Origin of the sequence: Merdibacter massiliensis (genome assembly GCF_900155395.1) — a bacterium.
Classification (GTDB): domain Bacteria; phylum Bacillota_I; class Bacilli_A; order Erysipelotrichales; family Erysipelotrichaceae; genus Merdibacter; species Merdibacter massiliensis.
Genome location: NZ_LT699728.1, coordinates 57,672 through 115,342, shown reverse-complemented (window position 1 = coordinate 115,342; position 57,671 = coordinate 57,672). Strand labels below are relative to the sequence as shown.

The 57,671-nt window shown below is 41.3% G+C and carries 52 protein-coding genes, 1 other RNA gene and 1 other annotated feature (2 of these 54 cut by a window edge); of the genes, 43 read left to right on the top strand and 10 right to left on the bottom strand.

The features are described 5' to 3' along the window. The 6 genes from ppk1 to mgtA (BQ9859_RS10680) form a co-directional block, all read left to right on the top strand. Positions 1–1,420, top strand: the 3' portion of a protein-coding gene (gene ppk1, locus BQ9859_RS10705; protein WP_075878162.1) for a polyphosphate kinase 1. The gene continues 713 nt to the left of window position 1, outside the view; only the last 1,420 of its 2,133 coding nucleotides appear in the window; the start codon falls outside the window, past its left edge; it ends in the stop codon at positions 1,418–1,420. A gap of 631 nt (positions 1,421–2,051) precedes the next feature. After that, positions 2,052–4,154, top strand: a complete 2,103-nt coding sequence (locus tag BQ9859_RS10700; protein WP_143404424.1) for a hypothetical protein — start codon at positions 2,052–2,054, stop codon at positions 4,152–4,154. 64 nt (positions 4,155–4,218) lie between these two features. Further along, positions 4,219–4,593: a transposase gene (locus BQ9859_RS10695; protein ID WP_075878160.1), complete on the top strand. Its 375-nt coding sequence runs from the start codon at positions 4,219–4,221 to the stop codon at positions 4,591–4,593. Between the two features lie 219 nt (positions 4,594–4,812). Then, positions 4,813–7,464 carry a magnesium-translocating P-type ATPase gene (gene mgtA / locus BQ9859_RS10690; protein ID WP_075878159.1) on the top strand — a complete coding sequence of 884 codons (2,652 nt, stop codon included), beginning with the start codon at positions 4,813–4,815 and terminating at the stop codon, positions 7,462–7,464. Positions 7,465–7,481: 17 nt separating this feature from the next. After that, positions 7,482–7,979 (top strand): winged helix-turn-helix domain-containing protein, encoded by a 498-nt coding sequence (locus BQ9859_RS10685; protein ID WP_075878158.1) that lies wholly within the window; start codon positions 7,482–7,484, stop codon positions 7,977–7,979. Between the two features lie 131 nt (positions 7,980–8,110). Next, on the top strand, positions 8,111–10,873 hold the full coding sequence (gene mgtA / locus BQ9859_RS10680) for a magnesium-translocating P-type ATPase (RefSeq protein ID WP_075878157.1): 2,763 nt from the start codon (positions 8,111–8,113) through the stop codon (positions 10,871–10,873). A 49-nt stretch (positions 10,874–10,922) separates the two neighbouring features. Here the strand turns inward: mgtA (BQ9859_RS10680) and BQ9859_RS10675 are convergent, their stop codons facing one another. Further along, positions 10,923–11,420 (bottom strand): ECF transporter S component, encoded by a 498-nt coding sequence (locus BQ9859_RS10675; RefSeq protein WP_075878156.1) that lies wholly within the window; start codon positions 11,418–11,420, stop codon positions 10,923–10,925. A gap of 108 nt (positions 11,421–11,528) precedes the next feature. On the opposite strand from BQ9859_RS10675, the gene BQ9859_RS10670 reads away from it, so the two are divergent. Together BQ9859_RS10670 and BQ9859_RS10665 are read left to right on the top strand one after the other, a co-directional pair. Then, on the top strand, positions 11,529–12,827 hold the full coding sequence (locus BQ9859_RS10670) for an aminotransferase-like domain-containing protein (protein ID WP_075878155.1): 1,299 nt from the start codon (positions 11,529–11,531) through the stop codon (positions 12,825–12,827). Positions 12,828–12,852: 25 nt separating this feature from the next. Next, a complete protein-coding gene (locus BQ9859_RS10665) occupies positions 12,853–13,314 on the top strand; it encodes a VanZ family protein (protein WP_075878154.1) in 462 nt (153 codons plus the stop codon). Positions 13,315–13,522: 208 nt separating this feature from the next. Here the strand turns inward: BQ9859_RS10665 and BQ9859_RS10660 are convergent, their stop codons facing one another. Further along, positions 13,523–14,821, bottom strand: coding sequence for a hypothetical protein (locus BQ9859_RS10660; protein WP_075878153.1), 1,299 nt, complete (start codon positions 14,819–14,821; stop codon positions 13,523–13,525). 183 nt (positions 14,822–15,004) lie between these two features. Between BQ9859_RS10660 and BQ9859_RS10655 the strand changes: the two genes are divergently transcribed. Both BQ9859_RS10655 and BQ9859_RS10650 read left to right on the top strand, forming a co-directional pair. Then, on the top strand, positions 15,005–16,507 hold the full coding sequence (locus BQ9859_RS10655) for a hypothetical protein (RefSeq protein ID WP_075878152.1): 1,503 nt from the start codon (positions 15,005–15,007) through the stop codon (positions 16,505–16,507). 15 nt (positions 16,508–16,522) lie between these two features. Further along, on the top strand, positions 16,523–17,680 hold the full coding sequence (locus BQ9859_RS10650; protein WP_075878151.1) for a D-alanyl-D-alanine carboxypeptidase family protein: 1,158 nt from the start codon (positions 16,523–16,525) through the stop codon (positions 17,678–17,680). Between the two features lie 5 nt (positions 17,681–17,685). Here the strand turns inward: BQ9859_RS10650 and BQ9859_RS10645 are convergent, their stop codons facing one another. Both BQ9859_RS10645 and BQ9859_RS10640 read right to left on the bottom strand, forming a co-directional pair. Further along, positions 17,686–19,221, bottom strand: coding sequence for an O-antigen ligase family protein (locus tag BQ9859_RS10645; RefSeq protein WP_075878150.1), 1,536 nt, complete (start codon positions 19,219–19,221; stop codon positions 17,686–17,688). A 204-nt stretch (positions 19,222–19,425) separates the two neighbouring features. Continuing rightward, positions 19,426–21,063 carry a Na/Pi cotransporter family protein gene (locus tag BQ9859_RS10640; protein WP_075878149.1) on the bottom strand — a complete coding sequence of 546 codons (1,638 nt, stop codon included), beginning with the start codon at positions 21,061–21,063 and terminating at the stop codon, positions 19,426–19,428. A 289-nt stretch (positions 21,064–21,352) separates the two neighbouring features. Here BQ9859_RS10640 and BQ9859_RS10635 point away from each other — a divergent pair, with 289 nt between their 5' ends. Genes BQ9859_RS10635 through BQ9859_RS10610 form a run of 6 tightly spaced genes read left to right on the top strand, consistent with a single transcriptional unit; the run spans position 21,353 to position 28,929 of the window. Further along, on the top strand, positions 21,353–22,750 hold the full coding sequence (locus tag BQ9859_RS10635; protein WP_075878148.1) for a UDP-N-acetylmuramoyl-tripeptide--D-alanyl-D-alanine ligase: 1,398 nt from the start codon (positions 21,353–21,355) through the stop codon (positions 22,748–22,750). Next, complete coding sequence (locus tag BQ9859_RS10630) at positions 22,743–23,792, top strand: D-alanine--D-alanine ligase family protein (protein WP_075878147.1); 1,050 nt, start codon at positions 22,743–22,745, stop codon at positions 23,790–23,792. The genes BQ9859_RS10635 and BQ9859_RS10630 overlap by 8 nt, the downstream gene beginning before the upstream one ends. A gap of 15 nt (positions 23,793–23,807) precedes the next feature. Further along, positions 23,808–24,959, top strand: a complete 1,152-nt coding sequence (gene vanT, locus BQ9859_RS10625; protein ID WP_075878146.1) for a serine racemase VanT catalytic subunit — start codon at positions 23,808–23,810, stop codon at positions 24,957–24,959. A 9-nt stretch (positions 24,960–24,968) separates the two neighbouring features. Beyond that, a complete protein-coding gene (locus BQ9859_RS10620; RefSeq protein ID WP_075878145.1) occupies positions 24,969–25,997 on the top strand; it encodes an acyltransferase family protein in 1,029 nt (342 codons plus the stop codon). A 10-nt stretch (positions 25,998–26,007) separates the two neighbouring features. After that, a complete protein-coding gene (locus BQ9859_RS10615; RefSeq protein WP_075878144.1) occupies positions 26,008–27,591 on the top strand; it encodes an NAD(P)/FAD-dependent oxidoreductase in 1,584 nt (527 codons plus the stop codon). 45 nt (positions 27,592–27,636) lie between these two features. Further along, positions 27,637–28,929 (top strand): immunoglobulin-like domain-containing protein, encoded by a 1,293-nt coding sequence (locus BQ9859_RS10610; RefSeq protein ID WP_075878143.1) that lies wholly within the window; start codon positions 27,637–27,639, stop codon positions 28,927–28,929. 42 nt (positions 28,930–28,971) lie between these two features. On the opposite strand, the gene BQ9859_RS10605 is transcribed toward BQ9859_RS10610, so the two are convergent. Next, positions 28,972–29,994 carry an NAD-dependent epimerase/dehydratase family protein gene (locus BQ9859_RS10605; protein WP_075878142.1) on the bottom strand — a complete coding sequence of 341 codons (1,023 nt, stop codon included), beginning with the start codon at positions 29,992–29,994 and terminating at the stop codon, positions 28,972–28,974. 145 nt (positions 29,995–30,139) lie between these two features. On the opposite strand from BQ9859_RS10605, the gene BQ9859_RS10600 reads away from it, so the two are divergent. The 11 genes from BQ9859_RS10600 (at position 30,140) to BQ9859_RS10550 (ending at position 37,840) form a co-directional block, all read left to right on the top strand. Further along, on the top strand, positions 30,140–30,670 hold the full coding sequence (locus tag BQ9859_RS10600; protein WP_075878141.1) for a YqeG family HAD IIIA-type phosphatase: 531 nt from the start codon (positions 30,140–30,142) through the stop codon (positions 30,668–30,670). Beyond that, positions 30,654–31,733 (top strand): ribosome biogenesis GTPase YqeH, encoded by a 1,080-nt coding sequence (yqeH, locus tag BQ9859_RS10595; RefSeq protein WP_456237781.1) that lies wholly within the window; start codon positions 30,654–30,656, stop codon positions 31,731–31,733. Before BQ9859_RS10600 ends, yqeH begins: the two co-directional genes overlap by 17 nt. A gap of 1 nt (position 31,734) precedes the next feature. Next, positions 31,735–32,019 (top strand): YhbY family RNA-binding protein, encoded by a 285-nt coding sequence (locus BQ9859_RS10590; protein WP_075878139.1) that lies wholly within the window; start codon positions 31,735–31,737, stop codon positions 32,017–32,019. Further along, entirely contained in the window at positions 32,016–33,041 is a 1,026-nt protein-coding gene (gene nadD / locus BQ9859_RS10585) for a nicotinate (nicotinamide) nucleotide adenylyltransferase (protein ID WP_075878138.1), read from the top strand. The genes BQ9859_RS10590 and nadD overlap by 4 nt, the downstream gene beginning before the upstream one ends. Beyond that, positions 33,042–33,380 carry a ribosome silencing factor gene (gene rsfS, locus BQ9859_RS10580; protein WP_075878137.1) on the top strand — a complete coding sequence of 113 codons (339 nt, stop codon included), beginning with the start codon at positions 33,042–33,044 and terminating at the stop codon, positions 33,378–33,380. Further along, on the top strand, positions 33,370–34,074 hold the full coding sequence (locus BQ9859_RS10575) for a class I SAM-dependent DNA methyltransferase (protein WP_075878136.1): 705 nt from the start codon (positions 33,370–33,372) through the stop codon (positions 34,072–34,074). The genes rsfS and BQ9859_RS10575 overlap by 11 nt, the downstream gene beginning before the upstream one ends. Next, positions 34,071–34,754 (top strand): 5'-methylthioadenosine/adenosylhomocysteine nucleosidase, encoded by a 684-nt coding sequence (locus BQ9859_RS10570; protein ID WP_075878135.1) that lies wholly within the window; start codon positions 34,071–34,073, stop codon positions 34,752–34,754. Before BQ9859_RS10575 ends, BQ9859_RS10570 begins: the two co-directional genes overlap by 4 nt. Positions 34,755–34,836: 82 nt before the next feature. After that, positions 34,837–35,304: a hypothetical protein gene (locus tag BQ9859_RS10565; protein WP_075878134.1), complete on the top strand. Its 468-nt coding sequence runs from the start codon at positions 34,837–34,839 to the stop codon at positions 35,302–35,304. After that, on the top strand, positions 35,294–35,839 hold the full coding sequence (locus tag BQ9859_RS10560) for a DnaD domain-containing protein (RefSeq protein WP_075878133.1): 546 nt from the start codon (positions 35,294–35,296) through the stop codon (positions 35,837–35,839). Before BQ9859_RS10565 ends, BQ9859_RS10560 begins: the two co-directional genes overlap by 11 nt. 2 nt (positions 35,840–35,841) lie before the next feature. Further along, positions 35,842–36,495, top strand: a complete 654-nt coding sequence (gene nth, locus BQ9859_RS10555) for an endonuclease III (protein ID WP_075878417.1) — start codon at positions 35,842–35,844, stop codon at positions 36,493–36,495. A 130-nt stretch (positions 36,496–36,625) separates the two neighbouring features. Beyond that, positions 36,626–37,840: an aspartate kinase gene (locus BQ9859_RS10550; protein ID WP_075878132.1), complete on the top strand. Its 1,215-nt coding sequence runs from the start codon at positions 36,626–36,628 to the stop codon at positions 37,838–37,840. Positions 37,841–37,891: 51 nt separating this feature from the next. Here the strand turns inward: BQ9859_RS10550 and BQ9859_RS10545 are convergent, their stop codons facing one another. Both BQ9859_RS10545 and recU read right to left on the bottom strand, forming a co-directional pair. Then, positions 37,892–40,372, bottom strand: a complete 2,481-nt coding sequence (locus BQ9859_RS10545) for a transglycosylase domain-containing protein (protein WP_075878131.1) — start codon at positions 40,370–40,372, stop codon at positions 37,892–37,894. Beyond that, entirely contained in the window at positions 40,362–40,967 is a 606-nt protein-coding gene (gene recU, locus BQ9859_RS10540) for a Holliday junction resolvase RecU (protein WP_268874602.1), read from the bottom strand. Before recU ends, BQ9859_RS10545 begins: the two co-directional genes overlap by 11 nt. Before the next feature lie 139 nt (positions 40,968–41,106). Here recU and gpsB point away from each other — a divergent pair, with 139 nt between their 5' ends. The 8 genes from gpsB to BQ9859_RS10500 all read left to right on the top strand — a co-directional run bounded on the left by gpsB (position 41,107) and on the right by BQ9859_RS10500 (position 47,206). After that, positions 41,107–41,418 carry a cell division regulator GpsB gene (gene gpsB / locus BQ9859_RS10535; RefSeq protein ID WP_075878129.1) on the top strand — a complete coding sequence of 104 codons (312 nt, stop codon included), beginning with the start codon at positions 41,107–41,109 and terminating at the stop codon, positions 41,416–41,418. Between the two features lie 4 nt (positions 41,419–41,422). Beyond that, positions 41,423–41,760: RNase P RNA component class B (gene rnpB, locus BQ9859_RS10530), an RNA gene on the top strand. 229 nt (positions 41,761–41,989) lie between these two features. Then, a complete protein-coding gene (locus BQ9859_RS10525) occupies positions 41,990–42,913 on the top strand; it encodes a helix-turn-helix domain-containing protein (RefSeq protein ID WP_075878128.1) in 924 nt (307 codons plus the stop codon). A 2-nt stretch (positions 42,914–42,915) separates the two neighbouring features. Continuing rightward, complete coding sequence (pgsA, locus tag BQ9859_RS10520; protein ID WP_075878127.1) at positions 42,916–43,506, top strand: CDP-diacylglycerol--glycerol-3-phosphate 3-phosphatidyltransferase; 591 nt, start codon at positions 42,916–42,918, stop codon at positions 43,504–43,506. Beyond that, entirely contained in the window at positions 43,470–43,988 is a 519-nt protein-coding gene (locus BQ9859_RS10515; RefSeq protein WP_328585273.1) for a CinA family protein, read from the top strand. The genes pgsA and BQ9859_RS10515 overlap by 37 nt, the downstream gene beginning before the upstream one ends. Continuing rightward, a complete protein-coding gene (recA, locus tag BQ9859_RS10510; protein WP_075878125.1) occupies positions 43,981–45,021 on the top strand; it encodes a recombinase RecA in 1,041 nt (346 codons plus the stop codon). The genes BQ9859_RS10515 and recA overlap by 8 nt, the downstream gene beginning before the upstream one ends. 88 nt (positions 45,022–45,109) lie before the next feature. Then, the gene (locus tag BQ9859_RS10505) at positions 45,110–45,730 is read left to right on the top strand and encodes a cysteine hydrolase family protein (protein ID WP_075878124.1); all 621 of its coding nucleotides are present in this window, start codon (positions 45,110–45,112) and stop codon (positions 45,728–45,730) included. A 3-nt stretch (positions 45,731–45,733) separates the two neighbouring features. Next, positions 45,734–47,206 (top strand): nicotinate phosphoribosyltransferase, encoded by a 1,473-nt coding sequence (locus BQ9859_RS10500; RefSeq protein WP_075878123.1) that lies wholly within the window; start codon positions 45,734–45,736, stop codon positions 47,204–47,206. A gap of 110 nt (positions 47,207–47,316) precedes the next feature. On the opposite strand, the gene BQ9859_RS10495 is transcribed toward BQ9859_RS10500, so the two are convergent. Then, positions 47,317–48,597 (bottom strand): ISL3 family transposase, encoded by a 1,281-nt coding sequence (locus BQ9859_RS10495; protein WP_083662858.1) that lies wholly within the window; start codon positions 48,595–48,597, stop codon positions 47,317–47,319. A 147-nt stretch (positions 48,598–48,744) separates the two neighbouring features. Beyond that, complete coding sequence (locus tag BQ9859_RS10490; protein WP_075878121.1) at positions 48,745–49,524, bottom strand: alpha/beta hydrolase; 780 nt, start codon at positions 49,522–49,524, stop codon at positions 48,745–48,747. Between the two features lie 59 nt (positions 49,525–49,583). Between BQ9859_RS10490 and BQ9859_RS10485 the strand changes: the two genes are divergently transcribed. The 8 genes from BQ9859_RS10485 to BQ9859_RS10450 all read left to right on the top strand — a co-directional run bounded on the left by BQ9859_RS10485 (position 49,584) and on the right by BQ9859_RS10450 (position 56,277). Beyond that, a complete protein-coding gene (locus BQ9859_RS10485) occupies positions 49,584–50,378 on the top strand; it encodes an amidohydrolase family protein (RefSeq protein WP_075878120.1) in 795 nt (264 codons plus the stop codon). Positions 50,379–50,466: 88 nt separating this feature from the next. After that, positions 50,467–50,934, top strand: coding sequence for a hypothetical protein (locus BQ9859_RS10480; protein ID WP_075878119.1), 468 nt, complete (start codon positions 50,467–50,469; stop codon positions 50,932–50,934). 95 nt (positions 50,935–51,029) lie between these two features. After that, positions 51,030–51,280, top strand: a binding site (T-box leader). A gap of 36 nt (positions 51,281–51,316) precedes the next feature. Further along, positions 51,317–52,348 carry a methionine ABC transporter ATP-binding protein gene (locus BQ9859_RS10475; protein WP_075878118.1) on the top strand — a complete coding sequence of 344 codons (1,032 nt, stop codon included), beginning with the start codon at positions 51,317–51,319 and terminating at the stop codon, positions 52,346–52,348. Next, a complete protein-coding gene (locus BQ9859_RS10470; RefSeq protein WP_075878117.1) occupies positions 52,345–53,025 on the top strand; it encodes a methionine ABC transporter permease in 681 nt (226 codons plus the stop codon). The genes BQ9859_RS10475 and BQ9859_RS10470 overlap by 4 nt, the downstream gene beginning before the upstream one ends. 56 nt (positions 53,026–53,081) lie before the next feature. Next, on the top strand, positions 53,082–53,906 hold the full coding sequence (locus BQ9859_RS10465; protein WP_075878116.1) for a MetQ/NlpA family ABC transporter substrate-binding protein: 825 nt from the start codon (positions 53,082–53,084) through the stop codon (positions 53,904–53,906). 101 nt (positions 53,907–54,007) lie between these two features. Further along, positions 54,008–54,856, top strand: a complete 849-nt coding sequence (locus BQ9859_RS10460) for a hypothetical protein (RefSeq protein WP_075878115.1) — start codon at positions 54,008–54,010, stop codon at positions 54,854–54,856. After that, positions 54,825–55,556, top strand: a complete 732-nt coding sequence (locus BQ9859_RS10455) for an NAD-dependent protein deacylase (RefSeq protein WP_075878114.1) — start codon at positions 54,825–54,827, stop codon at positions 55,554–55,556. Before BQ9859_RS10460 ends, BQ9859_RS10455 begins: the two co-directional genes overlap by 32 nt. Before the next feature lie 82 nt (positions 55,557–55,638). Then, positions 55,639–56,277: an HAD family hydrolase gene (locus BQ9859_RS10450; RefSeq protein WP_075878113.1), complete on the top strand. Its 639-nt coding sequence runs from the start codon at positions 55,639–55,641 to the stop codon at positions 56,275–56,277. Here BQ9859_RS10450 and BQ9859_RS10445 read toward each other — a convergent pair. After that, positions 56,263–57,671 carry the 3' portion of an ATP-dependent DNA helicase gene (locus BQ9859_RS10445; protein ID WP_075878112.1) on the bottom strand. 925 nt of this gene lie beyond the right edge of the window, so 1,409 of the gene's 2,334 nt are visible here — the last part of the coding sequence; its start codon lies beyond the right edge, outside the window; it ends in the stop codon at positions 56,263–56,265. The genes BQ9859_RS10450 and BQ9859_RS10445 overlap by 15 nt on opposite strands.

Below are 57,671 nucleotides of genomic sequence, written 5' to 3'. Positions count from 1 at the left end.
TGATGAAGATTACCGTGAACAGATGAAAAACATCTTAAAAAAACGCCGCCGTATGGCACCGATCCGTCTGGAATTGTTCCGCCACAGCGATAAATCCTTCATCAGTTATATTTGCAAACAACTGCATTTAAGTGAAGAACAAGTCTTTGTCAGCAAGACACCATTGGATCTGTCCTATGTGTTTGCATTGGCTAAACCGCAGGAACAATCCCTGCAGCCATTTCTCTATCCCGCATTTCGACCGCAGCCAACACCGATGCTGCGCAAAGATAAACCGATCATGGATCAGCTGTTGCAGAAAGATGTCTTGCTGTTTTATCCATACGATTCAATCGATCCATTTTTACACCTGCTGAAAGAAGCATCTAAAGATAAAGATGTTATCTCCATCAAGATCACGGTATATCGTTTAGCAAAAAATTCGAAGATCATCCGTCATCTGATGGCTGCGGCAGAAAATGGAAAAGAAGTAACCGTATTGATGGAACTGCGTGCACGCTTTGATGAGCAGAATAACATCAATTATGCGGAACTGCTTGAAAACAGCGGCTGTACTGTTTTATATGGAATCGAAAACTATAAGGTACATTCGAAATTATGCTTGATCACACGGAAAAAGAAAAATCAGATTCAATATTTTACGCAGATCGGTACAGGCAATTACAATGAAAAAACAAGTGAACAATATACGGATTACAGCTATCTGACGGCACGGCAGGAAATCGGCATCGATGCAGTGAATTTCTTTCAGAACATGGCGATCGGCAATCTACAAGGAGAATATCAAAACTTGTTAGTGGCACCTTCTTCTTTAAAATCTTCGATCTTAGAGATGATCGATGCCGAGATCGAAAAAGCAAACCAGGGCAAACCTGCATATATCATGATGAAGCTGAATTCGATCACCGATCGCAAGATCATCGACAAGCTGCAGGCGGCCAGTGATTCCGGGGTGCGTGTGGAATTGATCGTACGCGGAATCTGCTGCTTATTGCCGAATGTGAGCGGCTATACAGAGAATATCGAAGTACACAGCATCGTGGGACGCTTCTTGGAACATGCCCGTGTCTATTGTTTTGGGGTTGCCCCATATCAAAGAATTTATATTTCCAGCGCTGATATGATGACCCGTAATACCGAAAAACGAGTCGAAGTTGCCTGTCCGATCTATGATGAACAACTGAAAAAACGCATTTTGCATGATCTTTCGATCATGTGGCATGACAATGTCAAAGCCCGTTGTTTACAATGCGACGGCAGCTATCTACCTTTGCCGCAAGTAGGAGAAACCATCAACTCTCAGGAAGTATTGATGCAGGAAGCAAAAGAACGTGCCAGAGAAGCATTGTTGAATCAAGCCGTAACAAAACCCTCATTCAAAGCTCGTGTCCAACACTGGTTACATCATAAGCAAAAATAATTTTTCTATAAGAAAGAGAAACCCTTTTCGTTTGCCGAAAGAGGGTGTCCTCTTTTTTTTAAAATGTTCAATATGCTGATAAATATCGCGTTTTTTTAACAAAATGTGTTCTTTTTGGGAGGGGTGTATTCGTTGACAATATTTTCCAATAGATGTATATAATAACTATACCAATACAATGGATAGCATGCTAAATGATTACTTTAGTTGATGGCTAATCCAAATCAATGAACATTCCTTTGAGAAATGAAAAAATGATCATTCATATTGGATTCTTTTCATAATGGGTAGTTTTTTTTGTCATGCAATTCCAGAGGTTTTTAAGGAGGATTGCTATGAAAAAGCGAATACTGGTATGCAGTGTAGCATTGCTCACACTTTTGAGCATACTGCCAATCTCGTCTATTGAAGCAAACGAAACCGTGGAGTCGAAGAGACAACCTTCGTTGATTACTCAAAACGTCAATCGGACAGCGTAACTTTTAAATCATTTGAAGAAGATGATACAATCATTTTACAGTACACTATTCTTGATGGAGCTGGAGAAGATGTAGTAATTGATTTAGCGCATGGTGTACTAGATACATTAGCTAATGCTACACCAACGTTGCCAGGAATTTCAGCAAAATATGTGATTCGAATAAAGAATGAATCGGGAAATGAATATCGTTACAAAGAAAATAGTTTTGTATTGGCTCCAGAAGATACAAGTCAATTTGGCAGCTTGGAAGAAGGCAGCTTGTTGCCGTTGCTGACTTACGATGGACAATATATGCCGATCATGTTAAGCGGATCCATGATTCCATATTATTTTTATAAAGATGTATTTGGCGTCAGCAGCTGTGGAAACGTTACCTTTGAAATGATGTGCCAGATTTATGATTATTTGGCAGAGAAAGGGTATACAGGAGACACTGCAATTACGGATTATATGCTCAATTACTTTAATAATCTTCATAATGCAAATTATGAATCACTAACTGTTCTTTTTGCAGAACATCCGGATTGGTTAAATGAAAAACATTGGACAGACAATGGCATTTGGACTATGACAGAAGATGATCTTCTCAAATACATTGAAGAATATCCATGGATCAATCAGTATGTTTATGTTACACCAAAAGGCAACAAATTAGATGTGCAGATCAAATGGCCGGAAACAGCATTATCTACAGCAAGTTATAATGGATTTTATTCTGAATTGTTCAGTATTGTTTACGGAAAAGAAAATGTAGATGCATTGGATCCAGTCAAAGGTACTACATTCTCTAGAGCACATGCGGTAGGAGATTATTTGCCTGGTACCGATCTGTATGAAGAGACAGATGCTTATTTTGAAAATCTGACAGAGGATGGCTTCAAAGACGGGGATACGATCGAATTATGGTCTGGTTTTGGTCTTGACGGTCCTGCAACAGGTAATAGTTATCAATACTATTCATTTTCTTTTTATAATACGATTGAACTAGAACAAGTACAGCCGATCAGTGTGGAACCTGCTGATATTACGATTTATACAGGCGGTAATGGATATGATGGAGTCATTTCTGGTGTAGATGGCAGCACAACGGAAAGTGAAGGATTCCCAACACCAGGTTTCCATTTGACATTGCCGGAAGAGTTACAAGAAAAATTAGGATCCATTCAAGATCTGTCCAATCTGGTAACGTTTAAATATGATGATGGCAAAGGAACGACACGTGCATGGAATCTGGAATTGTATGGTGTGCCAGACCACAGCAATGATAAAGTTGGTTATGTTTATAAGCTGGTTCCGGCATTAGAGGGCCAAGATCCGGTTCGTATGCTGCTGGAAGATGAACAAGGAAATGCAATTGTTTCAGATGATTTTAATGCATCTGTAAATGAGCAGTATAAACAATATGAAATGTCGATTTACAGCGGCGCATTGGATGTTGGCTATATTACGGCAGAGATCACGGTCAATGGAAAAACATATACATATCCGGTAGAACAAAGTACAAGTGCAACATTGACCGTACGTGCAAATATTGATGAAGTGCATGCACCAATCGTAAATGATGAAAGCAAAATCGCTTCTGGCGATTTTGCCGGTGTATCTGTTGAAAATCCGACTTACTTCGTGAATGATAACAATGTACAGGTTGCCGATATTTCCGGTGTCAGACTCATGGTAGATGAATTGCTGGATGAGGATGTATTGGTAGACTATTTGATGAATAATGATAAGGTTACATTACCGGAAGGTGACAATCTTACATTTGAACAAAAATATATGGATCTGGTAGATACCAATAATGGTGATGCGTATCTGACAATGGGTGAAGGAGAAACAACGACCGTATACTGGCCAGTACCTGAAGATTACGTTGAAGGAAACGATGTCTATATTTACCATTTCAGCGGTGTAGACAGAGATTATAATACTGGCGATGTTGAGGGAAATATCGATGAACTCATTACGATCATCCCTACATTGGAAACGATCAATGGAAATCAATACTTCGTATTTGAAACTTCTAGTTTCTCACCATTTGTATTGGCTTACGCAAACAATGAAAAACAAGAACCAGCACAACCAAGTGACCCTCAGAAACCGACAGATATACAAAAACCAACCACATCAACGGAAACTACAGATGCAGCTCCAGATACAAGTACATCCGATAATGTAGTATCATGGATGATTCTGTTGGGTGCATCCTCCTTATTGACTGTTGCTTTTCTGCTCAAAAGAAAAATGAGTAATTAATTGTCAATAAAAAAAGAGCAGTCGGATCCATCTGGCTGCCTTTTCGAAAAAGGATCACATATTGATGAGAAAATTAACAAAAGAGCAGAAAATCAATATCTACAAAAAAAGAAAGGCCGGAGCAACGATCAATGCATTGGCAAATGAGTATTCATTGCGCAAAGAAAGTATCAAATATTTATTGCGTTTGATTGATCAGCATGGTTATGATATTTTACATGAAGGCTATTGCCGCCGTTACAGCAAAGAAGAAAAGGAAAAGGCTATTTTAGAAGTATTAGAGCAAAACAAAAGCATTGGAGAAACGGCAATCAAATACGGTTTATCCAGTAAGACAGCATTGACGAATTGGATAAAAAGTTATATACAGAATGATTATCATGTAGTTGAAAAAAAACGTGGTCGTCCGGCACACACTTTTCATAAAGTTTCTAATTAAGATGTTAGCAGATTACATCAGATCTCTTGATTGAAAATGAAAAAGAAGATAAAAACCTCTTTGTTCGTATGCAGGCAAAGAGGTTTTTCTTGTTTTTGATTTCTGTGCGGATAAGAGTTTGCATGCATTGCGATGCAAAATGGGGAAAAACAAGAAAAAAGCAAGGTTTCCATTTGCTTTTGTATGTTATGATGAAATTGGCTTCATGGAGGAAAAATAATGAAAAAACATACACTTGCGCATCGGCGTGTATTGGATTATGCCTATCTGGATATACATGCTTTGTACCGTGATTTTCATCTGTCTTCATCCGGGTATACGGATGAGGAAGTAGAAGAAAGCCGCTTGCATTTTGGAAAGAACAGCGTGACAAATAAGACATCGGATACAGTTCTTTATCGCTTGCGAAGAGCTTTTGTGAATCCATTTACGATCATTTTATTCGTGCTGGCAATCATTGATTTTATGATGAACATCGTATTGGCTTCGCATTATACGCGCAATCCGACCACTTTTCTGATCATCTTATGCATGCTCCTTATCAGCGGCATCATTCGTTTCATACAAGAATTACGGTCCAAACGCATTGCTGATTTTTTGGATCAGATGGTAAGTGCTGCTGTACTTGTACGCAGAAACGGAGAATGGAAACAGGTGGCAGTGCAGGATCTGGTCGTTGGCGACCAGGTGCGTCTGCTTGCCGGGGATCGTGTGCCGGCAGATATTCGTATTATAGCAGCAAATGATCTTTTTCTCTCACAAGCGCTCATAACAGGAGAAAGCATGATCTTGGAAAAAAAGACCGATATCTTGTCAAAGGAGCACTTGCAGGATTTTGCGCAGTATACCAATATCGCTTTTATGGGATGTTCGATCATTGGCGGTAATGGAGAAGGCATTGTTTTGGCCGTTGGTGAAGATACAGTGTATGGCGGACTTGCTGCCAAAGGGACAAATGAAAAAAATGAATTTGATAAAGGGGCAATCTCCATCGCACGCGTTTTGATTCGTTTCATGATGGTCTTGATACCGATCGTTTTTATTGTCTGTGCTTTGAGCAATGGTAACTGGCTGTCTGCTTTCTTATTTGCTTTATCGGTTGCTGTTGGCCTTACACCGGAACTTCTTCCAATGGTCATCAATGCCTGTTTGGCCAAAGGCAGCGTGGCAATGGAGCATAAACAGACGGTCGTGAAGAATATCAATGCAATGCAGGGATTTGGCAGCATGGATGTATTATGCGTAGATAAAACAGGTACTTTGACCGGAGAAGAGATCACTTTGGAATATTATATGGATATCTTTGGCAATGAGTGTCAAAAAGTATTGGATTATGCTTATATCAACAGTTATTATCACACAGGGGTCGTCAATCCGTTAGACAAGGCGATCCTGCGTTATCAGACGATACCAGATCATCGCACACGGTTTCAGCGTCTGTTGCAGATGCATAAAAAAATAGATGAACTGCCTTTTGACTACCAACGTAAATTCGTTGATGTATTGGTGGAGAATGAAGCAGATTCGTTGATGATCATCAAAGGCAACATGGATGCTGTCTGTGCGCGTTGTACGCATGTAGAATACAAAGGAAAACGATACGTGATCGACGATGCTCAAAGAAAAAGCATGCATGCGATCGTGGACGAGATGCTGGAAGATGGCATGAAGGTGCTGGCCATTGCTTACAAGAGCGAAAAAACACAACAGCTGACAGCAGAAACAGAACAGCATTTTACCTTATTAGGCTATTTGGCTTTTTTTGATGCACCGAAACAAAGTGCGGCAAAAGCAATGGAACAATTGCAAAAGCTGCATGTAGGCGTGCGTGTACTCACAGGTGATCAGCAAGCAGTCGCTGTTTCGATCTGCCGCAGATTGGGCGTGGATACGACCAAGACTTTGACAGGCAGTGAATTGGCAGCCATCAGTGAAGAAGAACTTTCTGTCAAAATTGAATATACCAGCATATTCGCGGAATTGTCTCCGAAACAAAAAGCACAGATTGTCCAGATCTTAAAAGAGAATGGTCATACGGTAGGCTTTTTAGGGGATGGATTGAATGATCTGCCAGCCATTGTCACTTCGGATGTCGGCATCTCGATCGATACGGCTGCAGAGGCAGTGAAAGAAGCAGCTGACGTGATTTTGCTGAAAAAAGATCTGAATGTATTAGAAGAAGGTATCAAAGAAGGAAGAAAAGCATTTGCAAATGTAATGAAGTATATCAAGATCACTGCTTCATCCAATTTTGGGAATATCTTTTCTATCGTGATTGCCGGTGCCTGTCTGCCATTTCTTCCAATGACCTCATTACAGATTTTGCTGTTAAACCTTTTGTATGATGTATTGTGTCTTTCTCTGCCATGGGATCATGTCGATGAAGAGATGTGCCTGCAGCCGCTGGAGTGGTCGGGAAAAACATTGAGCCGCTTCATGCGTTTCTTTGCCCCCATCAGTTCTTTTTTTGATATTCTGACTTTTTTGTATTTGTTCTTTATGTTATGTCCCTCTATTTGCGGAGGTCCTTTTGCTTCTCTCTCCGATATCATGCAGGTTCGCTTCATTGCGCTTTTTCAAACCGGATGGTTTCTGGAATCTATGTGGACCCAGGTGTTGATCTTGCATCTTTTACGCAGTGCAAAACTTCCTTTCGTACAAAGCAGACCGTCACATTTCTTGATTCTGGTGACTGTATTCGGTACTTTCATATTCACATTAGTCACATTTACACCGGTTGGCAGCTGTTTAGGACTGACATCGCTTCCACCTGTTTACTTTATCTTTTTGCTGTTTGTCGTGATGGCATATCTATTTTTGGTCTCGCTTGCCAAAATACGCTATAACAAACGCTATCATGAACTTTTATAAGAAAGGGGAATGCAACTATGAAACAACATATCGGATTGGTCTCCCTGGATTCCTCTTTGATTGAATGGCTCTGTGAACAGCTTCGCACACAGGCTCCTTATACGCCATCGGCAAAAGAATTGCTGGAGGCTTTTTATGATCTGGATAATGGACATATTCACTCGCTGATGTTAGAAAGAGAAGACCAGGAAAGAAATCGGGATATACAAGATCGAATCTATTGCGGCTCCCTTGTGATTGACCGGAAGAACCGCAAGGTGATCCGTGATGGAATAGAACTCTCATTGACTCCGAAAGAGTTCGATATTTTGTATTTCTTGGCGTATCACCGCGGAGAGGTATTCACGAAAGAACAGATTTATCAAGCGGTATGGGAAAATGATTATTTATTTGATGACAGCAATATCATGGCATTTATCCGGAAGCTGCGAAAGAAAATAGAACTTGATCCGGATGCACCTAACTATATTTTGACGATTTGGGGCATTGGTTATAAATTTAATGATCAGATTTAAAGAAAATCTGATTTTATCGCAAGAAAATTGCAAGAATTGTTTCATGTGATTGTTCTTGCGATTTTTTTATACTGCAAAAGGAAACCAATACGTTGCCTATGCAAAGTATGTTTTCAAAGGAGGTATGAAAAATGAACAGGAACCATGATCAGATGAAAGATGTTTTAGAAAAAGAAAATATGGTCCATCAAAAACAGAAGGAAGCCATTGCATATGCGGCCATGCACCCTGTCCCATCTGTTTTTAAAAAGTATCATACGACATTTCGCGGATTGAGCAATGAAGAAGTAGTTGCAAACCGGGAGGCATATGGTGCAAATACCGTGACCCGCGAACAGAAAAAATCACTGAGAAAACAAATATGGCAGGCATTTATCAACCCCTTTACTATTATTTTGTATTGTCTGGCCATCGTGTCCATGATGACAGATATGTTGTTTCCGTTCTTTTCGCTTTTTGGAAGCACACCGGATGATTTTGACTGCGTAACGGTGATCATCATTGTTACGATGGTTGCCATTTCCGGTCTGCTTCGTTTTGTCCAGGAATCCCGAAGCGGAAATGCAACAGAAAAATTATTGAAGATGATCACAACTACCTGCAGTGTAACACGCAAGAATAAAGAGAAGATCGAGATCTTGATGGAAGAGCTGGTCGTGGGGGATCTGGTGCATCTTTGTGCCGGCGATATGATTCCGGGCGATGTGCGGATCGTGGAAGCCAAGGACCTGTTTGTCAGTCAATCCAGCTTGACAGGTGAAAGTGAGCCGATCGAAAAAACAGCAATGATCAGTGAGCGAAAGAAAAGCTTGACGGATTATACCAATATTGCTTTCATGGGCAGCAATGTGATCTCAGGCAGTGCCGTTGCTGTTACCATCTGTGTGGGAAATGATACCTTATTTGGATCCATGACAAGTTCCATAGCTCAAGAAACGCCAGAAACGAGTTTTACCAAAGGGGTCAATGCCGTTTCCTGGGTGTTGATCCGTTTTATGCTGGTCATGGTTCCCCTGGTATTTATCGTCAACGGAGTGACAAAGGGAGACTGGCTGAATGCTTTCTTATTCGGTATTTCCATTGCCGTAGGGCTCACACCGGAAATGCTGCCGATGATCGTAACGACTTGTTTAGCAAAAGGTGTTGTATCCATGAGCAAAAAGAAAACCATCGTCAAAAATTTGAATTCCATTCAAAATTTTGGCGCCATGGATATTTTATGCACAGATAAGACCGGTACACTGACACAAGACAAAGTTGTGCTGGAGTATCATTTAAATGTCAACGGCGAAGAAGATCTGCGGGTATTGCGTCATGCGTATCTCAATAGTTATTTTCAAACAGGCTATAAGAATTTGATGGATCTGGCAATCATTCAGAAATGTGACGAGATCGGTGGACAGGTACTTGAATTTATGGAACTGTCAATGAAATATACAAAGATCGATGAGATCCCGTTTGATTTTGACCGACGCCGCTTGAGCGTCGTCGTACAAGATCAGATGGGAAAAAGGCAAATGGTGACCAAAGGTGCTGTCGAAGAAATGCTTTCGATCTGTACCTTTGTGGAATGTGACGGCATTGTGCGGCCATTGAATGAAAAGATCTGTAAACGGATCTTAAAAACGGTAGAGGATTTGAATGAGAAAGGATTTCGGATATTAGCAATCGCACAAAAAAGCAATCCTTCACAAACAGATACTTTTGGAAAGAAGGATGAATGCGAGATGGTTCTTTTGGGGTATCTGGCATTCTTGGATCCGCCGAAAGAATCCACTGCTGCTGCAATCAAAGCTTTACAGGAACACGGCGTCAATACCAAGATCTTGACTGGCGACAATGAGAAAGTAACGCGTACGATCTGCAAGCAGGTTGGTTTACAAGTGCAAACGATGTTGTTAGGTTCCGATCTGGAAAATATGAGCGATGCCCAGTTAGCAAAAGCAGCAGAGATCACAGATGTCTTTGCCAAACTGACACCGTCGCAGAAGGCTAAGATCGTTGCTGTATTGCGGAAAAATGGACATGTTGTTGGATTTATGGGAGACGGGATCAACGATGCGGCCGCCATGAAAAGTGCAGATATTGCCATTTCTGTCGATACGGCAGTAGATGTTGCCAAAGAATCGGCAGATGTGATCTTGCTGCAAAAAGATTTACGGGTATTGGAACAAGGGATCATCGAAGGCCGCAAAACGTACGCAAATATGATCAAATATATCAAGATGACAGCTTCTTCGAATTTTGGAAATATGTTCTCTGTCCTCATTGCCAGTGCTTTGCTGCCCTTCTTGCCGATGATGAGCGTGCACCTGATCATTTTGAATTTAATTTATGATTTATCCTGTACTGCTATCCCATGGGATAATGTGGATGAAGAATACATCAAGAAACCGCGTAAATGGGATGCTTCCAGCGTAGGAAAATTTATGTTATGGATCGGTCCGGTAAGTTCTATATTCGATATCACGACCTATTTATTCATGTATTTTATTTTATGTCCGCTCTTTATTTCAAATGGAGTTGTCTTCCATGATCTTCCACAGCATTTCAGCGGTGCACAGTTATTGTTGTTGCAGGCGAAGTATATCGGTCTGTTCCAGGCAGGATGGTTCGTAGAATCCATGTGGAGCCAGACATTAGTCATCCATATGATCCGTACTTCCAAATTGCCGTTCATTCAAAGCTATGCTTCGACTCCTGTCACCTTCTTGACATTAAGCGGTATCGTACTATTAACGATCATTCCGTTTACTGCCTTTGGCGCAGCCTTGGGTTTTATCGCTTTGCCTGCAGCTTACTTTGCTTATTTGCTTCCATGTATCTTGTTGTATATGGTGCTGACAACGGTTTTGAAAAAACTCTATATTTGCCGATACAAGGAATTTCTATGATCGGCATAAAAAAACGGTAGGATCCATGTGAAAGATCATACCGTTCTTTTTAAAATTCTTTTGGATCTTCCTTTAATCGTGTGATGAAAGGAGCTGCCGCAAGTGCGATGACGATACCGACCGCAGCTTGAATGACATTGCCGATAATGCCGCCAAGACCGACGATCCAAGATGCATTTAAAATGGAATCCGTGACATAATAACCGGCGATCATCCAGATCGATCCCAATAGAAAAGCCGGTATTCGTAGACGCATATTTTTATGAATCAGAACTGAAATCAAGAGACCTTCTATTCCCTTGATCAAGATCGTAGCAATGGCATACGTACCGTAACCTCCGGCAATATCAGCAAATGCACTGCCGGCTCCGCCAACCATGAAAGAGGCAAAAGGACTTAAAAATCCTGAAAATAATAAGATAAAGCCGTCTCCCAGATTCAGATAACCGCCGATCGAATTTGGCAGTTTCAAAAAAAGGGTCGAAATAAAGACCAGAGCAATTCCTAAAGCACCAAAAACGAGTTCTCTTGTATAGTCATGTTTCATATATGATTTCCTCCTGTATTGATTATAAAAGAATACTGTATCATAATAAATAGACAGAAAATGAATAAAAAAAGAGGACAGTTATGCTATACTGGATAAGGTGATCCAATGAAAAAGTATGAAACGATCTATTTCCAACTGAAAGAGGAAATCTTGCAAGGTTATCGCCGGCAGGGAGAGAAAATGCCGAGCATTCGCTACTGTGTCAGGCAATTTCATGTCTCACAGACCAGTGTGGAGCATGCATATGCACAATTGCAGCTGGAGGGTTATATTCGTGCACGGCCGCAAAGCGGCTATTATGTAGCGTTAAGCGAAGAAAATCGTCGACTGCATGCTGCTATGCAAGAACTGTCCCCTGTAGCAGAAGAACCGCAGATTCAATTTGATCTGCGTTCCCAATCCATCTTGACAGAAGAAAACGAGCTGGTCATCTGGAAGCAATATCTGAAACAAGCAATGAATCACACGGCGATTTCTTCTTATGGGGAGGCGCGTGGAGAATATGCACTGCGTGTTTCCTTGATGAAACATGCTTCACAGGTACGCGGTGTGTTGGCGCACGAAGAACAATTGATCATTGGTGCCAGCGTGCAGTCCCTGTTGTATCAAGTTTGCGGATTGTTAGATAAACCGGCTAAAGTAGCAATTCAAAAAGATATCTACCTGCAGGCACGCCGTGTATTTGAAGATTATGGAATGGAAGTAGCGGATGTTTCATTGGGAGAGAAAATCTTTAGCATGCAGGAACTGAAACGATTGCATCCAACGATCTTATTCCTTCATTCACCCAGTCTGTTTGAAAAAGAAAAATTTGATGAACAGGCAAGGAAAGAACTGATGGAGTATGTACAGAAAGAAAATATCTTGTTGATCGAAGATGATCATAACGGAGAGCTCAATTATTTGCGGGAAGGCAGCCGTGCACTTGCGGCAATGGATCCATCACGATCCTGTCTGTATATGGGGTCTTTTTCCCGGATCCTGCTTCCGGCTTTGCGTATCAGTTATATGATCCTGCCGCAGCCGCTGGCAAAAAAATATCAGGAAAGAGAACCGTCCTATTCCCCCAGCGCATCGAAACTAGAACAGCTGGCGTTTGCATCGTATATTGCGGATGGTCATTTGCGCAGAAGGATCACACGTTTAAAACGGCAGTATCATCAAAAACACCAGTTGATGCTGGAAGAAGCAGCGCATTTGCACTTGCACTGCGTACGGATCGAAGAATCCTTGACACGTTATCATTTTGCATATGAAAGGGATATCGATGCTTTTTTGCAACGCTTGCAAAAGCAGGGGATTGCGATTGATGGATTTACTTCGGATACATTTATCATCTCATTTGCCGCTTTGCCCTATGATCAATTGTCAAAAGCATTGACACAATTAGCAAAGCTTCGCTAGAATAAGACAGTTGGAGGAAAGGCTTATGCAGACAAAACACAAACAATTAGTATGGGGTTTCTTGAGCATCATGATCATGTTGCTGATCTTTTATTTTTCCGCAGACACGGCAGCGGCTTCCGATGCGAAAAGTTCCTTTATCGTTGATCATCTGTATCCGCTAGTACAGAGCCTGCTTTCTGTCGATGCGTTTACTTTTTTGATACGCAAGACGGCACATTTCTCTATTTATGCTGCATTGGGGTTTTGTGTCTTTCATTTTGTATCTTTACGATCACGATCCTGGAAACAGGCATGCTGGATCACGATCTTCTTTTGTTTCTGTTATGCATGCAGTGATGAAGTCCATCAGCTGCTTTCCAATGGACGATCGGGACAGTTTTCAGATGTACTGTTAGATACTTGCGGTTCCATGGCCGGAAGCCTATTTGCAAGAATGCTGGATCTGCTCATTCAAAACATTAGAAAAAGAGAAAAGACCGGTTAAGGGGGGGACCGGTCTTTTCTCAAATATTATTAAGGGGATAGAAAATTGTATGAATTATCATTAGGGGAATGAATGTCATACACGCAAGGGTTTACCTCCTTGCTGGCTATAGTATATCGAAAATCTATAGGTAAACAATGTTTAAATTAAGGGAAAATATGTGAAGTGTATTGCATGAAATGAAAACGGATTCATTCCATGCATCAGACTATAGCAAATTTGCCAATAAATGATTGATGATCTGCAGAGTTTCTTCTTTCGAGTAACAGAGCAAACTTTGCGGCATATATTGAAAAAGCCGATGAAATGCTTCAATGATGCTTTGTTCTTGAATCTGCAGCGTCCAGTCAGTATCTATTTTGTTTTCAAACATATTTTTGATAATCGCACTTTTTGTTTCTAGAACGAAAATCATTTGTGTAGGTAAATTGATGTAATTTTCCTTTAGAAGAAAAAAAGTATCCTGCGTTAAAATATTGTGTTTGATTTCTTCCAAAAAAGCGATGATCGTATTTTTTGATTGCTTAGTATCAGTAATACTTTTTTTTATGTAGCGACAAAAACCGTTTTCTATAAAGAATAGAAGATTTTTTTGATTATTGTTTTTCATAAAGAGGTCATCTTGCGGTTGATAGGCTATGAGAGCAGTTGCATTATTTGTATTGTTCCAAATTGCATGGTGGAGAAATATAGGCGAGGTCTGTTTAAAAATATCAGCATATTGATCTGCATATAATGCAATCAGATCTTTATTTTTGGTAAGAAATCCTCTGTTTTCTTGATTATCAAAAGATAATAAATAATTACTGGTTAATATAATATTAGGAAAAAGAGTAGCTTTTTGAAAATGAACATCACTATTATCATAATAATATGAAGCTGCATAGTTTTGGGATGCTAATAACAAACGAATCGTATTTTTTAATCTGCATACATTTTTTTGGGAATAATTGGTCCCTGGATATGAATGATGATCGAAACATATGATATGCTGCATGTGGACGTCTGGATTATTTTTTAGGAAAGGAATCAGTAATTTCAGAACAAAACTGTTTTCTGGCTGTAATAACAAACGTATTGTTTTTTTGCTAGCTTCTTCAGTGGAAGAGAGCAGTATAGATAATGCCTGCACTAAGCTGTCCTGTGAATGAAAGGTAAATGTTTCCTTCTGGCTGTCTATTTGAAGAGGAGGTATTTTTGCCTTGATTTGTGTTTTAGGACCTAAAATGATTTCATTTAATAAATTGATGCATTCCAAATACTCTTCGTATCGTTCTTTACCGCTGGTATCTTTATGAAATTCTTCCCATAATTCATTTTTCTCTTTTACAGACAAAATTAATTCATTCATGATTTTTTCTAAAACGTGTTCATTTTGTAACTTTCTGGCACCAGTCGAAATTTTTTGAAAATTTGTTCTTGGCATACCGATTGCTTCTGCAATCTGAATTTTACTTTTTCCGCTATTATGTATGTGATATGAAAGCAAATTTGAAAAACTCGACATCTTATTCATCCCCTATAAAACAACTTTTCCCTCGTACTGGCTTAAGTATACAATTTTTATATATGGAATTATATTATTTATTGCTTATTTTTATTAAAATATTGTGTCCCTCTTTTGTCCCACAGTTGTTCAAAGTTCCTGTTGTTTTATAATAAAAGAAAATGAGTCAAAGGAGGTAAAATAATGAGGAAAAGAAGAAATTTAGGGAATAACAGAATATTGACTCTATGTTTAGCGTTTGCTGTAGCATTGGCTGTATTGACACCATTCGTATCAAAAGTACCAGTATTTGCACAAGAAGAGGGTGTAAACATTGAAGCTGCTTCTAATACGGAACAAACAGGCCAGGTCTTGGTTAATTATGACGATTATAATGGAGACGAGGAAAAGTTTAAAGATCGTATCGTGGAAGTGCTGGATAGCGGTTCTAGCATGAATGTTGAATTATATAATGTTCCAGAAGGTTTCCATTTGAATTTAGTAAATGACAAGGGTGAGTGGACGTATCCAAGTATTAATGTGTATGTTGGGGGCAATGATAATACATATAAATATATTTCAAGTCTATACTATTCCAATGTTGGTACAATTGATGTGACAATGCCAAAACTTGAAGATTTTGTTACAGAGAATGATGAAGTAATTAACGGATTGGTCATTTCTGGAACAAAATATTACGCTTTTAGTTATCCGGATTCTTTACGTGATTCCAATCAAACTGGTTACAGCTTTATCACTGTTGGAAATGGGGCGCTCGATTTCTCTAAATTAGGAGACGCTTATTTTGTACATTATTATTTCAAAGACAAAGGAGTCACATCCGTTTATCAAAGAGAGGATGTAACATTCATCAGCATCTATGAGGATAACTCTAATTTCTTCATTGCAAATCAAAGATATGATGGATCAAAAAATGATGATCCTGTCATTATTTCAACAAAAGATCCAACCAATCCAGATGAAGTAAAAGATGTTTTGGAAAACAGCGATGAAGAGCTGCTTAGTTTTAATGTCAATCCAAGTATTGATAACATTCCAGATTCAGTTTTTGAGGTAGTGAAAGAAGGAAATAAACAAATACGATTCAATGGAATGACATCCACTGGACAAAGTTATACTTTGCAGTTTGATCAAATCACTGAAAGCAAGAACTTTAATCCACAATTAGAAATCAAGAAAGAGGATATCAAAGGGGTTCCTGCTGTTACGTTTTATTTTAAACATAGCGGTGTTCTTCCAGGTCCTATGAAAGTGCGTGTTTTTGTAGGCGGCGAATACAATACGCAATCAGCTTACCTTTATTATGTCAATGAAGATGGTAAATTAGAAAAACAAGCAACTTCTGCAAAAATTGAATTAGGTTATGCAGAGTTTACGATCGATCACTGTTCATCTTATGTTGTTTCAACGAAAGAGATTCCAGATGCCATTGTTTCTCCATCGACGGATGGAAATACCGATGATGAAAATACAGCAGAAACAATAAAACCATCTACTCCAAACGAAGATACGACAAAGCCTTCCATTTCTAAAGAGGATAGTGCAGATGTGAATTTAACAGATAAGAATACACCAGATACAGGTGTTGCTTCTGCAATGATGCCGATGCTGGCAGTCTTCTTGGTTTCGGGTGCTGTTATCTTGACAGCAGGAGTTATGCGTAGACGCGGGAAAGAAACTGTATAATTCCGGATAATGGATATGAAAAGAACATTTAAAATAGGATTTGCTCTTTTATATCTGGTATATAGTTGTTGTCCTTTGTGGAGTATTTCTGCAAAGGACTCTTTCTTTAAAGACCAAGCGTACATACTTTATAATTTAAGTGATCAATATGTGGATCAGCAGCGTTTTGCTGACAATTCGGTAGATCCAGGTATTTATACACAATGGATGACGGCATGGATCATCATTGAAAATACACGGCATTTTGATAAGGTTTTAACGGTTGGGTTCGATGATTTTGGCAGCAAATATTATTATGGGTTTGATATGCAGGAGCAAGTCACTGTCCAGGATGCATTATTTGCAATATTATTTTGCAACAGCGGGGAAATGGCAAATGCAGCAGCAAAACATATGACAGGCGATAAAAATGAATTTATCCGTTTGATGAATCAAAAAGCGGCAAGTTTGGGAATGAAAGACACCTATTTCACAAATATAACAGGAGATGTCGAACCAGGACAGAAGACAACATTATCCGATCTAACGATTTTCATTCAAGCGATTTTGCAGGATCAAACGTTTCAAGAAATCATTTCAAAGCATACTTATACATTTACCTCTAATCGGAAGCAGCATACATTAGAGAATGAAAACTGGTATCCATTGGAACAAGAGACGATCGATTCTTGTTTTATGTTAGCGATGAATGAACAGACATACAGTGCTTTCAGCATCGCAACCATCCAGCAGAAAAAGTTTTTGACCATCGGGACGGGTGATACCAGACAAGCATGTGCCAACAGCATAGCTAATTTGTATCAGGATATGAACGATACGTATCATTCGCTGATTCCTTTTGAAAAAAATAGTGTGATTGCTTATGATGAATTAGGACTTTTATGGAAGAAACAAATACCGATCCAAATGCAAAAGGATATCACACTGCTAGTAGACAGTGACAAGACTTATGATACTTTATCCTATCGTTTTGTTTCATGTCATCATCCATTTGTTATTTTGCCAAATCAATCTTTAGGAAGCGTACAAATTTATCATGATGGACAGCTTTTATGTTCAAAAGAAATTTATTCTGACAATTTCTATGTGAGCAATGAATGGATCTTCTTAGTTGGGATTGTATGCATGCCAGTTGTATTTAAAATTATATATCGCCAAAAGAAAAAAAGGTAATTCCCTTATTGAGGCGGAATTACCTTTTTAATTTTGCTGTTTTGTGAATGCAGGACTTCTGATTGACATACTCCAAGCAACAGAAATAATAACGGAGTGGAAATTGGCTGGTTGATGTTAACGATTGATTGTAAAAGGTAGACAGCAATTGCTAACGAAATCGCTTTGGTATACGTTGAACAATTGTATTTGTTTTGCAGTATTTGTTTGAAAAAAGTGAACCATATAAATAAATAAGAGCAGATTCCAATGATGCCGGTCGTTACCAGATATTGCAAATATTCATTATGTGCATTATCATAGCTGATCAATATTGGATCGTTCGCATAGTATCTTAACATCAATAAATGCGTTGTATCAGGTCCGAACCCGAATAGTTTTTGTGCTAGAGGAAAGGAATTGTACGCATGAAAGATATTTTTCCAAGCATAGGCACGTCCTGTTCCCCAGTTGTCGTCCCAGCGAAGATAATTTGAAAAATAACCCAGCTTTGTTGTTTGATCGATGAAACTAAAATAAAGAAAGAGCAATACTATACAAACAATAGCGATGCTAACCGTGATAAGTACTCTCTTTTTGAGAAAAGGAAGAAAAGACTGCATGGTTTCTTCTCTAAGTATAGCAAGCAGAAGCAGCAGGAAAGAAAGCAGCCACAAAAGCCAGGAAATACTTTCATTTACAAAAAGATTCGATAAAGTAATAAAAGGACGGCTGGCTACTGGGGCAAATAGGGATAAAACATAGATTAGTTTTGCACAAGTCAGAAAAGAGAAGACGAGCAATAGCCAATGCTGAAACAGGCGGATATCTTTTATGCTAAACATGAAAAGAACCAGAAACATACAGCCGATACCTAAAAAACCGCTGTCACTATTGCTGATGATCAAACCAATGAAACCAAAAATGGAAATGATATAATAAAATCTTTTTTGTTTCTTAGCTGTTAAAAATAAATAGGTACTGATAGGTAAACTGAAACAAATAATAGAAGCATAAAAGTTGATGTTGCCGGTCGTAGAAATATAGAAGGCGGACTGATAGTCAGACAAATGCGTATAAAATCCCATCAAATCAATTGAAAAGAAGTTGAGAAAGGCAAGGACATGCAATATAGTGCAGCTGATCAAAAATAGATCGATCATTTTTTTTAAGTGGATCTTGTTTCTGGATAAGATAAGATAGCCGCAAAAACATAGGATTGAAAAAAGAAGACCGGTATTCCTGCCTGCACTGCCCCAAAATGCTTCTGATGGATAGTCTGATAAAACTGCTGAAATGGTTTGTACACCGATCCACATAAGCAGACATTGTTCAACTTTTGCCGGTATGGTAAATGTTTTTTTTGTTGAGTTTGTAAGTTTTTTATAAATAAAGATACTAAAAAAAATGATCGTGGACCACATAAAAAACTGATATTTTGTATAGGTTATATCAAAATAATAATTATGGAATACAAATAAATAGAGACAGAACATACAAATGATATAACCATTTGCGAGCAGACTTTGATCTGATGATTTGTTTTTTTGTAAGATACGCATACGATCACCATTATTTATAATAAATGATTTGTAATTCTTTGTGTTTCAAATAATAAAAAATGCTTTGTCTTTCTTTTGTCACATAAGAAAAAGAAAATAAAAACCTCTTTCCTATGTTGAAGAGAATCCCAACGTTTGGACAACCAAACGAAGGAGGTTCACTTCATGTATCCATAGAGAAAGAGGTTTTGATTTATCGGTTGTTTATGCTTGTTCCGGCTGCAACTGTACGCAGTGGCTGATCATGTCATAATCTTCTGCAATGTTGATGGCATGACCGTTGATACGTTCAAAGTCGGTCAATAATTGTGAGAACATCATGCTGATCTCGCTGGAGATGCTCTTTTCTTTCATGCGCTGCATTTGCCGTTTTCTTAAATTCCTGCAAACGTCGTCGCTTTGAGAGCGCAGCAACTTCGATTTATTGATATCATGCAGAGCATTTCGCATTTCCATGCACATGTCATACATCGTTTTGATCGTATCTTTTTCTTCTTCATTAAGTCGTCCCTGCAGATGTTCTTTGCTGTAAGTTTCCATCTTGACTGCATAATCGCTGAGACGTTCGATATCGGTAATTTGATGATAGTAGATGCTGAGTGCATTGCTGACATCATTGTTGAGCTCTAAACTGAGCGCATTGGTGATATAGTCGCCGATTTCTTTATTTAATGTATCGACCAGTTCTTCTCTTTGAACGATCTTCTCGCCCATCTTTTTATCATATTTGAGCAGCTGCTTAAAGCCGTTTTCCACATTTTCATAGGCCAGCTTTAACATGTGATTGATTTCTTCATCTACTTGCTGGATGGACATGGCTGATGTACCAAGGGAACGTGTAGAAGAAGGGAATGGTTTGAGGTATTGCAATACGGTACTTCTCTTTTCTTCTTTGAAAGGCAGTACTTTCTGTGCAAATTCTGCCAAGTATGTACCAAACGGCAATAATAATAATGTAGTAACAACATTAAATAAAGTATGCATATTGGCAATTTGTGCATCCGGCGTTGTCGGCGTCCAGGAAGCAACAAAATCTGTTAAAGAGAATGCGGTATTGGCCGTTACGATACATAACACAGTAAAGATGAATGTACCGATCAAGTTAAAAGATAAGTGAATGACAGTAGTCTGTTTGGCTTCTCTGCTAGTGCCGATACTTGCTAAAACAGCAGTGATGCAAGTACCGATGTTTTGACCAAACAGTACATACACAGCACCATCTAATCCGATCAATCCGCTTCTGGCAAGTGCCTGTAAGATACCGACAGAGGCACTGGAAGATTGGATCACTGCAGTGAAGAGTGCGCCGGCTAAGATTCCTAACAGCGGATTGGAGAAAGAAGTCATTAATGAAACGAATGCTGGTTCATCACGCAACGGCAACATGGCCGTGCTCATCATATCCATGCCGATGAACAACATACCGAGGCCGGCTAAGATCGTACCGATATAATGGGCCATCGGTTTTTTTACAAAAACGACCATGGCTACACCGATAAAAGCAATGAGCGGTGCGATCGTACCGATATCCAGGGCAATGAGCTGACCGGTGATCGTGGTACCGATATTGGCACCCATGATGATCCAAACAGCTTGTTTCAAATTCATCATTCCGGCATTTACGAACCCGACGACCATGACGGTGGTTCCGCTGGAAGATTGGATGACAGCGGTGATGACTGCACCCACGATGACGCCCAAGATTCGATTTGACGTTAATTTCTCTAAAATATCTTTCATACGGTCTCCCGCAGCGGCTTCTAAACCGTGACTCATCATCTGCATTCCGTAAAGGAAGAGGGCAAGTCCGCCCAGCAGACTCAGAAAATTGGCTATTGACATAAAGACACCCCTTTTTGTTCACAAAATTATCACAAGTTAAATATAATTAAAAAACAGACAAAAAACAATGCAAAATTTCGATCTGAATGTAAAATTTATGTAAGATGATTCAAGAAGCATGTAAAATCGGCGTTGATGTAAAAAATGTAAATGGTTTATTTGATCTTGAAAATGAAACTGAATTTGTTTTCACAATTCTCATATAAGTTCTTCCGTCCACTTGAAACTATGCTATAATATAAAAGCATGACCATGAAATAAAAAGAGTCATGTTGGATGAGGTGGAACGATGATATTGAGAAGTATAGAAACGATCATCCAGATGTTGGATGCGGACTATATAGAATATAAGGATATGGAACGCATGGTGAGCGGGGTATGCATTGATTCACGCAAAGTGACATTAGGAAATTTGTATATACCGATCATCGGGGAGCGTTTCGACGGGCATGATTTTGCACAACAGGCTGTGGAACAAGGTGCCGTTGCTGTATTGTGGCAGAAAGATCATCCCAATCCGCCCAAAGATGTTGTGGTAATCTTTGTGGAGGATACGACCAAAGCATTACAAAAGCTGGCCAAAAAATATCGTGAGTCATTAGATCTGGTGATGATCGGAATTACAGGCAGCAATGGAAAGACCAGTACGAAAGATATTTTGGGTTCTTTGTTAAAACGCAAATATGTGACGCAGAAGACCAAAGGCAATATGAATAATGAAATTGGCGTTCCTTTGACCATCTTAGGATTGAGCGATGCTACACAGGTCGCTATCGTTGAGATGGGAATGGAAAACCGATATGAGATCGATGCTTTAACAAAAATCACACAACCGGATATCGCTATCATCACAAATGTGGGAGAGGCACATCTGGAAAACTTGGGATCGATAGAAAATATAGCCAAAGCAAAAGCAGAAATCGTTCACGGGTTAAAAGAGAACGGAGTTTTGCTGTTCAACGGGGAACAGGATGTATTGAAAAAAGCTTTATGGAATGAGGATTTCCCATATGGTGTGCGGATCAAGAGCTTTGGCCATGATGAGAGAAGCGATTTATTTTGCTATGGCCAAGTACAGCAAGATGCCAACGGCATTTATTTCATGACAAATTTATTATCAGAAATTGCATTCATGAATATCTATGGGAAACATCAGGTCATGAATGCTTTGCCTTGCATTTACATCGCTCGAGCACTGGGCATGCAGGAAGATGAAATCTTAGAAGGCCTTGCAAACATTGAACAAACCGGTCTTCGCTGCGATCTGATGCCTTTAGGAGAAGGATATTTGTTAGATGATTCTTATAAATCGAATCGGCAAAGCGTGCTGGCGGCATTGGATACGTTATGTGAATTTGATCTGCCGCGTAAGATCGTTGCATTGTCAGACATGTTAGATATGGGTGAAAAAGCGATGCAGATCCATTATGAAGTTGGAAAAGCCCTGGGTTCTTATCCCATTGACCGGGTATGTACTTATGGAGAGATGTCCCGCTTTATTGCACAAGGCGCAATCAATGCAGGCATAAAAGATGTTACGCACTATGAGACAAAAGAAGCATTGCAGGCAGACATTGAAAAAGAATTTGCATCTCCATGCATTGTTCTGGTCAAAGGTTCACGAGGCATGCAGATGGATACAATTGTTACATATTTAAAAGAAAGAGGTAGTAAACACCATGAATAAGATGAAATTGTGCGTCATTTTTGGCGGTAAATCAAGTGAATATGGAGTATCATTACATTCAGTCAGCTCACTGCTGCGGCAAATCAACAATGAACGCTATGAAGTGATCACGGTCGGGATCTCAAAGCAGGGAGACTGGTACTTGTATGAAGGCGATATCGATCACATCGAACATGATCGTTGGATGGAAGAAAACTGCATGCCTTGTGTATTAAGCAAACAAGGTCTGTTAAAACTACAAGATGGAAGCTACACAACGATTGCCGTTGATTGTGTGTTCCCGGTTCTTCACGGAAAGAATGGTGAAGATGGGACACTGCAGGGAATGTTGGAAATCTTAGATATTCCTTACGTAGGATGTGACCATTTAAGCAGCGCTATCTGCATGGATAAAGAAATGATGCATATCATTGCTGAACATGCAGGCATTCCATGTGCTCCTTACCGCTGTATTTATGAAGACGATCCTCGAAGCTTAAAAGACATCTATGATGAAGCAAGCGCTGCATTAGGATTGCCTTTGTTTATCAAACCTTGTAATGCCGGCAGCAGCTACGGCGTACACTGTGTAAAGAGCTTTGAAGATTTTGAAGAAGGCATCAAAGACGCTTTTGTACAGGATGGAAAAGGCAAGATCATCTTAGAAAAAACCATTGAAGGTTTTGAGATCGGCTGTGCGGTAATGGGAAATCGCACCTTGACTGTTGGCAGCGTGGATGAGATCGATATCAAAGGGGCCTTCTTTGATTATGAAGGAAAATATGAGATGAAAGATGCAGCCATTCATTGTCCGGCACGCATCGATCAAGAACTTTTTGAACAAGCACGTGCATTGGCAGCCAAAGCGTATCGGGCGATGAACTGTAAAGGAATGACACGTGTAGATATGTTTGTGACACCGCAGCATACGATCGTATTTAATGAATTGAATACGATTCCTGGTTTTACAGCTACTTCCCGTTATCCTTCCATGATGAAGGAAATCGGAATCGATTTTCCAGAATTGATCGATCGTTTAGTTGATTTAGCAATGGAGAAATAAAAAGGAGAGATCATTGTGTTGGAGTGTGAAACAAGGGCATGGGCAGAAATTGATTTAAAAAAGATTGCCCACAATGTAGAAGAAATTCGTAAACTGATCCCAAAGAAAAGCAAGATCATGGGAATCGTAAAAGCAAATGCCTATGGTCATGGAGATGTGGAATGTACTCGTGCGCTGGAAGCATGCGGCGTTGACTTTTTTGGCGTAAGCAGTATTGATGAGGCTTTACATCTGCGCAACAATGGGATTACTTCCAAGATCTTGATCTTGGGTTATACACCGCCGGAACATTTTGCCTATTTAACCAAATACGATTTGATCCAAACGCTGGTCGATCTTGCATATGCAAAGAAATTAGATGCTTTTGCGAAAGAACACCAGTGTATCATACAGGCACATGCCAAAGCGGATACAGGAATGAATCGAATCGGAGTCACGGTACAGGATGACGAATATCACATAGAGGAATTGTTGGCGATGTATGCAATGAAAAATGTTCATGTATGTGGTATTTTTTCCCATTTCAGCGTAAGTGATTCACACAGCAAGGATGATCTTGCGTTTACAAAACATCAGATAGAGCTGTTTGACCGGGTATTGCAAGATATACGTGCAGCAGGTTTTGATCCGGGAACAACACACCTGCAGAACAGTTATGGTATCTTGAATTATCCAGATCTAACATATGATTATGTTCGTCCGGGTCTCTTGTATATGGGGGTAACAAGCGATGACACGATTCCGATCAATACCAAACCTGACTTTTTGCCGATCTTGTCTTTGAAAGCCAATGTAACCATGGTCAAATGGTTAAAGGCAGGCGATACAGTCAGTTACGGGCGCCATTTTCGCACTTTGCGGGAAACGAAGGTCGCAACTGTGTCGATCGGTTATGCGGATGGGATCCCGCGCCTATTATCCAATCAGGGATTTGAAGTGCTCTTGCATGGAAAACGTGTACCGATCATCGGAAATTTGTGCATGGATCAGCTCATGTTAGATGTCAGCGGGCTTGATGATGTAAAAGAAGGGGACGTTGTTACTTTGATTGGAGAAGAAGATGGAGAAGCAGTAACAGTAGATGCAATGAGCCGTGCTTCCCATACGATCAATAATGAGACATTAACACGCTTCAGCGTGCGTTTACCAAGAATTTATAAAAAGTAGGGGATGGAAATGAAAATGAAAAATTATACTGCAATTGATATCGCTAAATACATCAGTGCACTGCTGGTCGTATGTATCCATACATTTCCGTTGTATGATTTATCTCAAACGGCCAACATGGTCTGGATTCAAGCAGTTTGCCGCATTGCAGTACCATTTTTCTTTGCTGTATCCGCCTTCTTGTTCTTTCGAAAGATCGATCCATCCAAAGGGATGAAAGAAACGGTCAATGTAGCGCAATTAAAACATTATTTACATCGTTTAGCTGTTCTATACGGTGTTTGGACGATTCTGTATCTTCCCTATACTTTTCTGCTGTGGCGTTCAGACGGGTTTTCACTGAGCTATTTGGCACGGTGGATCTTTGATCTTTTCTTCAATGGCAGTTATTATCATTTATGGTTTTTGCCATCGCTGATGCTGGGAACAGTGATCGTCTATGTGCTGTATACCAATTTACGTTTGAAAAAAGGACTGCTTCTTACCTTTTTGCTGTATGTGATAGGCATGCTGATGAATGTATACGGGGATATGCTGGCAGCCATCCCTGTTGTTCAAACGCTTTACCAAACATATATGCTCATCTTCACAACAGCGCGCAACGGTATCTTCTTTACGCCGATCTTTCTTTATATCGGGATTTATTTGAAAGAATTTCCCGGCATGTATACGAAAAAAGAATATGCACTGGGGATCAGCGTCTGTTATATTGCTTTATTACTGGAAGAAGGTCTGGCTTATTTCTCCGGGATGATGCAGGATCTGACCAGCATGTATTTATTTTTGATCCCGCTGGTCTATTTTCTGGTAGGGGCCTTGTTGCAGATCCAGCGCTCACCTTCGTATCTCAGCCGGTTTTTCCGCCAGTCATCTTCCTTGATCTATGTATCGCATATCTTGTTTGCAATGCCGCTGCTGCATCATTTTCCGCAACAGCATCTGTTGGTCTATGTGATCACAGTGATTGCATCGCAATTGTTGGCAATGCTGATCATTGCCCTCAGCAACCGTATTTCCTGGCTGAAAATATTGTATTAGGAGGTTCTATATGCTTCGAGTATCGCAAGTAAAACAATCCATCGAGGAGCCAATTGAACAACTGCCAAAGCATATCTGCAAAAAATTGCGGATCAGAGAACGTGATCTGATCCGTTTTTCTATCTATCGAGAAAGCATCGATGCCCGTCGCAGACCGATCCAGTTTTCGTATGTGGTCGATTGCGAGGTTGCTTGTGAAAAACAGATCTTAAGAAAGAAACTGGCGGATGTGCATCTGGTGGAGGATGTTGCTTTTTCTCTTCCGCAAAAAGGTGAAACAAAACTACAGCATCGTCCTGTTGTGATCGGGTTTGGACCTGGTGGAATGTTTGCGGCATTGTTATTGGCAAGAGCGGGCTATCGTCCCATCGTATTGGAGCGCGGCCAGTCTTTGGATCCGCGCATCGAAAGCGTACGCCGCTACTGGCAGGGAGGTCCTTTGGATCCAAAAGGAAATGTGCAATTTGGAGAAGGAGGAGCCGGTACTTTTTCAGATGGAAAATTAACAACGAGATCCAAAGATCCACGCTGTCATCAAGTATTAAAAGAATTGGTTCATTTTGGTGCGCCGAAAGAAATCATTTATCAGGCACACCCACACATCGGTACAGATATCCTGGTAGATGTCGTACGTGCACTGCGAGAAGAAGTGATCCGATATGGTGGAGAGATCCATTTTGAGTCGACGGTCGAAGACTTCTGCTTGGAGGAAGGAAAACTGAAAGGGCTGATCGTCAATGGAAAACGCATCGATTGCGAGCAGGCCATCTTGGCCATCGGACACAGTGCCAGGGATACGATGGAATGTCTTTATGGACATTCCATGGAGATGCAGGCAAAAGCCTTTGCGGTAGGAGTCCGTGTTGAACATCCCCAAACTCTGATCGATGAACAGATGTATGGAGCGTATGCCGGACATCCGCGATTAGGTGCGGCCAGCTATCGATTGACCTGCCGTGCAGACAATGGACGCGGTGTCTACACATTTTGTATGTGTCCCGGCGGTGTTGTCGTTCCTGCAGCCAGCAAAGAAGGGGAAGTTGTCGTCAATGGCATGAGCGAACATGCAAGAGATCAGATCAATGCGAACAGTGCTTTACTGGTGCAGGTCACACCGAAAGATTTTGGAGAACATCCGCTGGATGGCATTCATTATCAGCAGACATTAGAACAAAAGGCCTATGAGTTAGGCGGCCGCAATGGCTGTGCTCCGGCGCAGTATACAAAAGATTTCCTTGCAGGAAGAGCATCTGCGACTTTCCAAGAAGTATTGCCCAGCTATGCAAGAGGTGTGCATTTGTGCGACCTGCATGCGTTATTTGATGCAGAAATCAATGCAGCACTGGCACAAGGAATTCGCCAGTTTGACAAACAGATCCACGGCTTTGCCAAACTGGGGATCCTGACTGGTGTAGAAAGCCGAAGCAGCGCCCCCTTGCGCATGCTGCGTGATCCACAAAACCTGCAATCCAACTTGCAGGGAATCTATCCTTGCGGAGAAGGAGCCGGCTATGCAGGGGGGATCGTTACCAGCGCGGTGGATGGCATTCGCTGTGCCTGCGCACTGATCGAACAATTTGCCCCATGTGATTAGCATATTCTCTTGTCTTGCCACATACGTATACATTGAGGTGGACGTATGAGCAAACGCTGTCGCATCATCGTATATACGATCATAGCAGCTATCATTGCCCTGTTTCTCGGATTGCTTATTCGCTTGTTGTTTTTCAGCGGACTCTTTATCCCGACTTTAGAGTTGATCGGGGCAAAAGAAATGACGATCAACGTAAATGAGACCTATCAAGATCCGGGGGCAAAAAGCACATATCGTTTCATGGACAATGGAGCGCATATTCAAATAGACAATCAGGTAGATACGGAAAAGATGGGGACGTATGAGGTCGTATACCGTTTAGATAATGCAGATAAAGAAGTCAGAAGGAAAGTGATCGTCACGGATAAAAAAGCGCCGGATCTGCGCTTAAAAGGAGACGAATCCATGCGGATCTTCATCGGGGAAGATTATGAGGAACCAGGATATCTGGCGTATGACAATTGTGACGGAGATATCAGCGATCAAGTCAAGAGTTCTTCTACGATCAATTTTAATCAAAGCGGGAGTTATGAAGTACATTATCAAGTACAAGATCGGCATGGAAACAAAGCTACAGCAACTCGCAAAGTTGAGATCTTGGAAAATCCGCTGAATACGAAACTAGCCTATCATCACGATATGTTTGACAACACCATGTTTGAATGGTGGTTCAACAAGTCAAAGGATCATCAGCGAACCACGGCCGCAAAAAGTGCAGAATGGTTAGCAAATTATGCAGCATATTATCAAGGAAAGGACGAAAAGGTCCTATACCTGACGTTTGATGAAGGTGGAAATGATACGACCTATATCAAAGAAATCGCGGAAGTGCTCGATGCCAATGATGTAAAAGCAACCTTTTTCTTAACAAGAAATTATATTCGCGATGAAAGTGAATTTGTTAATGCATTGGTAGACAATGGACATATCATCGGCAATCATACATGGAATCATTACGATATGACGACTTTGGCCAATGCTGAAAGCGTGGATGCTTTTGTCGAAGAACTGACGCAGGAAGAAAAAACATATCTGGAGGTGGTTGGGGAACCAATGGAGAAGATCTTTCGTTTTCCCAGGGGAGCATGCAGTGAACGTGCTTTGAAAATGGTCCATGATCTCGGATATCGGACGTTCTTCTGGAGCCATGCATATTATGATTACGGCAGTGATGTAAGCAAAGAAGAAGCATTGGATACGATGCTGGCACATTATCATAATGGCGCAATTTATTTGCTGCATCCTACCAATAAAGGAAATTATCTGGCACTTGATGATTTTATAAAAGAGATGAAAAGATTAGGCTATCGTTTTGATACGGTCGATCATATCACATAAAAAAGCAATGGTTATCTGATGATCAGATGCCATTGCTTTTTATCATATCTTTCCATCCAGCTGTTTGCAAAACGTCAAATAATGATGGATCAAGGAATCGCACCATTGGTCATATTGTTCATCCTTGAGCTGCTTTTCCGGGTGCTGCTGCATATAGGAAAAATATTGTTCGATTCCTTTGGTGATGGTGATCTCATAACGGGGATCTGGAATCAATTTATGGATCTTTGATGTGTCAAAGAGGTTGGAATACTGCTTGTCCCCTAATATGGAAGATCGAATATCATACACTTGTGACAATGCCAAGGTGTCAGAAGCAATATGGATGATCTGCGGGCGTTTGTGTACATACTGATAGATAGAGTGATAGATGATATCCCAGTTTACGACATCGGGATGGATGTTATGGACTGCTTGACCGATTGCCTTTTCATTGTTGATCAGTTGGATGAAATTATGTGCAAAATCTAAAGTATGGGTACAATGCCAGGTGCTCTTTCCATCCCCGTGAACGATCACCGGCTTGTCATTCAGGATCCGGTCTATGACGCTCCAGCATGTTTTTCCTTTTACGCTGAGCGGGATGCGGTCATATCCATAAGTTTGTGAAGGACGAACGATCGTGATCGGAAAACCAAAACGTGCATAAGCATCAAGAAAGATTTTCTCACATTGTGCTTTCTCTCTTCCATATAAAGAATATTTATTTCCTTGTACATGATCTTCGTTGATCATGACCGCTGTTTCATGATCATAGGTAACAACGGTAGAAATGAAGATATATTGTTTGATCTTATCCTTGAAGAGTGCTATTTGTTCTTGTGCTTCTTGCGGATGGTACACTAAAAAATTACATACGATGTCAAAATGATACGGGGCAAGAAGCTCTTTCATCTTTGCAAAATCATGTACATCACATACGATCTGGTGCACATTTGCCGGCAGCGGCCGATGTCCGCGGTTCAATACATAGAGATCGACATTCTCCATTTTGCTCAATGATGCAGAGATCGGTGTCGATATGGTTCCGGTTCCTCCAATCAAGAGGATCTTTAATTGCTGCATGCTGTATCCCTTCTTTCTGTTATATTGGTTGTCAACTATACTATAACATAGTTGGTTCCTTGTATGTGAAAAAGGAGCTGTATGGATTCTTTACCATTGTACATTCCTTATGTTATAATATTTTTTACGAAAAAGGAGGGTGTTCATGAAGCTGTTTACACCAGACTATTATGTGGAAAGCTATCGTGCCATCGATGTGGAAAAGCTGAAACAACGAGGGATCAGTCTATTAGTATGTGATATCGATAATACATTGGTCGCACATGATTGTGCACATCCAGATGATGATGTACGTACCTTCATTCAGAAAGTGAAACAAAATGACATGCAGATAGCGTTTGTTTCCAACAATGTAAAAGAGCGCGTGGAGACCTTCGCAAAAGAATTCCATGCGCCATGTTATCCATTTGCCAAAAAACCATTGAAGTTGACTTATCGCAAAATGGTGAAAGAACTGGGGTACGCTCCACAGCAGATTGCCGTATTAGGCGATCAGTTGTTAACCGATATGTTAGGAGCAAACCGTATGGGATTTTATACGATCTTGACCAAACCGGTCGCTAAACGTGACCTGAAATGTACCAAAATCAATCGTATTTTTGAGAATATGATCTTTCAGCTGTTAGAAAAACAAGGAAAGTTGAAACGGGGGAACTATGATGACAAGATATTGTAAAGGCTGCGGAGCTGCTTTGCAAAGCGAGAATAAAGAGGCTATCGGCTATACGCCCAAAGAGGATGCGCAGTTCTGTCAGCGTTGTTTTCGGATTCGTCATTATGATGATGTGATGATCTCGATGCAGCGCGGAATTGATCCCAATAAGGTACTGCAGAAGATCGCACAGCAGGATGCCTTGATCTTGTGGGTAGTGGACCTTTTTGACTTTGAAGCAAACCTGCTGCCGGGGATCACGCGTCATCTTCCAAATAAAGATATCATTCTGGTTGCTACGAAACGTGATTTACTGCCGCATACCTTGGCAGATGAAAAACTGGCACAATTTGTCATGCGCCGTTTAAAAGAAGAAGGCATTCGCGTAGAAGGGATCGTATTCTGCGGGAACTTGGTCAAAGGTGCAAATGATCCATTGAATCATTCTGTTGATGAAGTGAAACATGCGATCGAACTTTATCGCAATGAGCGGGATGTCATTGTCATGGGAATGGCCAATGCCGGGAAAAGCACTTTGTTGAATGCTCTTTGCGAACACAGCGATCTAACGACATCGGCACATCCGGGAACGACCTTAGATTTTGTAGAAATACAGATGGAGGGCTATAAGATCTTCGATACACCGGGACTTACTCGAAATGATTCACTGTTGACACATGTGCCAGATGCATTGTTGAAGACGATCATTCCTTTCCGCACGCTCAAACCAAGAGTTTTTCAGCTATATGAAAATCAAAGCTATGCGTTAGGCGGCATGGTACGTTTGGATGTGATGGTACGCGGAGAGGCAACCGTAGTAGCATATTTTAGCGAACAATTAAAGATCCATCGAGGAAAGCAGGCAAAAGCGGACGCTTTATGGGAGAAACATCTGGGAGAATTGCTAGCTCCTTCGTTAGATCATGATTTCCATCAGATGAAACGCTTTGACTGTGTAAAAAAAGAAGCGAAGATGGATGTGGTCATACATGGACTAGGCTGGTTCTGCATCAGCGGGAACATCCAGGAAGTGCATGTATTTGTCAATGCAGATATCAATGTAACATTTAGAAAGGCGATGATTTAATATGTTAAATGCAAAAGATAAAAAAATGCTGCGCAAAGAAGCGCAGAGTTACCGTTCTTTGTTTCAGATTGGAAAAGACGGGATCCAAGATAACCTGGTCAATACATTAGAAGATTCTTTAACTGCCCATGAGCTGGTCAAATTGAATTTATTAAAAACGGCGCCGATTACGACGAAAGAAGCAGCCGAGATCTTGGCAAATGAAACAGGAAGCGAGATCGTACATATCGTCGGACATACGTTTGTATTGTACCGCCGCAGCAAAAAGAATCTGATGGGTCTATGAGAAAGAAAAAAATAGCCATTTTAGGCGGCAGCTTTGATCCGATCCATGCCGGGCATATGCAGATAGCCAAGGAAGCGCTGCATATGGGGATGGATGAAGTTTGGCTGATGGTTGCAAAGGATACGCCTTTAAAAGATCGAAAACTGACCCCGGCAAGCCATCGCGCGGCCATGGTGAAAAGAGCGATTGCCCCTTATCGTCATATACGCTGCTGCGAATTGGAATTACACAGGGAAGGCAAGTCATACACGATCGATACGGTGCGCGCTTTGCAGGCAAACTATCCGGATTTTCATTTTTACTGGCTGATCGGTTCGGATCAGGCTGCGCAACTGGCTGATTGGAAAGATGCAGAAGAGCTGACCAGACGTGTGACGATGATCGTTTTTTCTAGAAAAGGCAATCCGTTAGAAAGTGTTTATCCGTTATGCTATCATAAGATGAAATTGGTAGATGTCAGCTCGAGCGAGATTCGTCAAGGGAAAAAATGGTATGCATTGCATCGTGGTGTTCGCTCATACATTGCACAGCACGGCTTATATTTGGAAAGTGTGGTTGCTGCGCATCTTTCAGAAAAACGCTATGCTCATTGTGTACGTGTTGCTGAGCTGTCAGTAGAATTAGCTTTGGCAAGTGGAAATGATCCAAAGATTGCCTATCAGATCGGGCTGCTGCACGACATCTGCAAAGAATTTGGAAAAGAGGGACTGTCTGTATGGATGCATCAGTTTTTTCCTTCTCTATGTGAAGAATCACCTGCTGTCTGGCACGGCTATGTTGGCAGTATTTTAGCCAAACGCTGGTACGGGGTCAATGACCGTCGCATTCTGCATGCCATTTATCATCATGTCAAAGGAGAAAGCACGGCGCCCTATGCCATGATCATATTTTGTGCTGACAAGCTGGAACGAGGCAGAGGCTACGATACAAGCGAACAAATTGCTTTATGCAAACGTGATCTATATCAAGGTTTCTTACGCGTCAAACATGAACAACAAACGTATCTGAAAAAGGAGAAATAAATGAAAGAGAAGCTAGAAATCATTTTAAAAGCAATCGATGAGAAAAAGGGAGAAGATATTTTGATCTACGCTTTTTCTCAGCTGAATCCTTCGGTGGATAAAGTCGTCATTGCGAGCGGATCCAATGTACGTCAGACATTTGCCATTGCTGATAATGTACGGGATCGATTAGCGGAAGCTGGTATGCGGATCAATCATATGGAAGGAAACCGCGACAGCCGCTGGATCTTGATCGATGCAGATGAGATCATTGTTCATATTTTTGAGCAGAAAGAACGCAATGTATATCATTTAGAGAAGCTGTATGCAGATCTGCCGGTGAGCCGTTATGATGTATGAGGTATTGGCATCGTATTACGATGCTCTGGTCAAAGATGAAACGGCAACCAAAGCCTGGGTCAAATTGATTGATGAGAATGTGCATGGCAAAAAGATCCTGGAAGCTGCGTGCGGCAGCGGAGAGATCACGATCGCATTAGCCAAAGAGGGATATCAGATCAAAGCTTTTGATCTGAGCGAACAAATGATCCAGCAGGCAAAACAAAAAGCAGGCAGTGAACTGGTAGAGTGGTCCTGCGGCGATATGCGCACGCTGCCCAATGGCAGCTATGATGCCATTCTCTGTCTTTGCGACAGCTTTAATTATTTGTTGACCAAAGAAGAAGTACGGCAGTTTTTTATTCAGTGCTATGCTCATCTGGTACCTGGTGGAACATTGATCGTAGATATGCACAGCATGGATCGCTTACAGGAATTCATGGAAGAATACAATGAAACGGGCTGCATTGACGGACACGATTATCAATGGAGCATTGAAAGCGAGGATGACCGCATCTATCAGACCTTTGCTTTCTATGACGGTGATGGAAACTATCAGTTAGAACAGCATGTACAGCGTGTATATGACCCTGAATGGATCCTGGAAGAATTACACAAGTGCCAGTTCAGCGTACAGGTCAAAACGGATTTTACACAGGAGGGAATCGTTCCCGGAGAGAAACAGTTTTATATTTGCAGGAGGAAAATACAATGATCTTGATCGTTGCAGCGATGCAGGAAGAAGTGAGTGCCATCATAGATACGATGCACCAGGTACAAGAAGTAACGTATGCAGGTGTTTATTTTGTATGCGGCCAGTTACAGGGACAGGATGTCGTCGTGATGAAAAGCGGTATCGGGAAAGGTGCCAGTGCTATGACGACAACGATTGCCTTGGAACATTTCGCCATTGATGCCGTGCTCAATATTGGAACAGCCGGCGGGCTCGCTTCCACAGCGGATGTGCTGGACATTGTGATCAGTGAACAGATCGTACAATATGACTATGATACCAGTGCATTAGATGGAGAAGAAGGAAAAGGATTATGGTTTAGCGCTGACGCAGACTTTATTGCTTTGGCTAAACAAGTCAGTGAAAAAATGTCACTATCCTCCCATGTCGGTTTGATCGTCAGCGGAGATCGTTTCGTTGACAAAACTTATGCAAAAGGGCTTCTCCAATGTTATCCACAAGCAATTTGTGCAGAGATGGAAGCAGGCAGCGTTGCCCAGGTATGCACGCATTATCAAGTGCCTTATGTGATCTTACGCTCTTTGAGCGATGTTGCATGGAAAGAGGAAAATGCACTTTCCTTTGAGAAATATAAGGAAGTGGCAAGTGAAAGAAGCGCACAATTTTGTGCACAATTTATGGCAGCTTTGCCTAAAGCATAGCTTTTATTAAGAACAGGTATTCACTTGTTCTTTTTATATGAATTCGTGTATAATTAAAAACATGAGGAAGGAGGATCCAAAGATGAAACAAAAGATCAATCCAGCGCAGATTGCGTTTAGCGGTGCGCTATTTATTCTATTATTGTTTATCATTGCTGTTTTATGGGCCTTGAACATCAGCGGACCATCCCGAGCATATGAGAAAAAAATTACGGATCAGATTCAACAGATCAAGGATACACATACAGCGATCGGTCAAATAGAGCGGCATGTATTTCGTTATATCACTTATGTAGGGGAAGATGATTCCTCTTATTATTGGTTCAATGAAGATGCCCAGGTCATTACGACGCGTACAAAAACGACAAGAGATGATGCAGGGGTCCAACAAGAATTGACCAAACAAGGCTATACGGTTGAAAAGATCACGCTGGGCTACGGTTATGAAAATCCGGCGTATGTGGCACAATGTACGGATCGCATCGTATTAGTGGATTATGACAGCAAAGAAGTGATCTATGAAAGGGAAGTGATGAGCGATGAAGCATGATACGACATGGAATGCGCCCTATTTTGATCGGCGCACGTGGATCTTGAGTGAACTTGCGTCACTGAATCTGCTTCCTGAAGAAACATTGACATTGCTGTTGATCGATTATTTCAATGGCTTAGGGCAATTGATCACCCATGATGTGATTGCTGCCAAATTGCAAAGCGATAATGAACATGTCGACGAGATCTTTTCTTCTTTGAGTGCAAAAGGATATCTGAAAATTGAATTGAAAGAAGGCAAGCTTGTTTTTGATATCAGCGGTGTCTATGCTTCTGTACATGAAATTGAACAAAATGTACAGACCGTATCATTGTTTGATGAGTTTGAAACGGAATTTGCGCGTCCTTTGAGTTCAGCAGAAATGCAGCGTATCGCCTCATGGCTGGATGTGTATGAGCAACAGATGATCTTGTATGCCTTGTATGAAGCAGGCGTCTATGATAAACGAAGTCTGGATTATATTGAACGCATATTAGCAGAATGGAAACGCAGAGGTTTTACAGCACAGGAGTATGAGGAGGGAAAACGATGAGCATTGACACAAATGCAATTTTGGATGAGTTAGAAATCTTATTTCCGCAAGCACAATGCGAGCTTGTTCACCGCAATCCGTTTGAGCTGTTAGTTGCTGTCGTATTGAGTGCTCAAGCGACGGATGCTTCTGTTAATCGTGTAACACCGGCATTGTTTGCTAAATATCCTACACCGCAGGCAATGGCTGCTGCTTCCGTCGATGAAATCAGTTCTTATATCAAAAGCATAGGATTGTATCGCAATAAGGCCCGCTCATTAAAAGCGTTAAGCGAGTCTTTGGTCTCGCAGTTTGATGGTGTCGTCCCCAGCTCGCGTAAAGAGCTGATGTCTTTGGCTGGTGTAGGCAGAAAGACGGCAAACGTGGTACGCAGCGTCTCTTTTGATATCCCCAGCATTGCGGTTGATACACATGTGGAGCGTGTTTCCAAACGGCTTGGATTAGCAAAGCCGCAGGATGATGTAGAGAAAGTGGAAGAAAAATTGAGGCGAAAACTTGATCGCAATCGCTGGAATCGTGCGCACCATCTCCTCATTTTCTTTGGGCGCTATCAATGTACGGCACGCAATCCAAAATGTGAAGGCTGTCCTTTTCAGACGACGCTTTGCAAGAAAGCAAAACTGGACCAGATTGCCAAGTCCAAAAAGAAGAAATGAAAGAAGCAGATGTTCTGCTTTTTTTTAGAAAAAATAGAAATTTATTGAGAAGAATGAAAGTTAGTGGTATGATAATCACGATTTTTATCTGCGTCAATTTCGTTTTATCAAGATGAACAGGGGAATGAACATGAATATTGTAGAGAAATATGGAGGAACGAGTGTTGGTACGCTTGAACAGATTTCTGCGATTGCCCAACACGTGAAAGAGATGTATGAACAAGGTCATCATTTGATCATTGTAGCGAGTGCGATGGGGAAGACTACCAATCAATTGATTGCTTTGGCCAATCAGATTTCGGATCATGTGAATAAGCGGGAACTGGATTCTTTATTATCTACCGGTGAACAGAAGACCGTCACTTTATTGGCAATGGCTATCGGTGCATTAGGGGTGCCGGCCATCTCTTTGACCGGTTATCAGTGCGGGTTTATCACAAGTCATCATCATGCTCATGCACGTATCAAAGATATCGATATCACCAACTTGCGGCATCATCTGGATGATGGCAAAGTGGTAGTGGTTGCCGGTTTTCAAGGTGCTACGGAAAATGGAGAGATCACGACACTAGGCCGTGGCGGAAGTGATACTACTGCAGTAGCTTTAGCGGCAAAATTAGGCTGGGAATGTCATATCTACACCGATGTAAATGGTGTCTATACGATCGATCCAAGGCTGTATCCTAAAGCAAGATTATTAAAAGAAATTACATATGATGAGATGATGCAGATGGCTTGTTTAGGTGCCGGTGTCTTGGAAACACGCAGTGTTGAACTGGCCAGTAAATACAATGTACCGTTATTTCTTGGCAGAGCGTTAGAAAAAGATAAGAGCAGGGGGACATGGATTATGGAAAAAACAAAACATCTAGAAGATATGCCGATCACAGGAATCAGCATCAAAGATGATTATGCGATCATGCGGATCAATGATCTGCCTACTGACGGGGTATTCATTGCGCGCTTATTTGCAATGATCGCACGTCTCAATATTAATCTGGATACGATTTCCCAACAGCTCAGCGAAGAAGGCAGGGTCAATTTCTCTTTCTATTGCAATGAAGAACAAAGTGAACAGATCTTGGAACATAGTGAAGAATTGGGTGAAGAATATTCTATTACACGCATGTTAGGTTTTATCAAATTATCATTGATCGGTGTCGGCATTTCTACGCACAGCGGTATCGCCAGCAAGGTGTTTGATACTTTAAATGCAAATGGGATCCGTTATTATATGATCACATCAAGTGAAATATCCATTTCTTTGACGATCGAGAAAAAAGATCGCGAAAAAGCCATTCGTGTATTGGGAGACGCTTTTGATCTAGGCGTACAAAAAAAGTAAGCTAAATAAATGAAAAGCAGATACGATCATAACTGATCGCATCTGCTTTTTTTATGCAGAAGGTGCTGACGTACTATCGTCAGAAGATGGCGGTGCTGACGTACTATCGTCAGAAGATGGCGGTGCCGATGTACTGCCGTCCGTAGAAGGTGTTTGTGTGGTCGGCGGTACCGTTGTGATACACTGTCCATTTTGATACGTACCGCCACTGGCTTCACAGCTTTGCTGTTCTTGTTTTTTCTTCATCGCATCTTCATATCCATCACAACGTTTATCGATCGTAGGATCTGCTTGACATTTAGTTTGCAGCTGTTTCATTGCCTCTTCATATCCATCACAGCTTTCATCTGATAATGGATCATCCTTGCATTTTTCTTGTTTTTTCTGTTCTTCCTCGCGTTTTGTACCGCTAGGATCATCTGCCATGCCATTTGTCTTGCTCTCTTCTGTATCATAGTATTTAGAAAGGATCAGACCGCCGTCGCCGCTTGCTGTGCTCACGACACTGCTTGGTTTGCTTAGAGGAGCTGTATTGCTGTCGCTGACGCTGTCCAGCATGGCGCGGTTGATATGAGAGGCAAGCGCTTCATACAATACCTGTTCTGTAATGTAATATCCATGTTCGATACCGGTGCTTGTATAACCGCTCCATACCGTTACAGTATACTCGCTGGTGTAGCTGACAGACCACTCATCTTTCATTGCGGTCGTAGGAATGCCATATTGTGCACCAGAAGTACCCCAATCGGTCGTTCCTGATTTACCATATACCGTATAACTGCCGTCACCGTCCAGGATGTAGTTAAAGGAAGCATATCCGCCATTGACTACTTTCTCCAAAATGGTGGACATCATGTAGGCTGCTCCTTCACTCAATACTTCTGTGCTTTTAGTCTTATATTCATAAGTTTTTCCGTTACGGACACTGACGCTTCGAATGACATGTGCATCTTCTCGCGTACCGCCATTTGCCAATGTAGAATATGCATTGGCAAGCTCGATCGTAGAACAACGCATGTTGCCGCCGCCGATACTGTATTGAATATCAAATGCTTCTGCCACACTGTCGCGGAAGCCTAGATTTTTTAAGTAGGATACCCAGAAATTGCTGCCCTGTGAATCGATCAGCAATTGCAATGTAGCTGCTGCAGTTGTGTTTCGTGATAAACCTAATGCGTCAGCCAAAGACATTTTCCCCATATATTTGCCATCTGAGTTTTGCAGATCGCGCCCGATATGGAAATAATCATCTGCTTTGTCATCGACAGTATGCGATGTAGACCACCCAAGATATTCAAAGGTTGGCGCATAGTCCAATATCGGTTTCATCGTAGATCCTGGCTGCTGATCTTCGGTAGCTGCATTTCGGCTGGACGAATCTCCTGTATATTCTCTTCCTGGACCGATTGCAACGATCTCACCGGTTTTATTGTTTAATAATGTCAGACCGACATTGAAATATTGATTTGGGAAGGAATATACCTTGCCTGTCGAAAGTTCATAAGCTAGTTTTTGCGCCTCACTGTCGATACCGGTGTAAATATCCATTTCGGTCGTATAAGGATCTAAGCCTGTCAGCTCTCTTGTTTCTTTTACAGCAAGCTCAACGATACTTTGATATGGATCTTCTGTAAAAGTATCGCTCTTTTCCAGCTGGAAGGCCAGATTCGTAGATTTTGATAAATTGTATTCTTCTTTACTGATATAACCGTGCTGTAACATCAAGGCCAACGTTTCATTGCGGCGTTTTGTCGCAGCTGAATAATGGTCAATATCATCACCGGCTAAATTGTAAGGGGTATAGGCACCTGGCGCATTGATGACACCGGCAAGAAAAGCACATTCCGACAGATTTAGTTCATTGACATCTTTTCCAAAATAATAGAGTGCCGCATTTTGTACACCACGTGTACCGCCGTCGCTTCCAAACCAGATCATGTTCAAATAATTCACCAGGATCTGCTTTTTATCCATGCTTTGTTCCGTTAATAAGCTTAAATAAATTTCCTGTATCTTATATTTAATGTTATCGATGGCAGAAACGCTGCCGCCGCTTTCTACTACCTGCGTTTTGGCATTGGCGATCCATGTGTTATCCACTAATTGCATCGTCAAAGTAGAACCGCCCTGCGAAAGCGAGCCGCTGCTTAAGTTATTGATAGCTGAACTTAAGAAACGGGGCAAATCGAAACCGTTGTGTTTGAAGAAACGGGAATCTTCAATAGCTAAAAATGCATCAATGAGATCCTGCGGCAGATCTTCATATGTAATGTTGTCACGATGCTCGCTTCCCAATTCGGCAATGACATTGCCGTCTTTATCATATACGCGGGAAGAAGTACCGGCGACTAATTGCTCTGGATTGAAATTGGGCGCTTCACTGATGACGTTGACCAGCAAAGTAAATACACAGACACATCCGACCAATACGAGCGTCAATACAAAGATTGCTGCCTTGTTCCAGGCATCTAATCGTTTCCATTTACTTTTCTTCTGTACAGCATTTTGTTCTTTCTTTTCTTTATTTTTCATGGTGCGTTACCTCCTTGAAATAGAGCGCATCTACATTATCTAAATAACATAAGCGCGGCGTCAATCCTTCCCTGATCAAAGAACCGATTGTACGGACCTCTTCATAAGAAATAGATTTTCGCTTAGAATGTTGATAGCGATCGATGATCTCCGCTGCATCGATCAGATACGTTTCACCATAGGCACGGAAACGGATGATAAAGAAGCCGATCCCCCCGTGTTGTTTGACAAGACGCAGATGTTCGATCTGATGGGGATGGATGCTTTTGAAAGGAAAACTGGTCTTGTTGACAGTCTCTTTTGCTTCAAAATCAATCGGACGGCCGCGATAGATTCCATTATAATCGGTAGTACTTGGCACCTTATAATATGCTTCCGTGATCTTAGCGGCATTTCTTGCCGGATAATCAACTTTCACTACTTGAATAGGTGTTGGCTTTTTATGGATCAGCGCGCGCCCGCTTTGCAAATAATACTGATTAGAATCATTTAGATCTTTTTCTAAGCTCATGCCGCGATTAGCAGCCGAAATTCCTTTTGTTTGCTTGGTGCAGGAACGCATTGATCCACCATGTCCATTTGGGTATCCAATCACAGTTATCACCTTTCTCATTATAGCGTAAAGAAAATGATTATTCAATCTTTATCCGTACCCTGGAATTCGTCACTTCTCACCTGGAACACTTGATTTTTTTTCATAAAAATGCGAAAATTATTTAAGCGAGGTGAAAGAAATGCCACAATATCAATTAAATGCAAACAAGATCCTGGATAAGGAGTTTCATATTGATCTGAAGGGGTATTCTCCACAAGAAGTGGATGAATTTTTAGACATGGTCATCAGTGATTATCAGCTGTATGAAGAAACGATACAAGAATTGGGCAAGCAGCTGCGTGCTTATGAAAATCAGATCGACCAGTTGAAAGAGGAAATCAATCAGCTTCGCTCACAAGGAGATCAGACTGTACAAGAAGTTGCATCTTCTTCGCAGATCGATATTCTGAAACGTTTATCACGCTTGGAATACGAGGTCTTTAAAAAATAATGCTGGATGCGGACAGCCGCTGACGATGTGTCAGAGGAAAGTCCATGCTCGCACGATCTGCGATGATCGTAGTGTTTGTGCCGGATGAAAAAATAAATCCGGGCAGGCGTATGCTTGACGGCTGCATCTTGCCTACGGCTTTGCTAAGGTGAAAGATGCTGTAAAAGTGCCACAGAGACGAGCTCCTATGGAAACATAGGAGGTGGAACGGGTAAACCCCACAAGCGAGAAACCCAAATTTGGTAGGGGAGCTTGCCAAAACAAATTGAAGTGGAGGCAGGACACAGCAATGTGTAGATAAATGGCTGTCGCCCGCAAGGGAACAGAACATGGCTTACAGTATGCAGCATGTAAAGAGAGGGATAGAACCTCTCTTTTTTTATATAATAAAGTTGTAGACAGAAAAAGAAGGCAGGGTGAATGTTTTATGAATTTCGATAGAAATGAGAATTCAGTTAAAAATCATTTTCTTTTTTGCTTGTTTTTGGTACAATTATCATGGTTATTTATAGCTGCAATTTTAAATATACTCTTATATAAAAAAACGAAATGCATGTGAGGTAGTGATGGTATGGCAAAATTTAATGAAGTATTAAAAAGTAAAAGAGAAGAACTTGGCTTGAGCATTGCGGATATCAGCAAACGTACCCGACTGACTGAACGCTACATCATTGCTTTGGAAAATCGAGATATCCAGTCATTTGAAAATGACTTATCCTATCTTCGTTATTTTGTGCGCTCTTATTGCGACGCTGTAGATATCTCTTACGATACAGTAAGAGAGGATGTGCAGGAAGCAGTGGAAGCATTTGCACAAGAAAAAGAAATAGCATTGACGCAGACGCATACGGATATCGAAAATCATATTCAGCAGGCAGAGTCATTGACAAAAGTGGACAAGAACCAGAAAGAACGCAAGCAGCGCAATCTTTCTTCGATGACGCAACATGGTTATAACCGGATGGATGCATCTTTCCTTTCTTTTGTCGCAATCGTTTTGGTTGTTTTGATCGTCATTGTTTTTGCATTGATTGTCTTCTTGAATTCGAGAGGCCAGGCGCCGCAAAACGACTCGAATCTGGACACCACACCGCCGATCCAAGAAAATCAAGATGTAGGAAATGCGGATACGGGTACAGATGCGGAAACACCAACTGAGAAAAAGGAAATGAAAATTGAAAAAACGGGAACAACGACGTATACCGTAAGTAATGTATATAAGGGAGACGTCTTAAAATTTACGGTGATTCCAGGCGGAGGCAGTGCAGTGGAATTGCAGGTCGATGGTAAAGCCGTAGCAGAAAAACAGATCTATTACAGCAGTCAGCCATACGAATATGAATTGACGGTAGAAAAGAGCTGCCAGGTAACGATCAATGATGGCTACATGTATAACAATGTGATCAAGATCAATGACCAAACTCTGGAAATCGATTCTTCAATTAAGCAGGGAAGTTCTGCTGAATATACGATCCAAATAGAAATGGTGGAATAAGAATGAATTTACCAAACAAATTATCTTTGATGCGCATGGCGCTGGTACCATTGATAGCAGTGATCTATCTTGCGGCAGAAATGACGGGCTTTTTATCAGGGACGGTCATTTTAGCAAATGTAGCGCTGCCTTACAGCGATCTGCTTGTATTTGTGTTATTCGCCATTGCATCTATTACGGATTACTTTGACGGCCATATTGCCCGGCGTGATCATTTAATTACCTCTTTTGGCAAGTTTATTGATCCGATTGCCGACAAATTGCTGGTGAATACGCTGTTTCTCTTGTTCGCCTGGTCGTCGCGGGTATCGATCATAGCGGTATTGCTGATGATCATGCGGGATACGATCGTGGATGGACTGCGCATGAATGCAGCAGCCAGTGGAAAAGTGGTAGCTGCCGGCTATGCCGGTAAATTGAAAACGGTATTGCAAATGTTGACGATCATCTTTGTGCTGCTGCACGATCTGCCTTTTGCATGGTTTGGTATAACGGTAAGCACATTCTTGATCTGGGTCGCAACTGCCGTATCTTTATATGCAGGATTTGTTTACTTTTGGCAATTGAAAGATATCGTGATGGAAACAATGTAATGAAAGAACTAGTGGAATTATTAAAAGAAAAAAAATTAACGATTGCCAGTTGCGAGAGCTTGACAGCCGGCCTCTTTAGCAGCCGCATCGCAGAAATACCAGGTGCATCGAACGTGCTGGTAGGCGCAATCGTTACTTATGCAACAAGGATCAAAGAAGAAATCGTACATGTCGACCCTAAGATCATCGAACAAGAAGGTGTTGTCAGTGCGGCATGTGCAAAGGCAATGGCTGAAAACACAAGAAAATTATTACAGGCTGATTTGTGTGTTTCTTTTACGGGAAATGCCGGACCTGCGTGCATGGAGGAACAACCTGCAGGCAGTGTCTATTGTGCATTGGCCAGTGCAAAAGGCTGCCAGAGCTATCATTTTCAGATCGATCATGCGGATCGCAATGAAGTGCGAGAACGTGTAGTACAGGCGATGCGTGATCAGGTCATTTTGTTTCTGAAGAAAGAACAGGAGATAGAAAATGGATGAGAAAGTAGTGAAAAACGAAAAGAAAGATGCATTGTTGGAAGATGCGATCAAACAGATTGAAAAACAATATGGCAAAGGCTCGATCATGAAGCTGGGCGAGCGTGCAGCAGTTGATGTGGATGCCATCAGTTCCGGTTCGATCAAGATCGATGAAGCTTTAGGAATTGGCGGATATCCAAAAGGACGTATCATTGAGATTTATGGACCGGAGTCCAGTGGTAAAACGACACTGGCGCTGCATGCTATTGCCGAGGTACAAAAAAAAGGCGGGCGAGCAGCTTACATCGATGCAGAAAATGCGATCGATCCTCATTATGCTAAGAATTTAGGTGTCAATATCGATGAATTGATCCTCTCTCAGCCAGACAGCGGGGAACAGGGATTGCAGATTGCAGAGATGCTGATCAAAAGCGGTGCAATCGATATCATCGTCATTGACTCAGTAGCCGCATTGGTACCGCAGGCAGAGCTGGATGGAGAAATGAGCGATTCGCAAGTGGGATTACAGGCGCGCATGATGTCAAAAGCGATGCGTAAATTAAGCGGTGTCATGAATCGCAGCGAATGTACAGCTATTTTTATCAACCAGCTGCGTGAAAAAGTAGGAATCATGTTTGGAAACCCGGAAACGACGCCTGGTGGACGTGCATTGAAATTTTACGCCAGCGTGCGTTTGGATATCCGCCGCAGCGAGGCTATTAAAAATGGAACCGAGATCATCGGCAACAAGGTCAATGTGAAAGTTGTCAAAAACAAAGTCGCACCTCCTTTTAAAACAGCTTCAATCGAGATCATGTATGGAGAGGGCATTTCTTATGTAGCAGAATTGCTGGATCTCTGTGTGGATCATGAGATTGTCAAGAAAAGCGGCGCATGGTTCTCTTACAATGGAGAAAAGATCGGACAGGGAAAAGAAGCAGCGAAAAATTTCCTTAAGTCTAACCCGGAACTGATGGAAGAATTATCTGCAAAGCTGAAGGAAAAGATGAATCCGGTCGCAGAAACAGCTAAAGAAGATACGAAAACAGCGTAGCGTACGCTGTTTTATTTTTACTGCGATTCTTGAAAATGTATGCAATCGCGCTATAATATATCTAATAGACGAAAAGAGGGGAAAACCTATGGGTAGATTGGACTTTGATGCAAGTCAACGATATCCTGTTTTGAAAAAAGAGGAGCTTTTGCATCCTGTTCATTTTGTCATTGATATGATCAATGGCTTTGTAAAAGAGGGTGCTTTGCATGATGAAGCAATCGGAGAAATCGTGGTGCCAATACAAGATTTGATTGATCGTCTGCAGTGTCGTACGATCTTTGTGGCAGATTCGCATCCGCCGAAAACAAGAGAGTTTATTTCTTATCCGCAGCATTGTGTGATCGGCAGCGGAGAAGATCGTGTAGTAGAGGAATTACAGCCATATATTCATCAATTGATGCGCAAGAACAGTACCAATGCATTCTTCGCTCCTGATTTTCAGCAATTTTTGAAAGAGGATCTGGATTCGTATAAGGAGATCATCATCACCGGCTGCTGTTCCGATATTTGTATTCTGCAGTTTGCTTTGACGCTGAATGCATATCTTAATGAGCATAATGCAGCCGGCCAAAAGATCATTGTCGTTACAGACTGTGCAGAGACCTATCATATGGATGGTGTGCATGATGCAAAACAGATGAATGCCATGGCATTTGAAATGATGAAAGGAAATGGAATCGAAGTTGTTTCTTCCATTGAGGATTAGAGTATGAAGACATATGATTCAAAATTTGATTTTCGTGATAAACGAAATTTGTCATTAGTGATGGATTTTTACGAACTGACCATGAGCCAGTGCTATTTTAACCGTGATAAAAATGAAGAAGTCGTTTTTGACATGTTTTATCGCAGCAACCCCAATGGAGGCGGCTATTGCATCTGTGCCGGCCTTGAAGAGGTGATTGGTTATATCCAAAATCTGCACTTTGAAGAAGAAGATATTGCCTATCTGCGTTCATTGAATAAATTTTCGGAAGAATTTTTGGAATATCTGCGTCATTTTATCTTTACAGGCGATATCTATGCCATACCGGAAGGGACGCCGGTATTTCCTTATGAACCATTGATCCGGGTCAAAGCAAAGATCATCGATGCACAGCTGTTGGAAACAGCTTTGTTGTTGTCCATGAATCATCAGACACTGATTGCAACCAAAGCAAGAAGGATCGTGCAAGCTGCTAATGGCCGTACGGTCATGGAATTTGGAGCACGTCGTGCCCATAATTTTGATGCGGCTAATTTTGGGGCACGTGCGGCTTATATCGGCGGTGTATTGGGGACAGCAACGACCTATGCCGGTAAAGAATATGGAATTCCTGCACTCGGTACGATGGCCCATTCTTTCATTCAAAGCTTTGACAGCGAGTATGATGCTTTTTTGAATTATGCACAAACGTATCCTGACAGCTGTACGGTCTTATTGGATACATATAATACATTGAAGAGCGGACTGCCGAATGCGATTCGTGTTGCCAAAGAATATTTAGAGCCAAACGGCTATCGCCTGCAGGGAGTACGTATCGACAGCGGTGATATGGCGTATTTATCTAAGAAGATCCGGAAAGCATTGGATGACGCCGATATGAAAGATTGCAAGATCGTCGTATCCAATTCGCTGGATGAATTTTTGATCGAATCGTTATTGTCACAAGGTGCACAGATCGACAGCATGGGGGTTGGTGAGAATCTAGTGACCAGCAAGAGCTCGCCTGTATTTGGCGGAGTTTACAAGATGTCGGCTGTCATCAAAGATGGAGAGATGATTCCAAAGATCAAAGTCAGTGAAAATATTGAAAAAGTTACCAATCCAGGCATGAAAAATTTGTATCGGATCTATGATAAGGAAAGCGGAATGGCACTAGGCGATATTATGACCTTGGTCGATGAAACCATCGATCCTGCACAAGATCTGACGATCTATCACCAGATGAATTATTGGAAAAATAAAACGATTCCCGGCGGTACATATGAACTGCGCGACCTGTTAGTACCTGTCTTTGTCAATGGACAGCTGGTTTATGATTGCCCTACGCTTACACAGATCCGTGCCTATAGTGAAAAAGAACTGACACATTTATGGGACGAGATCAAACGTTTTACTTATCCGCAGACGTATTATGTGGACCTCAGCAAGAAGCTGTTAGAGCTCAAGATGAAGATGTTAGAAGAAGTACCGAAATAAGAAAAGATCACTGCCGTTTTAGGTAATTTAAATTATCGTGTGGGTGATAGGAACAAAAAGAGATGAATTCGCTGCATGTGCAGTAGAACGCATCTCTTTTTTTATGGTCACTAATCATCTTTTAAATCTTCTAAGGTTACAGGGTATGTATGTGTAGATCGTTTGTTTAATGTGTACATTACTCTGTTCCTGAATCGTTTGAAATTTCCATATCCATTTGCAATTTTCAATATCTTTTTTATCATCTCGTTCTTTTTCTCTATAGGTCCATTTGATAAACGTTTGCCCCTATACACGATGAAAGAATGAATGATTTCTTCTTCCCAATGATCTAGCATTTCTCCAATCCTATGCAGCTCTTCACTTTTGGCTAACCAAAATTCCTGGATGATCATATCCAGATCCTTTCGAGCATTATCAGGATCTTTATATGATCTCTTATTGAACTGGAGATAGCGATGATAAAGATCATAACCATTGTTCAGCTCTGAATCAATCGAAAGCATCATCTCCAGTTTTCTCAGATCGGATATCTCATAATGAAAGTGATGGTTATATTCAACTTTTGTATATCGGTCACAATGGATATCTTCAATAAACAACAGATAATATTCATTCGATCTAGGATTCTCCTTAAACCTGCGCATGACTTTCTTTCGTATCCGGTCCACTGCATCCGAAATGTTCTTGATAACATGAAAAGAATCGACGGCGAGGATCGCTTTTGGAAAACAATAAGAAGCAATATCCCTATAAATATCATTCATATCGATGATCAGATAACGAACATAGGATCGCTCCTGGAGATCAATCGAACGAAAATAAGCAAGCATGGTATATTTCGTACGATCTTTCAGAATATCGATGATGGCATGATTATAGAAATCGATCATGATGAGACAATATTTCTTATCTCGTTTTCTGGAGAAATAGAACTCATCCATGCATAGAACATCCGGCAATGGATTTCTTGGAAGATCGACATAGGAATCAAAGATAGTTTGGATCTTGGTAACAGAGAGATCATGCCTGCAGGCAACCTGAAGGAAAGGGACGTTATAACGTTTCAATTCATCCAGGATAGCCAAGATGGTGAAGTCACTGATATTAGAATCAACAGAAGAAAAAGGATTCTCTTCCATGATGGTATGCCGGCAATGAGGGCAGATGAAGCGACGGCGGCGAAAGAGGATCATCGTATGGGAATGTTCATAAATATCGTGAACGATCTGTTTTAAACGATATTCCTTTACTTTAGTTATGAAAGTGTGGCAGGAAGGGCAGCGGATCCCATGATTGATGGTAGAAAGTTCAATGAAATGAATACCATGAGAGAAAAAATCACGATGGATGATGAAATCAGAATCTTTTAATTTAGTGAACAACATCATATAATAGTACCAGAAAAAAACTCCTTTCTTTTGATGATATAGACTAAACAAATCATACAAGGAAAGGAGTTTTTTGTATAGAAATGACCACCCACATGATAATTTAAAGGTGGGGGCCAAATCCACGATAATTTAAATTACCCCGTTTTATTGGTCAGTGATCTTTTTTTGCTTTTGTCTGCGTAAGGCATCTAAGATATCCGGGGCAAATGTACGCTTTTTCGTAACGATCTCTCCTTTGAAGAACAGTAAGATCAGCTGGTAACATTCATTTGCCGTTTTGGGTTCGCTGAGCAAGTGATGATGTCCTTCATGCAAGATAAACAAGCGTTTTTCTTCATGAGTCACTTTTTCATAAGCAGAGAGGCTGCTTTTCAAAGGAATGACTTCATCTGCATCGCCATGCAGAAAGAGAACAGGACAATCGACATGGGCAATGCTCTCACGGCAATTGCGGATGATCTCTACAAATGCAGGATAAAAGCTCTTTGGTACATGAACATCTTTTTCTTTGCCGTCTGAATGAAAGAGCGAACGCGTTCCTTTCTTTACATAGCCTGCTGTTTTGGACATATCCAGATAAATGAAAGCCGGCGCAACCAGTACTAATTTTTCTACTGGATAAAGCGAGGCGAGATAACTGGCAATGACTCCGCCCATTGAAAAACCAAGCAGATAAATCGGCCGTTTCTGTGCAATATAGATATCGACTTGTTTGCGTGCCCGTGACAGCCATTGTTTTGGATCACAGTCTTTTTCATCGAATAGATCATATAAGTCAAATTGAATGATATCAAAGTTCTCTTTCTCGGCCCAAGCAACGATGTTATCCATTTCATGGGAACGGCGTCTTCCATATCCGTGAATCGTGATGATCACAGGACGTGGATGCGGACGAAAAAAAGAAAATAGTTTTCTTTGTTTCATGCGAATCCCTCCTATTGCCATTATAGCATAGGAACTCTTATCTCTTGGAGATAAAATTCATGGAGAAGACATGGTTTTTTTCATTGGATTCCATTATAATAATTACAGAAAAGGTAGGATACATGAAAGCAACTTTACTGATCAAAGATATTCATAAATTATATGCGACCATACAGGGAAAAGATGCATTTATGTGCATCGATCATGCATTTGTCGCTATTCATCATGATACGATCATCGATCTTGGAAATCACGCATATCAATGCTGGGTAGATAAGGATACACGAATCATCGATGCGACCAATGAGATCGTTGTCCCAGCCTTTATCGACACGAATGTGACTTTCAGTTTCGATCGGCGCAGCGGCGATAATGTACGTATCAATCATGAGACCATGGAACTCTTTTATAAAAATGGAATTACGGGTGTCGCAAGCAAAAAACTGCCGGAGATGGCCAGTACCCCTTTTTATCAGCTGTATCCATGCACGCGTAAGCGCATGCCTCCCTTGATCGACTATGAAGATCTGCAAATTTCAGCATTGCCTCCTAATTTTTTGTTAACGACTTCCTTTGCTTATGATACAAAACCGTATTATGATCTGCTTCCTTTAGCCAGTTTATTATGCATAGAAGGAAAAGCAAGTGAATGGGAAGTGTTAGCGGCAATGACCTTACGAGGGGCCAGGGTACTGCATCTTACGAAAAAAAATGGAATTCGCAAAGGAGCAATTGCCGACCTGCTGATCTTTCATGCAAGTGATCTGCATGAATTATTTCATTCATTTGGACGTCCCCGCCTGCATCGGATCATTCATCATGGCGTTCATATCTATCCGCATGTCATCGTATGAGACAGCGGTTTTTTTTGATTCAATTTTACAAAATGCGACAGATTTTACTTTTTCGTTCATATAGTATGAAGGAAAAGGAGGGAATGTGATGCAATTATATGAAACGATCAATGGTGAAGTCAAAGTGCGTTTATTAAAAGATCATCAGCCCAATCAGGCTATGCTCAATGAATTTCAAACTGCCTTTTTTGATTGCAAGATGGAAAAGATGGAGCTGTGCGGAAGAAGTTTGCAAGGGTATGAAGTAGAGGAGCCTGCTTGTTTTTTGAAAGTATTTTTGACATTGCGCAATGTATTGCAAGAAAAGATCATCATTTATAAAGATGATTTTTTATTGAGTTATGACAAGAAAAAATTCTTTTTTGAAGCGGAAGATTATTTTGGTGTACCCCAACAATTGCCTGATATCATGGAAATAGAGGGAGATCGTGCTTTAGAGGGCTGTCTGATCTTTTTGATTCCGCAAAGCGCCTCGCAGATCTTATTCACATATCAAGAGTATGTTGATGAAGAAGATCCCGGCAAGACATATCGGTTGCGATATGTGTTAAAGTGAAAAAATACATGAAGAAAATGTAAACAAATGTAATTCTATGAAAAAAATAAAATAATTGTTGACAAACGCTTTCGCGTTGTGTATGATTGAAACATAAATCGACGATGAAAAGAAGAGTAGGCAGGAAGGTCTTTCAAAGAGAGTTCCCGTATGGTGAAAGGGAATAAAGAATGCACTGTTGAAAATGGTCTTGGAGTTGCGTGGTCGAGAGAGAATCTTAAGGCTACGACGTGTTCGCCCGTTACAGCGATAGAGTATAATCTGGAAACAGACGTACTTGATGAGGCAGAAACAGTGATGTTTTTGTAAAGATAGGTGGTAACGCGAGGTAACCTTCGTCCTATTCAGGAGGAAGGTTTTTTTATTGAAGGAGGAAGGAACAATGATTCAGTTGGAACATGTCTCAAAGACATTTACAACAAAAAGTGGGTATGTACACGCAGTAAAAGATGTGTCCTTGCAGATCCAGGATGGAGAAATCTACGGTATCATTGGTTTCAGCGGTGCCGGCAAATCGACCTTGGTCCGCTGTATCAATTTACTGGAGCGTCCGGAAGAAGGAAATGTGATCGTAGATGGAAAGGAACTGTTAAAATTAACCCCTTCCCAGTTACGCGAGACACGTAAAAAAATCGGGATGATCTTTCAGCATTTCAATTTGATGCGCTCTCGTACAGTTGCACAAAATGTGGCTTTCCCGTTAAAAAAGAGCGGGTTGAGCAAAGATGCAATCGATCATAAAGTCAGAGAATTGTTGGAATTAGTTGATCTGAGCGAAAAAGCCAATGTGTATCCAAGCCAGCTGAGCGGCGGTCAGAAACAGCGTGTGGCGATTGCCCGTGCCTTGGCCAATGATCCAAAAGTATTGCTTTGCGATGAAGCAACAAGTGCCTTGGATCCGCAGACGACCCACAGCATCTTAAAACTGATCAAGGATATCAATCAGAAATTAAATCTGACTGTTGTGTTGATCACACATGAGATGGGCGTGGTCAAAGAAATCTGTGATCGCGTCGCTGTCATGGAAGAAGGCCGTGTCGTAGAGGAAGGCAGCATCGTTGATGTATTTACACATCCGCAGGCAAAAGTAACGAAGAACTTTATTGCCAGTACTTCTACAACGGACCGCATCTACGATCTGATCGAAGAAGGGCATGCTTTGACAGAACTGGGCGAGGATGAAGTGATCGTATCGCTGAAATACGATGCAAAGAATGCATCTCAATCCTTGATTTCTGAAATTTCCCGTACCTATGATGTCGATTGCAATATCATCTTTGGCAATATCGAAGTCGTCAAAGATACGCCGATCGGCACCTTGATCGTCATCTTGAAGGGGGAGAGCCAAAAGCGTAAGGCTGCTTTTGAATGCATCAAATCCCATGGTGTTGAAACGGAGGTGATCAAAAGATGATGGATATATTGAATCAATGGATCCCTAATCTGATCCAATTGATGCCGCAATTTATTGAATCAAATATTCAGACATTGATCATGATCGTGTTCTGCGGATTTGTTTCATTGGTATTTGGTATTCTGTTCGGAGTCATCCTGGTCGTGACCCGTCCGGGAGATATCTTGGAAAACAAGATCATCTATATCGTTTTAGGAAAGATCATCGATCTGTTTCGTGCAGTACCGGGTGTCATCTTGATCATGATCTTGCGGGATGTGACAAAATTTGTTTCCGGAACCTATATTGGTTTTCAGGGATCCTTGTTCCCGCTGATCGTAGGGACCGTGCCATTCTTTGCACGGCAGATCGAACAAGCTATTGCAGAAGTGGATCAAGGTTTGGTAGAGGCCAGCGAAGCGATGGGACTGACGCCATTCCAGATCATCATCCGTGTGTATTTAAGAGAGAGCATTCCTAGCATCATCCGCGGTACATCCATTACTTTGATTGCTTTGATCGGTTTAACTGCAGTCGTAGGAACGATTGGCGGCGGAGGTGTCGGTGCCTTCTGTTATAACTATGGATTTACAAAAAATCAGTTTGATGTCATGTGGGCTTGTGTCATTTCTTTGGTCTTGATGACGATCATCATTCAAAGTATCGGAAATTATCTTGCACGCAAGACGACCCATTAATATGGTTTCAACATCTTAGATGTGAAATAAAACTATAAGAAAGAGAGGAAGAAGATATGAAAAAATTATTAAGCAGCGCATTGGCTTTGGCTTTATGTGCAAGTTTAGCCGGATGCGGCAGCAGCAATGCAGGAGATGGAGAAGATAAGACATTAAAGATCGGTGCCAGCATTACACCGCATGCAGAGATCTTGAATAATATCAAACCAGATCTGGAAGAAATGGGCTATACAGTAGAAATTACTGAATTCAGTGACTATAATACCCCGAATGAAGCAGTTGTAGATGGTACATTGGATGCTAACTATTTCCAGCATAATCAATATTTGGCACAATGGAATGAAGAGCGCGGTACAGATCTAGTATCTGCTGGCGATGTGCATTTTGAACCAATGGGCATTTATTCCGATAAATATAAGTCATTGGATGAACTAAAAGAAGGTCAGCATGTAACGATCGGTATCCCCAATGATGCAACTAACGGCGGGCGTGCTTTGCAGCTGCTGGCATCGAAAGGATTGTTCACGTTGGATGAATCTTTAGGAATCAAAGCGACACCAAATGATATTGGTGAGAGCAAATATGATATTGAGATCGTAGAGATGAATGCCGAAACCGTACCTGTCAGTTTGTCTGATATGGATCTGGGCGTCGTAAACGGAAACAATGCCTTAAATGCGGATGTTTTGGATAAGCTGCTGGTTACCGAAGATGCAAGCGGTGTTGCACAGCAATTTGCAAACTGTGTCGCTGTACGCAAAGGTGACGAGGATTCACAAAAGATCAAAGATCTGATGAGCGTATTAAAATCACAGAAGACAATTGATTTCATCAATGAGAATTATGATGGTATCGTTGTTCCGTTCTTTACAGTAGAATAGTAAACCAGGCAGAACAAGTTTCTGCCTTTTCTTTTGCAATGGCATACCATTGTTTGACAAATATGGTAAAATAAACGTTGAAGATAAAAGGAGAGATGTGCATGCATGGGCTGATAGATTATATGAAACGCAATGCGATGTTTGTTGTGATCTTGGCAGCGATCATTCTTGTGACGCTTGGATTGATCATCTATGAACTGTTGCTTTCTGTACCTGCTGCACAGTCCAGTGAATCATCTCAGGAGAGTACGTCCCAGACGACACAGGCGACGGAAAGCGATACTGCTATCGTTGGCTTTACCGGACGATTGAGCAATGATGATGTTGTTATATTGAATTGGCAGATCGATAATGGCCAACAGACGATCATATCCAGTGCTCTTTATTATGTCGATGAAAAAAAAGGAGATATCTGGCTGGCAGACGTAACGAATCACTCCAGCTATCAGCTTTCTCAAGATGCTTATCAATTTGCAGGTGGAGAGAATACATTTAAAATCATTTGCACACTAGAGAATGATGACACGATCGAAGCACAGACCACGGTCAATATCATTCAGATCGATCATGTCAAATTTTCAAGAGAGATTGTGAATGAAGGCATTCGTCTCTATCTTTCTTATACAAGTACATCCGGTTCCCTAATTGATGTGCCGATCTTGTCTTTTTATGGAAATGGTGCAGAACAGTTTTCTGTGCATTATTTAGATACACAGAGAAGTGAAGAAAATGGGCAAGTACAGACAACGGTTTCCTATTTGTTGCAGGATAATGGAGTACAGCCTGGTTCTTATCGTTTTACTTTGACCTTCCGTTTTTTACAACTGAATCAAAGCTATGAATACAGCGTCGATTATGAAAAGAAAGATGCTCAAGAGCAGCAAACACAATCCAATGATACGACACAGGAGGCAAATGATGAACAATCAACTGAAGAAAATAATGGATGAGGCACAAAAGATCGTATTTTTCGGAGGTGCCGGTGTATCGACCGAAAGCAATATTCCAGACTTTCGAAGCAGTGACGGACTTTATCAGCAAAAGCGTTATCCTTATCCGGCAGAGGTCATGTTATCCAGTGATTTCTTTTATGATCACACGAAAGAGTTTTATGAGTTTTATTTTCATGAAATGATCTATCCTCATGCATTGCCCAATGCGGCACATCGTGCTTTAGCTTCCTTGGAACAAAAAGGAAAGCTTTGTGCAGTCATTACCCAGAATATTGATGGACTGCATCAAAAAGCTGGCAGTAAAGAAGTGTTGGAACTGCATGGCAGCGTCCATCGCAACCGCTGCTTGTCCTGTCACCATTTTTTAGATTTAGAGGAAATGCTGGCACATCGAGATGCACAAGGCATACCGCGCTGTCCCAAATGCGGCGGTTTGATGAAACCGGAAGTTGTTTTATATGGAGAAGGTCTGGACATGGATGTCGTGCAAAAAGCAGTAAGCTATATTTCTCAATGTGATGTTTTGATCGTTGGCGGCACTTCGCTTGTCGTTTATCCTGCTGCAGGATTAATACGTTATTTTCATGGAAATAACCTTGTGTTGATCAACAAAGATCATACCGATATGGATGCACAGGCAAATCTGGTGATTCATGAACCGATCGCACAAGTGCTCTCTCCATGGGCTGCAAAGTAAAAAGCTGTCTCTTTAGACAGTTTTTTATTGCAAAGCACATCATAATTCAATACAATTAGGTACAAATAGGCAGGTGAGAGAGATGAAACAGATCGATACCATCGTTTGGGATTGGAATGGAACATTGTTGGATGATGTGGCTTTGTGTCAGCATACGATCAACCGCATGTTGGCAAAACGTGGTCTTCCTTTGTTAGATCATGAACGCTATCAGCAGGTATTTCAGTTTCCCGTCATCGATTATTATCGAAAAGCAGGCTTTGACTTTGCAAAAGAGCCGTTTGAAGTTCTGGCAAAAGAATATATGGATTATTATCAGCCGCGCAGCATGCAATGTCCATTGCACAAGCATGTGTTAGAAGTGCTGGACCGCTTTCAAAAAGAGGGGAAACATCAAGTCTTATTGAGTGCCTCCCGGCTGGATCTGTTAAAGGAACAATTACAGCATTATCCATTAACTGGTCGTTTTGAACAAGTATTGGGCATTCGTGATTATTATGCCCGATCCAAAGCAGAACTGGCAAAACAGTTTGTAAAAGAAAGTGGAACAGATGGCAAACGTATCGTGTTTGTCGGAGACAGCGTCCATGATTATGAAGTTGCCAAACAGGCGGGATGTGCCTGTATCTTGGTGGCAAACGGACATGAGCATAAAGAAAAACTGCTTCGCTGTGACTGCGAAACAGTGGATCGGATCGAAGAAGTGTCAGCGCTTATCTGAATCGTTCCAAAATTGCAGGAGCAGATCCTCCATTGTCAGTGCATTTTGTACATAATAGGCATGCTGGTAATGGGCCGGCAACAAGGAGCGATATAAGTTTGTCTGATAACGGTCATCGATCAAGACAAGGATACCCTTGTCTTTTTTTGTACGAATGACCCTTCCCATCGCTTGCAAGACCTTGTTCATTCCAGGAAAGATGTAGGCATACTGGTAACCATCGATCCCTTGTGCATTGAAGTGGTCGCGTATAAAATCCGATTCAATATTGATTTGCGGCAGACCTACACCGATGATGATGGCGCCGATCAACCGCTCTCCGCGAAAATCAATGCCTTCGGCAAACATGCCGCCCAATACACAAAAATACAGCTGCCATCCCGCTTGTTGCTCGAAACGTTGCAAGAAAGCAGAACGTTCTTCTTCATTCATATTGCTTTTTTGTAAATGGACAGGGAACTGTGGGTATACTTTTTCAAAAAGTGCGGCACACTCTTCCATATAGCGATAGCTGGGAAAGAAAATGATGTAATTTCCGGGTTTTGGGTGAATACTATGATAAATGGTATTTACCAAAGGAGCCAGAGAAGCACTGCGGTGCTGGTAGCGTGTGGAAATTCCGCTGTGGATCAGCAAGCGAAACTGTTCTTTACCAAAGATGGAAGGGAGTGCAATTCGCTTGGTTTGTTCTTGTTCCCCCAGCAGGGTCGCATAATACAAAGAGGGAGATAAGGTTGCGCTGAAATAGATCGTGCTGATCCCATGTGCGATTCGCTCTTGGATCTGATGCGCCGGATTCATACAGTAGATCCGAATATGACAGAGCTGATCGACTTGTTCATACCAGGTAATGAAATTATCGTCATAATATTCATAGATCCTTCGAAAATCAATCAATTGAAAATAAATCGTCAAGATTTCCTTTTGTGCAGGCAGCTCTTTTTCTTCCTGCAGGTAAGAGTCACAGGCGTTGATCAGCTGATTGAGAAGCTGATACAGATCTTCCATTCCTTCTTTTTGTGAACAGATCGTGTCCTGGCATTGCTTTTTCAGCCGGGTGCAGAGCTGCAGCAGATGTTTGCATGCAGATCGTGCAGGAGCTGGTGCCTCTATTAGCAGTTCTTTTAGTTGAAGCAGATCTTGTTCCCACAAATCGCTGCTGTACATTTCTTGTGCCCGCTGTGGCAAGTTATGCGCTTCATCGATCAAAAAGACATAACTGCCTTTCTCTTCAAAGAAACGTTTGAGGTAAACCCCCGGATCAAAGACATAGTTATAGTCGCAAATGATCAAAGATGCATAATTTGCCGCATCGAGTGAGAGCTCAAATGGACACAGCATTTCTTTTTCTCCTGTCTGGCGAAACAGATCGCTGTCCAAAGCATCTTTTCCCT

Bases quoted from the DNA above. Each gene is read 5' to 3' on its own strand.
- BQ9859_RS10695 (WP_075878160.1), top strand. From the start codon at position 4,219: ATGAGAAAATTAACAAAAGAGCAGAAAATCAATATCTACAAAAAAAGA.
- mgtA (WP_075878159.1), top strand. From the start codon at position 4,813: ATGAAAAAACATACACTTGCGCATCGGCGTGTATTGGATTATGCCTAT.
- BQ9859_RS10685 (WP_075878158.1), top strand. From the start codon at position 7,482: ATGAAACAACATATCGGATTGGTCTCCCTGGATTCCTCTTTGATTGAA.
- mgtA (WP_075878157.1), top strand. From the start codon at position 8,111: ATGAACAGGAACCATGATCAGATGAAAGATGTTTTAGAAAAAGAAAAT.
- BQ9859_RS10675 (WP_075878156.1), bottom strand. From the start codon at position 11,420: ATGAAACATGACTATACAAGAGAACTCGTTTTTGGTGCTTTAGGAATT.
- BQ9859_RS10670 (WP_075878155.1), top strand. From the start codon at position 11,529: ATGAAAAAGTATGAAACGATCTATTTCCAACTGAAAGAGGAAATCTTG.
- BQ9859_RS10665 (WP_075878154.1), top strand. From the start codon at position 12,853: ATGCAGACAAAACACAAACAATTAGTATGGGGTTTCTTGAGCATCATG.
- BQ9859_RS10660 (WP_075878153.1), bottom strand. From the start codon at position 14,821: ATGTCGAGTTTTTCAAATTTGCTTTCATATCACATACATAATAGCGGA.
- BQ9859_RS10655 (WP_075878152.1), top strand. From the start codon at position 15,005: ATGAGGAAAAGAAGAAATTTAGGGAATAACAGAATATTGACTCTATGT.
- BQ9859_RS10650 (WP_075878151.1), top strand. From the start codon at position 16,523: ATGAAAAGAACATTTAAAATAGGATTTGCTCTTTTATATCTGGTATAT.
- BQ9859_RS10645 (WP_075878150.1), bottom strand. From the start codon at position 19,221: ATGCGTATCTTACAAAAAAACAAATCATCAGATCAAAGTCTGCTCGCA.
- BQ9859_RS10640 (WP_075878149.1), bottom strand. From the start codon at position 21,063: ATGTCAATAGCCAATTTTCTGAGTCTGCTGGGCGGACTTGCCCTCTTC.
- BQ9859_RS10635 (WP_075878148.1), top strand. From the start codon at position 21,353: ATGATATTGAGAAGTATAGAAACGATCATCCAGATGTTGGATGCGGAC.
- BQ9859_RS10630 (WP_075878147.1), top strand. From the start codon at position 22,743: ATGAATAAGATGAAATTGTGCGTCATTTTTGGCGGTAAATCAAGTGAA.
- BQ9859_RS10620 (WP_075878145.1), top strand. From the start codon at position 24,969: ATGAAAATGAAAAATTATACTGCAATTGATATCGCTAAATACATCAGT.
- BQ9859_RS10615 (WP_075878144.1), top strand. From the start codon at position 26,008: ATGCTTCGAGTATCGCAAGTAAAACAATCCATCGAGGAGCCAATTGAA.
- BQ9859_RS10610 (WP_075878143.1), top strand. From the start codon at position 27,637: ATGAGCAAACGCTGTCGCATCATCGTATATACGATCATAGCAGCTATC.
- BQ9859_RS10605 (WP_075878142.1), bottom strand. From the start codon at position 29,994: ATGCAGCAATTAAAGATCCTCTTGATTGGAGGAACCGGAACCATATCG.
- BQ9859_RS10600 (WP_075878141.1), top strand. From the start codon at position 30,140: ATGAAGCTGTTTACACCAGACTATTATGTGGAAAGCTATCGTGCCATC.
- yqeH (WP_456237781.1), top strand. From the start codon at position 30,654: ATGACAAGATATTGTAAAGGCTGCGGAGCTGCTTTGCAAAGCGAGAAT.
- BQ9859_RS10590 (WP_075878139.1), top strand. From the start codon at position 31,735: ATGTTAAATGCAAAAGATAAAAAAATGCTGCGCAAAGAAGCGCAGAGT.
- nadD (WP_075878138.1), top strand. From the start codon at position 32,016: ATGAGAAAGAAAAAAATAGCCATTTTAGGCGGCAGCTTTGATCCGATC.
- rsfS (WP_075878137.1), top strand. From the start codon at position 33,042: ATGAAAGAGAAGCTAGAAATCATTTTAAAAGCAATCGATGAGAAAAAG.
- BQ9859_RS10575 (WP_075878136.1), top strand. From the start codon at position 33,370: ATGATGTATGAGGTATTGGCATCGTATTACGATGCTCTGGTCAAAGAT.
- BQ9859_RS10570 (WP_075878135.1), top strand. From the start codon at position 34,071: ATGATCTTGATCGTTGCAGCGATGCAGGAAGAAGTGAGTGCCATCATA.
- BQ9859_RS10565 (WP_075878134.1), top strand. From the start codon at position 34,837: ATGAAACAAAAGATCAATCCAGCGCAGATTGCGTTTAGCGGTGCGCTA.
- BQ9859_RS10560 (WP_075878133.1), top strand. From the start codon at position 35,294: ATGAAGCATGATACGACATGGAATGCGCCCTATTTTGATCGGCGCACG.
- BQ9859_RS10550 (WP_075878132.1), top strand. From the start codon at position 36,626: ATGAATATTGTAGAGAAATATGGAGGAACGAGTGTTGGTACGCTTGAA.
- BQ9859_RS10545 (WP_075878131.1), bottom strand. From the start codon at position 40,372: ATGAAAAATAAAGAAAAGAAAGAACAAAATGCTGTACAGAAGAAAAGT.
- gpsB (WP_075878129.1), top strand. From the start codon at position 41,107: ATGCCACAATATCAATTAAATGCAAACAAGATCCTGGATAAGGAGTTT.
- BQ9859_RS10525 (WP_075878128.1), top strand. From the start codon at position 41,990: ATGGCAAAATTTAATGAAGTATTAAAAAGTAAAAGAGAAGAACTTGGC.
- pgsA (WP_075878127.1), top strand. From the start codon at position 42,916: ATGAATTTACCAAACAAATTATCTTTGATGCGCATGGCGCTGGTACCA.
- recA (WP_075878125.1), top strand. From the start codon at position 43,981: ATGGATGAGAAAGTAGTGAAAAACGAAAAGAAAGATGCATTGTTGGAA.
- BQ9859_RS10505 (WP_075878124.1), top strand. From the start codon at position 45,110: ATGGGTAGATTGGACTTTGATGCAAGTCAACGATATCCTGTTTTGAAA.
- BQ9859_RS10500 (WP_075878123.1), top strand. From the start codon at position 45,734: ATGAAGACATATGATTCAAAATTTGATTTTCGTGATAAACGAAATTTG.
- BQ9859_RS10495 (WP_083662858.1), bottom strand. From the start codon at position 48,597: ATGATGTTGTTCACTAAATTAAAAGATTCTGATTTCATCATCCATCGT.
- BQ9859_RS10490 (WP_075878121.1), bottom strand. From the start codon at position 49,524: ATGAAACAAAGAAAACTATTTTCTTTTTTTCGTCCGCATCCACGTCCT.
- BQ9859_RS10485 (WP_075878120.1), top strand. From the start codon at position 49,584: ATGGAGAAGACATGGTTTTTTTCATTGGATTCCATTATAATAATTACA.
- BQ9859_RS10480 (WP_075878119.1), top strand. From the start codon at position 50,467: ATGCAATTATATGAAACGATCAATGGTGAAGTCAAAGTGCGTTTATTA.
- BQ9859_RS10475 (WP_075878118.1), top strand. From the start codon at position 51,317: ATGATTCAGTTGGAACATGTCTCAAAGACATTTACAACAAAAAGTGGG.
- BQ9859_RS10470 (WP_075878117.1), top strand. From the start codon at position 52,345: ATGATGGATATATTGAATCAATGGATCCCTAATCTGATCCAATTGATG.
- BQ9859_RS10465 (WP_075878116.1), top strand. From the start codon at position 53,082: ATGAAAAAATTATTAAGCAGCGCATTGGCTTTGGCTTTATGTGCAAGT.
- BQ9859_RS10460 (WP_075878115.1), top strand. From the start codon at position 54,008: ATGCATGGGCTGATAGATTATATGAAACGCAATGCGATGTTTGTTGTG.
- BQ9859_RS10455 (WP_075878114.1), top strand. From the start codon at position 54,825: ATGAACAATCAACTGAAGAAAATAATGGATGAGGCACAAAAGATCGTA.
- BQ9859_RS10450 (WP_075878113.1), top strand. From the start codon at position 55,639: ATGAAACAGATCGATACCATCGTTTGGGATTGGAATGGAACATTGTTG.